Source organism: Streptomyces sp. NPDC049954 (assembly GCF_040656295.1).
Lineage (GTDB): Bacteria > Actinomycetota > Actinomycetes > Streptomycetales > Streptomycetaceae > Streptomyces.
Genome location: NZ_JBFALS010000009.1, coordinates 80,384 through 136,046, shown reverse-complemented (window position 1 = coordinate 136,046; position 55,663 = coordinate 80,384). Strand labels below are relative to the sequence as shown.

The window sequence follows — 55,663 nt, the reverse complement described above, 5'->3', positions numbered from 1 at the left end:
TCACCGCCGAACTCCCCGACTGCCTCCAGCAGTTCGGTGCACGCCTGGTGCACGGCCCAGCCCCAGGAAGCGGTGCCGGAGGAGCCTCCGGCCAGCGGCGCCGAGGGCAGGTCGCTGTTGCCGATCTCGACGGTGACCCGCTCCAGCGGGGCGCGGAGCGCGTCCGCCGCGATCTGGGCCAGGACGGTGCGGGCCCCGGTGCCGATGTCGGTCGCGTTGACCCTGATCCGGTAGCCGCCGTCGGGCAGGGCACGGGCTTCGGCGGTGGACGGCGAGACCAGGACCGGGTAGGTCGCGGCGGCGACCCCCGTCCCGAGCAGGAACCGCCCCTCCCGGCGCACTCCGGGGCGCGGGTCGCGGCTCGCCCAGCCGAAGCGCCGGGCCCCCTCCCGCAGGCACTCCACGAGGTGGCGGCTGCTGTAGGGGCGCCCGCTGTCGGGTTCGGTGGCGGGTTCGTTGCGCAGGCGCAGTTCGACGGGGTCGATGCCGGCGGCCTCGGCGAGTTCGTCCATCGCCGATTCGAGGGCGAACATGCCCGGGGCCTCCCCTGGGGCCCGCATCCAGGAGGGGCTCGGGACGTCGAGGGCGACGACGCGGTGCGTGGTGAGGCTGTTCGGGGAGGTGTACATGACGCGGGCGGGCACGGCCGCCTGCTCCACGAACTCCTTGATCCGCGAGGTGTGCGTGGTGATCTCGTGGGCGAGGGCGGTGATGACCCCGTTTGGGCCGGCGCCGAGCCGCACCCGGTGCACGGTCGGCGCACGATGTCCGACGACCTCGGGCAACTGGCGCCTGGGGAGGGCGAGTTTGACCGGGCGGCCGAGGTGACGGGCGCCCATCGCGGCGAGCACCGCCTGGGGACGGGGCGTGCCCTTGGACCCGAAGCCGCCGCCGACGTGCTCGGCCACGACGGTGACGCCGTCCTCGGACCGGCCGAAGAGGGTGGCGAGCGCCTGGCGCACGGCGGTCGCTCCCTGGCTGCTGTCGTGGACGGTGAGGTGCCCGGTCTCGTCCCATTCGGCGACGGAGGCGTGCGGTTCCATGGGGTGGTTGTGCTGCGCGAGCATGCTGTAGGTGTGGTCCACGCGGACGGCCGCCTCGGCGAACTCCGTCGCGAAGTCGCCGCGTTCGCGGTCGGCGGGATGGCCGCCGTTGGCGTCTTGCGGCTGGTAGATCCCGGGGTGCCCCAGACGCAGTTCGACGTCGTGCGGATCGGTCTCGTAGCTGACCCGGACGGCCTGCGCGGCGGCGCGGGCCGCCTCCAGTGTCTCGGCGAGGACGAGGGCGACGTACCAGCCGTGGTGCGGGACGCGTTCGTCCTGGAGGACGAGGAGCGTCGGGTCGTCGGCGGGAGTCAGCCGCGGTGCGTTGTGGTGGGTGAGGACGGCGAGGACGCCGGGGAGTTCGAGCGCCTCCTCGTCGTGGACGGCGGTGATCCGGCCGGAGGGCACGGTCGCGGGCACCGGCCAGGCGTAGGCGCAGCGCGGCGGGGTGTGTTCGGCGGCGTAGCGGGCGGCGCCGGTGACTTTGGCGCGGCCCTCGCGGCGGCGGGCGGGGGTGCCGAGGGCTGGGGAGGGCTGGTTCACGGGGTCGGCTCCCGGTCGGTGCGGGCGGCGGCGAGTTCGCCGAGGGTCGCGACGGCGAGGCGGCGGGCGAGCGGCACCTTGAAGGCGTTGCCGGGCAGGGGGTCGGCCCGTTCCAGTTCGGCTTCGAGGGCGCGCTCGAAGGTGTCCTCGCCCGCGAGGGCGCCGCGCAGGACGTCCTCCGCGGTGCGGGCCCGCCACGGCCGGTGGGCGACGCCGCCGAGCGCCAGCCGGGCGGTGCGCACGACGCCGTCGGGCCGCACGTGCAGCACGGCGGCGACGGAGACCAGGGCGAAGGCGTACGAGGCGCGGTCGCGGGCCTTGCGGTAGGTCTGCGGCAGCCCGGCGCACTCGGCGGGCAGGCGGACGGCGGTGATGAGCTCGCCGGGCAGCAGGCAGGTGTCCTGTTCGGGGTGGTCCCCCGGCAGCCGGTGCAGGTCGGCGGCGGGGACGGTGCGCGAGCCGTGCGCTCCGGTGAGGTGCACCTCCGCCCCGAGGGCGCTCAGTGCGACGGCGAGGTCGGAGGGGTGGGTGGCGACGCACTGCGGGGAGGCGCCGAGGACGGCGTGTTCGCGGTGGTGACCGGTGAGGGCCGCGCAACCGCTCCCGGGCTGACGTTTGTTGCAGGGCTGGGAGGTGTCCTGGAAGTAGGCGCAGCGGGTGCGCTGGAGGAGGTTTCCGCCGGTGGTCGCGGCGTTGCGCAGCTGTCCGGAGGCGCCCGCGAGGAGCGCGAGCGAGAGCGCGGGGTAGCGGGCCCGGACGGCGGGGTGGGCGGCGAGGTCGCTGTTGCGGACGGCCGCCCCCACCAGCAGTCCCCCGTCGGCCTCCTCCTCGACGCGGTCCAGCGGCAGGCCGCTCACGTCGATGAGGGCGGCGGGGGTCTCGACGCCGAGCTTCATGAGGTCGACCAGATTGGTGCCGCCCCCGAGGTAGCGGGCGCCCGGTGCGGAGGCGAAACCCTCGACGGCCTCGGTGACACTGCGGGCGCGCAGATAGGCGAAGGGTTTCACCGGATCACGTCCTCGACGGCCTCGACGATACGGGGGTAGGCGCCGCAGCGGCACAGGTTGCCGCTGAGGCGTTCGCGCAGTTCGGCGGCGTCGAGGCGGACAGGCCCCTGGTCGGTACCGGGCGGGGTGACGCAGGAGAGGTGCCCCTCCTCGGCCTCGGCGAGCACACCGAGCGCGGAACACAGCTGTCCGGGGGTGCAGTAGCCGCACTGGAAGGCGTCGCGTTCCAGGAAGGCCTCCTGGAGCGGGTGCAGCCGGTCGCCGTCGGCGAGCCCCTCGACCGTGGTGATGCCGGCCCCCTCGCACGCGACGGCCAGCTGGAGGCAGCTGTTGAGGCGCCGCCCGTCCTGGAGCACGGTGCAGGCCCCGCACTGGCCGTGGTCGCAGCCCTTCTTGGCGCCGGTCAGGCCGAGCCGCTCACGCAGCAGGTCGAGCAGGACCGTGCGGTGGTCCACGTCCGGGAGGCGGTGTTCGCGCCCGTTGACGCGCAGCGTGACGGTCGACTGGTGGACGAGCGCGGGCGCGGCGGCCGTTCCGCTCGGGCCTCGGTCCTGCTGCTGCACGGGGCGCACCTCTTTCGGCCTGGTCGTGGGGCCGCCCGGGCGGCGCCGCAGGGTTCCACCCTGCGCCGGTCCGCACCGGACGGCATGTCGCGCGTGGCCTGCGGGTGCCCCTGTCACCCGTCTGCCACACACCGGGGCCGGGGCCGTGACCTGGAGTGAGTGGCGACGTTGAAGGGGGCGTATGGGTCACGGTCCCGTGGCCCACTCGCAATCCAAGGAGTTTCGTATGTCTCGCTTCGCGAAGGCAGCCGCTGTCCTCGCCGGAACCGGTGCCGTCGTGGCCGCGGGCGCCGGCCTCGCCGCCGCGGACGCCGGCGCCCAGGGTGCCGCGATCGGTTCCCCGGGTGTGCTCTCCGGCAACCTCCTGCAGGTTCCGGTGCACGTCCCGGTCAACCTCTGCGGCAACAGCGTCAACGTCGTCGGTCTGCTGAACCCCGCGTTCGGCAACACCTGCGTCAACGCCGACGGCGGCCACGAGCGCGGCCACGACAGCGGTTACGGCGACGAGGGCTACGGCAAGAACTGACCTCGTCACCGCCACGCACCGTACGGCCCCGCCGGTTCGCTCCGGCGGGGCCGTACGGCTGCCCGGGCTTCTCAGGCGTAGCGGTAGTGCGCGCTGTGGTCGAGGAGTTCGGCGGGGGTGACGTCCCACGGCGGCATCGGGTCGTTCAGGGTCGCGATCCTGCCTCGCTGGGAGTCGCCGGGCGCCAGGGCGCGGGCCGGCAGGTAGCCGGCCTTCGGGTTCGCGCGCTGCCAGCGCGACCAGACCAGGTCGATGAAGGCGTGGTGCAGGAAGAACACCGGGTCGCCCGGCGAGGAGCCGCCCAGCATCGTCCCGCCGACCCAGCGGTGCACACGGTTGTGGTTGCGCCAGCGGGCACTGCCCCGACCGGTGGACCAGCCCTCCAGTTTGTTGCGGAAACCGCTGCGGGAGGTCGAGTTCCACGGGGGGACGTCGTAGGTGGTGTCCCGCGTGGCCCGCTCCAGTTCCTCCCTGGTGGGCAGCTCGACGGGGTCCTGCGGCCGGCCGAAGGCACGGCGCAGATAGGGCCGGTCGTCGACGCCCTCGGTGAGCGCCCACTCCCCCTTTCCGTAGGCGAAGGCCCCGGTGGTCACCTGCTGGTCGCTGCGCCGGCCGTCACCGCCGAGGAAGTCCTCCTGCCACAGTGCGGCAGCGGGGGTGTTGTCCTTCGTCCAGTCCCAGTAGGGGACGGTCACCGAGGGGGCGATCTCGCGCAGGTCGCGCTCGAACTCCAGGAGGTAGCGACGGTGCCAGGGCAGGAAGGAGGGCGTCATGTGGGCGAAGCGGGGGCCTCCGTCGCCGTCCGAGACGTAGTACTTGACGTGGGTGCGCACGTAGTCGTCGTAGCGTCCGGACCGTTTGAGTTCGAGGACCGCGCCGACGAACCTCTTCTTCTCGGCGCTCGTCAGGTCGCGCTGGTTCTTCCGGGTGTGGACCATGTGTTCTCCTCGCGGTTCTTCAGCCGCCGTGCCGGGCGGCGTTGCGGGTCACCGCGGCCCCGCCCAGCTCGTCGACGGCTGCCCGGACGGCTTCGCGGGGGGTGGCGTAGGACGTGGAGTGGTCGACGGCGGTGAGCCAGCCGCCGTCGGCGCGGCGCATCAGGTGCAGCGGCCGGCCGTCGACGAGGGCAAAGTCCCCCGCGCCCTGGATGTGGCGGCCCGCGTACACCTCGTCGAAGGAGGGGGCCGGCGCGGGGTCGGCGAGAACCGGGTCCGGCACCCGCGCGGTGACCACCGGGGCGAGGGCCATCGCCGTCCCGCCGAGAGCGCCGAGGGTGAACAGGGCGCGCAGCAGGTTGCGGCGTCCGGTCGTGGGACCCGCCGGGGCGGGGGTGGCGGCCCCCTTCGTACACGAAAGCGGGATGGTCGGCGTGGTGGTGTCTGGGCTCATGCGGAAGTGCTCCGTCCTGGGAGGCTTACGGCCGTAGGCGGGCCGTCGGTGCGCACAACGAGAGGGAGCGGGATCGGTTGCTGGGCCGAGTGGGGGGTCTCGCGTAATCGGTTCCTGAAGCAAGGGCAGACGGAACCCGGCTCCGTTAAGCCTCCTTTAAGGGGAGGAAGAGCCCCAACTGGCGCTTATGCGACGTCACTTCTTGTTTTCAAGAAGGAGAGTCGAGGCTTCTCGCACACAGATATTGACGTGTCTGAAACAAGGGTGAAGCATCGTCAGGCAGATCGATCCGCGACTTTGGAGTCCCGACGATGCACTTTCCCCCCACCTCATCCACCCCCCAGAGAACTCTCACCCCCCGGTCGAGAAGGCGCGCCACCGCGCTGGCCGGGGTCTCGGCTCTGGTCACCTCGCTGTTCCTGCTCGCCCCCACGGGGCAGGCGGCGGCCGACCCTCTGCCGGGCGGCGGAGACCTCGGGCCCAACGTGAAGGTGTTCGACCCGTCCACGCCCGACATCCAGGGCCAGGTGGACGACATCTTCAAGAAGCAGGAGTCGGCGCAGTTCGGCGACGGACGCTACGCCCTCCTGTTCAAGCCGGGCACCTACGACAACATCAACGCCCAGCTCGGTTTCTACACCTCGATAGCCGGGCTCGGCCTGAACCCCGACGACACGACCTTCAACGGTGACGTGACGGTCGACGCGGGCTGGTTCGACGGCAACGCCACCCAGAACTTCTGGCGTTCGGCGGAGAACCTCGCGCTCAACCCGGTCAACGGCACCGACCGCTGGGCGGTGTCGCAGGCGGCGCCGTTCCGCCGGATGCACGTCAAGGGCGGGCTCAACCTCGCCCCGGACGGCTACGGCTGGGCGAGTGGTGGCTACATCGCCGACAGCAAGATCGACGGCGAGGTGAGCCCGTACTCGCAGCAGCAGTGGTACACCCGCGACAGCTCCGTGGGCGGCTGGAGCAACGGCGTGTGGAACATGGTGTTCTCCGGTGTCGAGGGAGCGCCCGACCAGGGCTTCCCGGACCCGCCGTACACCACGCTCGACACCACGCCCGTCTCCCGTGAGAAGCCGTTCCTGTACCTGGACGGCAACGACTACAAGGTGTTCGTCCCGGCCAAGCGCACCAACGCGCGCGGCGTCTCCTGGGACAAGGGCACCCCGGAGGGCGAGTCGCTCTCGCTGGACCAGTTCTACGTGGTCAAGCCGGGAGCGAGCGCGGAGACCATCAACGCGGCGGTCGACCAGGGACTGCACCTGCTGTTCACCCCTGGCGTCTACCACGTCGACCAGACGATCAACATCGACCGGGCCGACACCGTGGTGCTCGGGCTCGGCATGGCGACGATCGTCCCGGACAACGGGGTCACCGCGATCCACGTCGGTGACGTGGACGGAGTGAAGCTCGCTGGTCTGCTCGTGGACGCGGGCACGACCAACTCCGACAGCCTCGTCGAGGTCGGCACGAAGGGGTCGAACGTCGATCACGCCGACAACCCCACCTCCCTCCAGGACGTCTTCATCCGGGTCGGCGGCGCCGGTCCCGGAAAGGCGACCAACGGCATGGTGATCAACAGCGACGACACGATCATCGACCACACCTGGCTGTGGCGGGCCGACCACGGGGAAGGGATCGGCTGGGAGACCAACCGCTCGGACTACGGGCTGACCGTCAACGGGGACGACGTCCTCGCGACCGGTCTGTTCGTCGAGCACTTCAACAAGTACGACGTGCAGTGGAACGGCGAGAACGGCCGCACGATCTTCTTCCAGAACGAGAAGGCGTACGACGCGCCCGACCAGGCCTCCATCCAGAACGGTGACCAGAAGGGCTACGCCGCCTACAAGGTCGCCGACTCCGTGGAGAACCACGAGGGCTGGGGCCTGGGCAGCTACTGCTTCTACAACGTGGATCCCTCGATCCAGCAGGGTCACGGTTTCGAGGCGCCGGTCAAGCCCGGCGTCAAGTTCCACGACCTGCTCGTCACGTCGCTGGGCGGCAAGGGACAGTACGACCACGTCATCAACGACACCGGTTCGCCCACCTCGGGCGAGGACACGGTGCCCTCGACGGTGGTGTCCTGGCCGTAAGCGGCCCCGACACCCCTGCGACACCGGGGCTCGGTCACCTTCGCCGGACGGTGACCGGGCCCCGGCCCGCGTCTATACGGGCCGTGCAGCGACGCACCCTGTCGCGACGGCCCGTTGCCCGTTCCTCAACGGCCTCCGGCCACGCGCAGGACCGCCCCGGTCGCGTACGAGGCCTCGTCGGACAGGAACCACAGGACGGCGCTCGCGATCTCCTCGGGACGGCCCGGGCGGCCCATCGGCATCATGGCGCCGACGCGCGCCGGCCGCTGCGGATCGGCGTGGAAACCCGTCTCGATCACACCGGGCGCGACGCAGTTGACGCGGATGCCCGAGGACGCGACCTCCTGGGCCAGCCCCACGGTGAGCGTGTCGGTCGCGGCCTTCGTCGCGGCGTAGTGCACGTACTCCCCCGCCGAGCCGAGCGTCGCGGCGGCCGAGGAGATGTTGACGATCGCCCCCGCCGTTGCGGTGCGCGTCATGTCCCGTACGGCGCGGCGGCAGCACAGCAGGTAGCCGAGCACGTTGACGTCGAGGACGTGGCGCAGCCCGTCCGCGTCCGCCTCGGCGAGCGGGCCGACCGGTCCGCTCACCCCGGCGTTGTTGACGAGTCCGGTGACCGTGCCCAGTTCGGCCTCGGCCGTCGCGAAGAGCCGGTCCACGTCCTGCTCGTCGGCCGTGTCGACGGCGACGGTCACCGCGCGGCCCCCCGCCTCCCGGACGGCGGCGGCGACCTTCTTTGCGGCCTCCCCGTCCGAGCGGTAGCCGATCGCGACGTGGTGCCCCGCCTCGGCGAGCCGGACACAGACGGCGGCGCCGATGCCGCGGCTGCCTCCGGTGACGACGGTGACCTGCTGCGGGGACATCCGGAACCTCCTGGATGAAGCGGCGTACACAAGTGCGATCACTGTAGTCGCCGTGGGGGTGTCACGAGCCCACGCGTCCCCCGGCCACCGCGCCCTGGGGCCAGCACACCCGTACGGGGCCCTCCCGAAGGTGTCACCTGCGCGGGACGGGGCCCGCGGACCTGTTAATAAGGATGCTTCCCCCACGTCAGGAGCGCGAGATGCACCGTTCCACAGCCGTCGCACACGGCCCTTCCGCCCCCTCGGGACCGGCGACCGCCGCCCTCCCGCGTCCCGCCCGGGAGGAGGACGCCGAGGGGGCCACGGAGCATCAGCTCTCGTTCGACGGCTTCCGTTACGTCGTGCGCAGCGTGGGGCGGACGACGCCCGGGCAGGACCCGGTGCTGATCCTGGGAGGCTCCTCGCAGGACCGCTTCTCGTGGATGCGGCACGAACGCGGTCTCGCCCCGCTCGGGCAGCTCCTCACCGTCGACCTGCCGGGGTACGGCGACGCGGACTTCCTTCCGGAGCGGTACGGCGTGGACTTCCTGGCGGCGACGGTGCGCTCCCTGCTCGACGCGCTCGGGGTGGTGCGGGTCAATCTGGTGGCGGCCTGTTTCGGCGGGGCGGTGGGCCTGCGCTTCGCGCAGCACAGCCCCGGCCGGGTGCGCAGACTCATGCTGGTGGGGATGACCCGGCGCATCCCCGAGGACTACGGGCGGGCCATGGTGCGCTGGGCGGGGATGATCGAGCGCGGGGAGACCGGGCCCATCGCGCAGGAGCTGACGGAGCGTTTCATGGCCCCGCCCGGCGTCGGGACGGTCCGCAAGCACGCGGCCGTCACGCGACTGGTGCACCAGCAGATCGCGGACCAGACCACCGAGCAGACCGCGAAGTCGGCCGAGCACAACACCCGGCTCATGCGCCACGAGTGGTACCGGCCCGAGCCGGTGCCCGCCGTTCCCTCCCTCGTGGTCACCGGGGAGTTCGACACGCTCACGACACCGGACATGGGCCGTGAGGTGGCCGCCTCGCTGCCGGCCGCCCGTTTCCTGACCATCCGGGAGACCGACCACCTCGCGCCGGTCGAGCGCACGGCGGACTTCGCGGATCTCGTGGTGCGCTTCTGCACCGACCAGTCCCTGCACTCCCTGCCGTACGGCACCGAGGTGGAGAGCTTCGGCAGCGGCCGCCGCTGAGGTGCCCCGCTCCCGCTGCACGCACGTGCACGGCCCCCGCACACGGGGTGCGAGGGCCGTGGTGACGCGTCGGCATGCCGCAGGCGCCGGTGGTGGAGCGGTGGCTCAGCGACGGAGGAACGACGAGAGGTAACCGCCGGCCGGGCTGCCCACGCCGGTCACGTCGTCGTATCCGGTGACGGCCTTGAGCGAGCTGTCCTTGCCGAGTACGCGCAGGGTGGTCTTCGTCCCCTCGGAGGCGTCGAAGCCGTTCACGTAGTCGGTGCGGACGACGCCGATCCCCTGGCCCTGGCCGAGCGGCTGGTCGGTGACGTCGTGGTAGGCCGAGGTCCCGTAGCGGGAGTAGATGCCCGGGTTGGCGAAGCCGATCGGGACCCCGTGCTGGGCCTGCTGGGCGAGGGCCTGGACCCCGGCGATGACCGGGGCCGCGAGCGAGGTGCCGCCGATGCGGTACTCCGCGTACTTGAGCTTCCCGTTCGGGAAGGTCTGCGTCTGGCCCACCAGGAAACCGGTGTTGGGGTCGGCGACGGCCGCGATGTCCGGGACGGTACGCATCGGCGTCTTGCCGTTCGCCTTCGCCAGCTTCGCGGGGACGACGCCCTTCTGGTAGTAGGGCTGCTCCACGACGGCGCTCGTGCCGCCGCCCGCGCCGGAGGTGAAGGTCCCGGGGAACCCGCTCCAGGAGTCGCCGGCCGCGGACAGGGCGGCGTTCTGGGTGCCCCAGCCGGTCTCCCACTGGTACTTGTCGCCCTTGCCGACCGCGAGCGAGGTACCGCCGACGGCGGTGACCCACTGCGAGTTGACGGGCATGTCGACCTGCTTGGTCCCCGTGGAGGCGGCGTTGTCCCCGTCGTCCCCGGAGGAGAAGTAGAAGCCGATGCCCTCGACGGCACCCCGCTGGAAGACCTGGTCGTAGGCCGCGGCGGAGGCCGGGGTCTCATTGGACTCCAGGTCGCCCCAGGAGTTGGAGACGATGTCGGCCAGCCGGTTGTCCACGACCTTGCTCAGGCTGTCGAGCAGGTCGTCGTCGTAGCAGGAGGCGGCGCCCGCGTAGACGATGTTGGCGTCGGGGGCCACCGCGTGCACGGCCTCCACGTCGAGGGTCTCCTCGCCGTACCAGCCGGACGCCCCGCACTCCTCGGTGCGGTTGTAGTCCCCGGGCAGGACCTGGGTGAGCTGGCCCTTGCGGTACTTCTTGTCCCCGTTGCGCGCGGCGTACTGCGCGGTGTCGGCAGCGATGGTCGGGGAGGCGTAGGCGTCGGTGATGGCGACCGTGACGCCCTTGCCGGTCTGCTTGCCCGCTCCGTAGGCGGCGCGCAACTGCTTGCCCGTGTAGCCCTTGATGGCGTACGGGGCCTTCTTGCCGAAGGCGGAGGGCAGCTTCTTGTTCGTCTTCGAGCCGAAGTACGTGGAGAAGGGGCCCGCGTTGCGGAAGACCGCGTCCGGCGGGGGCAGCGTCTCGTCGTGGCTCGCACGGTGCGGGGCGTTGTCCAGCCCGGTGACGGTCAGCACCGCACCGTGCAGGGACTGCGGCACGGAGGGCGCGGCGTCGGGGGCGTGGTAAGTGTGGCCGCTACGCGCGTAGTTGCGCAGCTTGGTGGAGAACGCCTTCTCCACCGCCGAGGTACGGCCGGACACCGTGAGGTAGTTCTGGTGGTGGCCGGTCACCGTGAGCCCCGCGCCCTTGAGCCACGCGGTCACCTCGGCGACCTGCTCGCCCGTCGCGCCGAAGCGGTCCTCGGTCTGCCGGGCCGTCAGGTACTTGCCGTACGAGGGCGACGCGGGGTCGGAGACCTCGCGGGCGTAGCGTGCGAGCCCGGCGGCGTCGCGGCCCGCGAGGTAGACACGGGCCTCGACCTGGTGGCCGGCGGAGAGCGCGCCGCGGTCGGCCTTGGACGTGGCCCAGTGCGGTGTGATGCCCGCCAGCGTCTGCCGCCCGGTGTGACCGGTGTCGGCGGACGCGGTCGGTATGCCGAGCGCCAGGGCTCCGGCGGCCAGGGGCAGTGTCGCCGCCCAGACCGCTCCGGCGCGCAGGCGAGGTCGGCTCGATCTCATGGAACCCCCTGCTGTGAGCGAATGGACGTGCGGCGAAAAGGGTGTTGACAGCCGCACGCACCGATCACTCTGTCGATCAAGTGTTCATCGGGGGTACATGAGTTGGTCTAGGAACGTCCAAGGAGGCACCAACGCCTCGTCAACGTGACCTCCTCCCGCCGGGAGCGGGCGCTCTGTTGACGAGGCGTCGGGCCGGCCGGGGACGCCGTGGCCTCAGGAGGCGGCGGGGCTGAACCACGTGGGACCGCCGGACAGGGCCTGCTTGATGCGGAAGTGGGAGAAGTCGGCGAGCGGCGGCAACGCGTCCAGGGAGTACCAGCCGACCTCCAGGGACTCGTCGTCGCCCACCCGCGCCTCGCCGCCGGTGGCCCGGCACAGGAAGGTGATGTCGATGAACTGGCAGCGGTCGCCGTTGGCGTAGGTCACCGGCCGCAGCGTTTCGACCAGGACGAGTCGCTCGGCGACGCAGTGCACGGAGGTCTCTTCGAGGACCTCCCGCACGACCGTCTCCGCGGGCTGCTCCCCGGGCTCGCAGATCCCCGCGGGAAGAGCCCACTTCCCGGTGTCCGCGCGCCGGCCGAGCAGAAGACGGCCCTCGGCGTCGAGGACGACAGCGTTGACACCGGGCAGCAGGAGCAGTTCGTTGCCGATGTTCTCGCGCAGCTTGAGGATGAATTCGGGAGTCGCCATGGACAGACCCTAACGTCCCGGAAAACGGCTGCGGGCCAGGGCCCGGGGCCCTGACCCGCACCGTTGTTCCGGCACTACGCCCCCGATGTCCGCTCCCGGTCGCGGCGGCGGCGGACCGCCGCGGTGACCGTCCAGCCGAGCCCCGCGGCGGCCACCAGGACCAGCAGCGCCTCGGGGAGGGTGCCCATACGGGTCGCGGGGGTCCGCGAGGTGCGCAGCGGCACCTCGTCGACGAGGGTGTCCGGGGTGAACATCCCGGTCTTGCGCACGATGCGCCCGTCGGGGCGGATGACGGCGCTGACGCCGCTGGTCACGGGCACGGTGACGCTGCGGCTGTGCTCGACCGCCCGGACCCGGGACATCGCGAGCTGCTGGTAGGTCATCTCGCTGCGGTCGAAGGTCGCGTTGTTGCTCGGCACCGAGATCATCTCGGCGCCGTGCGTGACGGTGTCGCGCACGTCCCAGTCGAAGGCCGCCTCGTAGCACGTGGCGATACCGACCTTGGTCCCGTCCATCGTGAAGACGCCCGGCTCGTCGCCCCGGCTGAAGTCCTGGGCGACCATGGTGGTCCAGCTGTCGTTGATCTTGGCGAGCAGCGAGCGCATCGGGAGGTACTCACCGAAGGGCTGGATCTGCCGTTTGTCGTAGGTGGCGGTGGGGCCCTGCGCCGGGTCCCACAGGATCTGCTCGTTGTAGAGCTTGCCGTCCGCCTTCAGGACGACGCCGCCGACGGAGATGGGCGCCCCGACCGCCTTGGCGGCCTCGTCGATGACCTCGCTCGCGTCGGGGTTGCGGAAGGGGTCGATGTCGGAGGAGTTCTCCGGCCACAGCACGAAGTCGGGCTGCTTGACCTTCCCGGCCCTGATCCGCGCGGCGAGCCGCTTCGTCTCCTTGACGTGGTAGTCGAGTACGGCGCGACGCTGCTCGTTGAAGCCGAGGCCGGCGCGCGGCACGTTGCCCTGGACCACGGCGACGGTGGCGGTGCCGTCCTCGGCGCGGTCGGAGACGAGCGGGCGGGCCGCGAACGCCGCGCCGACCGGGACGAGGACGGCGAGCCCGGCGGTGAGCGCGGTGGCCCGGGGCAGGACGCCGTCCCGGCGGTACGCGAGGGCGGCGCGGACAGCGGCGTACAGGCCGAATCCGCACAGCGCGACGGCGAAACCGAGGACGGGGGTGCCACCGAGGGCGGCGAGCGGGAGGAAGACCCCGTCGGCCTGGCCGAAAGCGATCTTGCCCCACGGGAAGCCCCCGAACGGGAACCGCGCCCGGGCCGCCTCCCCCGCCGTCCACAGCGCGGCGGCCCACAGCGGCCAGCCCGGCAGCCGGGTCACCGGGGCGACGGCGGCCCCGACAAGGGCCAGGAACACGGCCTCGGCGGCGGCGAGCGCGAGCCAGGGGCCGGAACCCACCTCGACCCCGGTCCACACCAGCAGGGGCAGGAAGAAGCCGAGGCCGAAGAGGTAGCCGAGGCCGAGCCCCGCCTTCCAGGTGCGGCCGTGCAGGACCCGGGCGAAGGCGGCGAGGGCCGGCAGAGCCAGCCACCACACGGTGCGCGGCGGGAAGCTCAGGTACAGCAGCAGCCCGGCGAGGGCGGAGACGACGGCGGGCGCGAGGCGGCGCAGCAACCGCTCTCCCCGGCGGGCGGGGCCGGGGGGCGCGGAGTCGTCCAGCGGGGTGAGGGTGACGGTCACTCTCCGGAGTCTACGGCGCGCCCGGGCCGCACCGGGGTGTGGCCTTCCCCTCATACGCTGATCGCGAGGACCGGGGCATGTGAAAGGCGCGCCCCCTTGAAGGGGGCGCGCCTCGGGGTCAGGTGCCCGGTGCGGCGGCGGGGCCGCCGTAGAGACGCAGGCGTCTGCGGATCTCGCGCACGGCCGCCTCGGCGTCGTCGACGGTGAAGGTGAATTTGCGTCCGTCGCCCAGACGCAGCACGACGCCCTCGCCGCGGCGGACGACGACGGCCGTGCCCCTCTCCGGCCGCCAGCGGTAGCCGTACCCGCCCCAGTGGCGCGGGGTGACGGAAGGATCGAAGTCGGCCTGCACCACGTGGGAGAGCGGGATCACGCGGCGCGGCACCCCGATGTGGCCGCAGCGGACCTCCAGGGTGTCGTGGTCGACGCGGACCGCGACGCTCACGAAGGCGAGCGTGCCGAAGAGAATGAGCAGCCCGGCCAGCAGGCAGCCGACCACCGAGACGGCGAGCGCCGCGACGCCGGAGCTCCAGCTGGAGTTCACGGCCAGGGCGATGCCCAGGGCCAGACAGGCGGCGCCCGCGAGCGCGAGCACCCACTGCGCGTGGTTGGTTGCGCGGCCCTCCCAGACCTCGGGGTGAGCCCCGCTGTCGTCCCGGGCGGCCTCGTCGTGGGGTGGGTACCTCATGGCGTTGAGGGTACTCAGGTTCCGCCGCGAAGGCGCCTTGTCGCGCACCGTGACCCGCGTCCCTTTTCTCCGGGAAAGATCCTTCGCGCTCGCCGAGGGGGAGGATCCCCGGTCGGCAGGCGTCAGCGGGCGGCGCCCACTCCGCTCAGCAGACGGCCCTCGGCGTACCGGAGGGCGGCGGGCGGCAGGCTGCCCTCCTGCCCGTTGAGCAGGACCGTGAGTCCGCCCGTTCGGGTGAGGTCGGGGCTGCTCGCGACGCGCCGCAGGGCCTGGGCGGCGACCGCCCCCGCCGAGCCGTGCAGGACGAGCGGGGGTTCGCCGGGGCCACGCAGGGCGGCGCGGATGCGGTCGGCGACGAGTTCGTAGTGGGTGCAGCCCAGGACGACGGTCGGGATCTCGCGCGGCGTGCGGGCGGCCGCGGCGGCGACGGCGGCGTCGATCGCCGCCTCGTCGGCCTGCTCGACGGCGTCGGCCAGTCCCGGGCAGGGCACCTCGGTGACCTCGACGCCGGCGGCGAACTCGGCGATCAGTCCGCGCTGGTAGGCGCTGCCGGTGGTGGCGGGGGTGGCCCAGATCGCGACGGGGCCGCCGCCGGTCGCGGCCGGCTTGATCGCGGGGACGGTGCCGATCACGGGGAGGCCGGGCTCGAAGCGGGCGCGCAGCGCGGGCAGGGCGTGCACCGTGGCGGTGTTGCACGCGACCACGAGGGCGTCCGGACGGTGGGCGGCGGCGGCCTCGGCGACGGCGAGGGCACGCCGCGTGAGGTCCTGTGGGGTACGGGGTCCCCAGGGCATTCCCTCGGGGTCGCTGGAGAGGAGGAGGTCGGCGTCGGGCCGCAGTCCGCGGAGGACGGCAGCGGCCGGAAGCAGACCGATTCCGGAGTCCATGAGCGCGATCTTCACCCGCTCACCATAGTCGAAGGGCCGGTGCGCCTCCCGGGCGTGGTGGCAGACTGCGGCGGATGAGCGTCGTCGTGTGGATCTCCGTTGTCTCCCTCGCCGCCTGGCTGTGGCTGCTGCTGGGCCAGGGCTTCTTCTGGCGTACCGACGTGCGGTTGCCGCCCCGGCGTGATCCCGCGCGCTGGCCCTCGGTGGCGGTCGTGGTGCCCGCCAGGGACGAGGCGGAGGTGCTGCCGCTGAGCCTGCCCTCCCTGCTGGAGCAGGAGTATCCGGGGCGCGCCGAAGTGGTGCTGGTGGACGACGGGAGCACGGACGGGACCGGGGAACTGGCCCGGTCCCTGGCCTCGGCCTACGGCGGGCTGCCGCTGCGGATCGTCTCACCGGGAGAGCCGCCGAGCGGCTGGACGGGAAAGCTGTGGGCGGTGCGGCACGGGATCTCCCTGGCCGGGGAGCGGGAACCGGAGTTCCTGCTGCTGACGGACGCGGACATCGCGCACGAGCCGGACAGCCTGCGGTCGCTGGTGGCGGCGGCGGAGGGGAACGGCCTCGACATGGTGTCGCAGATGGCGCGCCTGCGGGTGGCGAGTCTGTGGGAGCGCATGGTGGTGCCTGCCTTCGTCTACTTCTTCTCGCAGCTCTATCCCTTCCGGTGGATCAACCGGCCGGGGGCGCGGACGGCGGCCGCGGCCGGGGGCTGCGTCCTGCTGCGCACGAGCACCGCTGTCGCGGCGGGGGTGCCGGATGTGATCCGGCAGTCGGTCATCGACGACGTCGCCCTCGCGCGGGCCGTGAAGCGCGGCGGCGGGCGGATCTGGCTGGGCCTGGCCGAGCGGGTGGACAGCGTGCGGCCGTACCCGCGGCTGGCCGACCTGTGGCGCATGATCGCGCGCAGCGCCTACGCGCAACTGCGCCACCGGCCGCCGGTCCTGCTGGGGACGGTGCTCGGTCTGGCGCTGGTCTACCTGGTGCCGCCGCTCGCCCTCGTCGCCGGTCTGGCCGCGGGTGACGCTGCGGTGGCGGCGGCCGGGGCGGCGGCGTGGCTCGTGATGACGGCGACCTACCTGCCGATGCTGCGCTACTACCGTCAGTCCCCGCTCCTGTCGCTGCTCCTGCCGGTCACCGCGTTCCTGTACCTGCTGATGACGGTGGACTCGGCGGTGCAGCACTACCGGGGCCGGGGCGCGGCCTGGAAGGGCCGCACCTACACACGGCCCGAGCCGGAGGCCGCACCCCCGGGGCCGGGCGTCGTGGGGCCGGAGGCCGGCAGCGTGCGGGAGGGCTGAGCCGGCGCGGGGACGGCCGGGTCACTTGCGGCCGGGCCGCCAGTCGAGCCCCCAGCCGTAGGCCTGGTCGACGGTGCGCTGGGGGCTGACACCGGGCGCGGGGACGAGGTAGCGGGCCTCGCGGCGCACGACGAGTTCGCCCCGGTCGTGGGTGAGCAGGGCGAGGGCGCACACCGTGGAGGGCACGGTGCACTCGTCGAGGAAGAACTCGACGGGCGCTCCGTACCGGGGGCGCAGGGTCACGGTGGCGTGCAGGCCGGCGAAACCGCTCGCGCCCTCGTAGACGGTGACGAAGACCAACAGGCGGCGCAGCTCGGCGCGGTGGTCGAGGTTCACCGTCAGGTTCTCGCCGCTCGCGAGGGTGCCGCTGCGGTCGTCGCCGTCGAGGAGGACCCAGGGCGGCCGGTGGAGTGAGCCGAAGGCGTGGCCGAGTGCCTGGACGACACCTTTGCGTCCGTCGGCGAGTTCGTAGAGGGCGCACAGGTCGAGGTCGACGGCGGCGGGCGGGGCGAGGGCGCGCGCGAGCCCGGCCCGCCAGCCGCCGCCCTGCCGCGAACCCGCGGGGCGCCAGGTGAGGTTGACGTGCAGCGTGCCCGAGGAACCGCCTTGTTTGGCCAGCGAGACGGAGGGCGTCTCCTTGGTGAGAGTGACCTTGGCCGGGCGCGCGGGGGCGGGCGGGGGAGGCGGCGTCCTCGGCGGTGTCCGCGGATGTGGGGTGGCGGGTCCGGGCAACTGCGCCACCGCCCGGGCCGGTTGGCGCGGGGGGACGTCGAGGCCGTGCTCCGCGGCGAGCCGGTCGAGGCCCTCGCTCCAGCCCTGGCCGACCGCGCGGAACTTCCAGGCGCCGTGGCGCCGGTACAGCTCCCCGAGGACGTAGGCGGTTTCCGTGGTGGCGTCCGAGGGCGCGAAGCGTGCGAGTTCCTGGCCGTCGGCCGCGTCCAGGAGGCGGACGAAGAGGGCCTGGACGTCACCGAAGGCGCCTGCCTCGGCCGAGACGGCGAAAGCGAGACGCTCGATCCCGGGGGCGACCTCGTCGAGACGTACGGTCAGGGTCTCCACCTCGCCCTCCGGGGCCGTACGGCGGCCCTCGTGGCGGACGGCGGCGCCGGGCCCGGCGGGTTGGCCGGCGCGGACGAGGTCGCGCTCGTCCTTGACCCGCCCCTCCCCGGTCAGCAGGAGCGCCAGGGCGTGCGGGCGCGGGGCGCCCGGCCCCTCACGCCATCCGATCTCCACGCGCAGTCCGCTCGCACGGACGGGGAGGTTGGAACCCTTGGGCATCGACACGGCGCCCCCTCTCTTTCCGGAATCGTGCCGGACCCGCCCCGGCCCCGTCCCGCACTCGTTCCGACTCGTTCCGGCTGTCCCGCGCGTCGGCGACGGCCGGTCGGGGAAGCACCACTGACGGGCCGAAGGTTCTGCCGTCCAACCGCCGGTAACCGGTAAGGAACACGCAATTTACGTGCTTTCCCCGGGCCTGGATGACCGATTTGATCGACTTCGATCACATTGCAGCTATCGAGTCGCCAGCGAGACACAAAACAACCTTCTTATCGGTCTCCCCAACCAGCACATCGTGGGCTTAACTTATGTGCCATGACCTCCCCCCGCCCCACTTACGGCAGCGGCTACTACTCCGCGCCGTCTTTCCCGGACACTCCGATCTACGACTCGCTCGTGGCGGAGCGGGGCACGCCGCAGATCGCGCCGATCCGGGTGCCGTCCCTGTACGAGCCGAGCAGTAACCTGCCCGCTCTCCCGTCGGCTCTGCCGGCCCTGCCGGCGGCGCCCGCGCCCCCGGCCCCTCCTTCGTATTACGGGTACCCGCAGGCGTCCCAGCCGGCACCGCTCCAGCAGGCTCCGGCGCCGTACATCCCGCAGCAGGCCGGCGGGCAGCGCGCGCCCTACCCCGGGCCGCCGCAGCAACAGGCGTACCGCCCCGCGCCGCCGCAGGGCTACGAGGCCGCGCGCCCCGCGCCCTACGAGGACCCGTACAACCGTCCGTACCGGGGTTACTGAGGCCCTGGCACCGCCCCGGCAGCCCGCGCCCGGCCCCGCACCGCCCCCGCCCGGGGCCAAGGGGGGACCGGGCGCGACGCGTCATGGCGCAGTGGAAGGATGGGGGCATGGCCGGACCCGTACTGCACTCCGTGCACATCCATCCCCTCAAGGCGGCGCGCGCCCTCGACCGCGAGGCCGTGCTCGTCGAACGCTGGGGCCTCGCAGGTGACCGCCGGTGGATGCTCGTGGACCCGGACGGGAAGCTGATCACCCAGCGCGAGGAGCCCCGGCTCGCCCTGCTCACGGCGGCCCCGCGCGCGGACGGGTCTCTCGTGCTGTCGGCCCCGGGGGCCGAGCCGCTGGCGGTGACGGTCCCCGAGCCCGTCGCCACCGTGCCGGTGCGGGTGTTCAGGACCAAGGTCGAGGCCGTGCTCGCCGCCGAGTCGGCGAGCACGTGGTGCGGGGCGTACCTCGGCAGGCCGGTGCGCCTGGTCCACCTGGACGATCCAGCGGTACGGCGGCCGATCGATCCGGCGTACGCACGGCCCGGCGAGACCGTGTCCTTCGCGGACGGCTACCCGCTGCTGCTCGCCACGACCGCCTCCCTCGACGCCCTCAACTCCCTGATCTCCCAGGGCGATCTGCCCGACGAGGGGCCGGTGCCGATGAGTCGTTTCCGGCCGAACCTGGTCATCGAGGGCACCGAGCCCTGGGCCGAGGACGGCTGGTGGCGCATACGCGTCGGCGAGGTGCTCTTCCGGGTCCCGAAACCCTGCTCACGCTGCATCGTCACGACGACCGACCAGCTCAGCGCCCGGCGGGGCAAGGAACCACTGCGCAGCCTGGCCAGGCACCGCAGGTCCCCGGGCAACGGCGCCCTGTTCGGTACCAACCTGATCCCGGAGTCGTCCGGAACCGTACGGGTCGGGGACGCACTCACCGTGCTGGAGCGCGCCACCCCGCCGGTCTTCGCATAGCCGACCGCGACCCGGGAACCCGGGTCGCGGGTACGGCCGTTGTCAGCGAGGAGGCCGAGGGGGGCGGCACAGCCGCTCCACCACCGCAGTACGGGGCAGACGCGGAAGAGGTGCCAGGGGTGCGAGCGATCGCGGGGCTGTGGAGGTGGCGGAACAATCCGCTGCGCCGCACGACCGATCTGGTCGAGGGCTGGACCGGCCTGCTCGCCGTGGTCTTGGTGGTGCTGCTCACCCCGCTCGCCGGCGTCCTCGTCGGCACCCGGACCGGTGACGCGCTGCAGCAGACCGTGCGCGCCCAGCAGCAGGACCGGCACCGGGTCACGGCCACCGTGCTGCGGCCCGCCGGTTCGGTGCGCTTCGACACCGATCCCGAGTCGACCAACGGACGCGTCGGTGACGTCCGCGTGTTCGCCGCGTGGACCGGTCCTGACGGGGTGCGGCACAAGGGCGAGGCCGTCGCCACGCTGTCCCGTCCGAGGGCGGGCGACGCCTTCCCGGTGTGGACCGACGACCGCGGCCGGCTCATGGACCGGCCACTGGACACCGCGACCGCCCAGGCGCACGCCGCCCTCGCGGGCATCGGGGCGGCCACCGCGGCGGCCGGGCTGCTGGAGGGCCTGCGCCGGCTCCTGATGTGGCGCGTCCACCGGCAGCGGCTCGCCGCGTGGCAACGCGACTGGGCGCGGGTCGGTCCCGACTGGGGGCGCGCGGGCGCGGGAAGCTGACGGACCGGCGGTGACCAGGACCCGGGACCGGTCAACTCGCCCTCGTCGCACACGCTACGGTGGACCGGCCGCCGTCCTGATGACGGGGCGGGGGCCGCCGTCCACGCGGGCGGCCCGACACGAACCCGCGTACGCACGAGGTGGGGGCACAGCAGCGCATGGCACAGGGCACGGTCCAGGTGACGCACGCCGGTACGTCGCGGTGGCGGCGCCGCACAGGCGAGTACGGCTCGCTCGCCGCCGCCCTGGAGGCCGCAGGCGACGGCGACGTCCTCACCATCGGTCCCGGGACCTACCGGGAGAACCTCGACATCCGGCGCGCGGTGGTCCTGCGCGGGGTCGACGGCTCGGCGGGCCCCGTCCGCATCGCCCCCGCCGACGGCGTCCCGCTGACACTGCGCGCCTCGGCCGAGGTCCACGACCTGCACATCGAGGGCCAGGACGCGGCCGCCCCGGCTGTCCTGATCGAGGACTGCGCGCCCGATCTGGAGGGGCTGCGCATCCTGACCCGGTCCGCCGCCGGCATCGAGGTGCGGGGCGGGGCGCGGCCCACGGTGCGGCACTCCTCGATCGACAACGCGGGCGGTATGGGGATCGCCGTGCTGGACGGGGCGGGCGGCGTGTTCGAGGAGTGCGAGGTGGTCGCGGCGGGCCAGTCCGGTGTGGTGGTGCGCGAGGGCGCGCACCCCCGGCTGGAGCGCTGCCGCGTGCACCACGCCTCCGGCTCGGGACTCGCGGTCAGTGGCGAGAACAGTGCTCTGGAAGCGCTCAGTTGTGAGATCTACGAGATCAAGGGGTCCGCGATCCAGGTCACGGGGCGCGCCGCCGCGCACCTGACGGACTGCGCGGTGCACCGGACGAGTGCCAACGGCGTGACGCTGGACACCGACGCGGTGCTGACTCTCGCCGACTGCCGCATCCATGACATCCCGGAGAACGCGATCGACCTGCGTTCGCGCTCGGTGCTGACGCTGACGCGTTCCACGGTGCGGCAGTTCGGGCGCAACGGGCTGTCGGTGTGGGACCCCGGCACCCGGGTGGACGCCAACCAGTGCGAGATCCACGACAGTACGGGCGACTACCCGGCGGTCTGGGTCAGTGACGGGGCGACGGCGGTGCTCGACTCCTGCCGCGTGCACGACGTACCGGACGCCCTGTTCGTCCTGGACCGGGGCTCGCGGGTCGACGTGGTCGACAGCGATCTCTCCCAGGTGCGCAACACGGCCGTGTCGGTGAGCGACGGGGCGACCGCCCAGCTCGACGACTGCCGGATCACCAGGGCCTCGACGGGTGCCTGGTTCCGGGACCACGGCAGCGGTGGCACGCTCAGCGGCTGCACGGTGGACGAGGTGCAGACCGGGGTGATCGTGACCAAGGGCGCCGATCCGACCGTCGACCGCACGACGGTCTCCTCGGCGGCCGAGGCCGGCTTCTACGTGTCGGCCGACGGGCGCGGCACGTTCTCCGCCTGCCGGGTGAGCGACAGCGCGGGCTACGGCTTCCACATCATCGGTGGCGACCGCACGACGCTGCGCCGCTGCCGTACCGAGCGCTGCGCCCGCGGCGGCTACGAACTGCCCGAGGGCTCCGCCGTCGGCGGCCCCGCCGTGGAGGACTGCACGAGCGACGAGAGCGCGAGCGGCGCCTCGGCGCGTCCCGCCGCCGTGCCCTCTTCCTTCGCCCCCGCCGGCGGGACGCAGCCGGTGCTGCGCGAGGTGGAGACCACCGCGCCCGGCGTGGGTCTGCTGGGCGGGGTGCCGGGACCGCGCACCGCTCCGGTCCCGCAGGAACAGGCGCCCGCCGTCCGCAGCTCCGAGGACGTGCTCGGTGCGCTGGACGCGCTGGTGGGCCTGGAGAGCGTGAAGCGCGAGGTGCGCGCGCTGACGGACATGATCGAGGTGGGCCGGCGCCGCCAGGAGGCCGGCCTCAAGGCGGCCTCCGCGCGTCGGCACCTCGTGTTCACCGGCTCCCCCGGCACCGGCAAGACGACGGTGGCCCGGCTGTACGGGGAGATCCTGGTCGCGCTGGGCGTACTGGAGAAGGGGCACCTGGTCGAGGTCTCCCGGGTGGATCTGGTCGGCGAGCACATCGGCTCGACGGCGATCCGCACCCAGGAGGCCTTCGACCGGGCCCGGGGCGGTGTGCTGTTCATCGACGAGGCCTACGCGCTGTCCCCGGAGGACTCGGGGCGGGACTTCGGCCGGGAGGCCATCGACACCCTGGTCAAGCTGATGGAGGACCACCGGGACTCGGTCGTGGTGATCGTCGCCGGTTACACGGCGGAGATGGAGCGCTTCCTCTCCGTCAATCCGGGGGTGGCCTCGCGTTTCTCGCGGACCATCACCTTCGGCGACTACGGGCCCGGTGAGCTGCTGCGGATCGTGGAGCAGCAGGCCGAGGAGCACGAGTACCGGCTGGACGAGGGGACGGCGGACGCGTTGCTGAAGTACTTCACCGCCCTCCCGAAGGGGCCGGGGTTCGGCAACGGGCGTACCGCCCGGCAGACCTTCGAGGCGATGGTGGAACGGCATGCCGGGCGGGTCGCGCAGATCGAGCGGCCGGACACCGACGACCTGACGCTGCTGTACCCGCAGGACCTGCCCGACCTTCCCTGAGCCCGGCTCAGCCCTCCCTCGGCGCCGGACTGATGCCGGGGGCGGCGCCGAGCCGTCCGGCGCCCTTCGGCTGACGCGGCAGGACCCCGCCGGCCGGCAGGCGGTCGAGGAGTGCGCCGCGTTCCCGGTCGAAGGACGGATCGGCCTGGTAGTCGCCGTGCCCGAGGATCGGGGTGGGCAGCGGGTGCTGGTCGTCGCGACCGTAGGCGAGCGGGTCGCGCAGGGGGGCGGCGTCGACCTCCGGGATCCGCACGGGGCCGCCGATGGGGTCGGTCTCCCGGTACAGGTTGCGCCAGCAGTAGGCCTCCTCGTGCAGTGAGCGCAGTGCCTGCGGCCCGAAGTGGGCGGGGAACCAGCGGCCGTACAGCCGCTCCAGCGGGGAGCCGTAGGTCAGGAGAGCGACGCGGCCCCTGGCCGGGGCGGGCAGTTGCCAGGCGGCGGCCGCCGCGAGGACGCTGCCCTGCGAGTGGCCGGACAGGACGAGCCGGCCCCGGGTGCGGGCCGTCCAGGTGGCCATCCGCCAGGTCAGGTCGGGCACGGCGCGTTCCGCGTAGCAGGGCGGGGCGAAGGGGTGGGCGGCGCGCGGCCAGAAGGTGCCGACGTCCCACAGGATGCCGATGGTCCTGCGGGCCGAGGCGTCGCGGTAGGCGCGCCGGCCCCAGGTGACGAGCAGTATGAAGCCGAGCCCGATGAGCCAGGAGCCGAGCGCCTGGCTGGACTGGGCGATGCCGTGCACGAGGGCGGGCGCCCCGCTCGCGGCCCTGCCGGGCACCTCTCCGGTGGCCCAGGCCCCCAGGAGGGCGCCCGCGCCCAGGACCAGCGTGCAGGCGGAGCTGAGCCCGAGCACAAGCGGGGCCCGGTCGGTGAGCGCGGCCGCGGAGCGCGCGAGGGCGATGGCCCGGGTGCGGGCCTCGTCATGCGGTTCGCCGGGGTAGTCCGCCGTCACCTGGTCGAGTCCGGCCCGGGTGCGGCGGTAGGTGAGCAGGCCGAGCCAGGCGGCGAGGAGCAGCAGGATCAGCAGCATGGGCGGGAGGACCGCGGCCTGCCAGGACAGGACGACGGGCGGTCCGGACATCGGCCCGGCGCCCTGGCCGGGGGTCGCGTCGCCGTCCAGCCAGTCGGCGACGCGCTGGGCCACGCCGCCGCTCATGATGCCGCCGAGTGCGCAGGACAGCATCGCGACGGCGGGGCCGCCGAGGCCGCGCAGGACGGTACGGGGATCGGGGGCGCTGCGGTGCAGGAGAGCGGCCACCACGGCGAGGACCACGATCAGGAGCCCCTGGGCGAGGGAGAGCGCTCCGAAGAGGGCGTCACCCGGCAGGGCGCCCGTGGAGCGCCAGTCGGGGCGGTCCCCCACGGCGTACCCGACGGTCGCCAGGAGCAGGGCGAGCGCGGCGAGGGGCAGCAGCCGGACCACGGCACGGTCGAGTCCCGTGTCGAGCCGCCGTTCGCTGCGCCCCCTGCGGCACACGACCGCGACGACGACGGCGCCGAGCACCACGTACAGCACGCACAGCAGCTGTCCGAGGACCGCGGGGCCGCCGCCGTGCCGGGTGTCGTGGCCGGTGACCGCCGTGCCGAGGGCGGCGGCGACGGTGAGCAGGGCGGCGGCGGTGTGCGCGGCGCGCAGCCGGGCGACGATGCGCCGGCCGTACCAGAAGCCGGGACGGCCGAGGTTCGGGCCGCCGGCGGGCTCCGGTTCCCCGGCGCTCCCGGGGTCGGCGGCGGGCTGTTCCCCGGCGTCCTCGGGCCGCGGCAGCGGCCGCTGCGACTCGTACCGGCTCCAGGTCTTGTGCCCCAGGTACCAGAGCAGTCCGGTCAGGGCGAGAGGGACGAGGGCGGCGAGGGAGAGGCGGCGGCCGGGCTGGGTCCACCAGTCGCCGGGTGAGGTGTGCGGGGACAGGAAGCCGAGCCAGGAGCGGGTGCCCCCGCAGGCCGCCGTCCCGGCGCACTGCCAGGCCGTCAGGTCGAGGGCCACCTCGCAGGCTGCGGCCACGAGCAGGACGGTGAGGCTGAGCCCGACCAGTCGCACCAGCAGGCCGTACAGGCGCAGGAGCCGGGGGCGGCGGTGCGCGTCGGGGCGCATCCAGTGGGACAGGTTGATCACCATGAACGGCAGCAGGAGCAGCCACAGGGCGCGGCTGCCGTTGCCCGAGGTGAGGTTGCACCACACGTACGCCTCCTGGACCGGCTCACCGGCCGGCGCGGGGGCGGCCCCCTCCCGGGGCGGTGCGGAAGGGGGCCCGGCCCGGCCGGCCTTCGTGTCCCTGGCGCGCCGGAACATCGCGGCGACCTCGTCGCCCGCCACCCGCACGGTGGCGGGGTCGTCGAGCATCTCGCCGGGGGTGGTGCCCCCGACTCCGTGGACCAGCAGTTCGAGGGCGGTCTCGTCCCCCGTGTCTGACTGCACGCGCTGTTCTCCCTTGTCCTCCCTCGCGGAACCGTCGTGCCGCTACGGTGCGGTCGGCGCTCCGCGTGCCCGGACGGCGCCGGGCCTGTCATGTGCAGGTACAAGAATCCAGGTCCGGGTCGCGGGACGCACCCCTGCGGGCCCAATCCCCCTGATTCGAGTGAATGTGCCGCCTGACTCGGCGTCCGCGAGGTGCCGTGGGAGGATGAGGCAGCCCGGTCGGGCGACGAGTTGCGGGAACGCGGCCCGCGTCCCGGTGGCGGAGAAGGCGGTGACGGTGGCACACAGATGCGGAAGGACCGGGCGGACGTGAGCGAGAACCTGAACCTCCTCGCGGAGCAGCGGCGGGCCGTGATCCTCGACGAGGTACGGCGGCGCGGCGGAGTGCGGGTCAACGAGCTCACGAAACGGCTCGGCGTCTCGGACATGACCGTGCGCCGTGACCTGGACGCGCTGGCCCGTCAGGGCGCGGTGGAGAAGGTGCACGGCGGGGCGGTGCCGCCGACCGAGGCGAGCAGCCACGAGCCGGGCTTCGAAGCCAAGTCGGGTCTTGAGCAGAGCGCGAAGGACACCATCGCGCGCGCCGCCGCCGAACTGGTGGTGCCGGGCCAGGCGATCGCCCTGTCCGGAGGGACGACGACCTTCGCGCTGGCCCAGCGGCTGGCGGACGTCCCGGAACTGACGGTCGTCACGAACTCGGTGCGGGTGGCCGACGTGTTCCACAGCGCGGCCGGCGGCTCCGCGCCTCGCCCCGGTGCGGCGACGGTGGTGCTGACCGGCGGTGTGCGCACCCCCTCCGATTCGCTGGTGGGCCCGGTCGCGGACCGCGCCATCGACTCCCTGCACTTCGATCTGCTGTTCCTGGGAGTGCACGGGATAGCTCCCCAGGCCGGTCTCTCGACCCCCAATCTCGCGGAGGCCGAGACCAACCGGCGGCTGGTGCGCGCCGCCCGCCGGGTCGTGGTCGTCGCCGACCACACCAAGTGGGGCACGGTGGGCCTGAGTTCCTTCGCGCCGCTCGACGCGGTGGACACGCTGGTCACCGACGAGGGTCTGTCGCACGAGGCGCGCGCCGAGGTCAGGGAGCACCTGGACAACCTGGTGATCGCGCAGGCCCCGCCGCTGCGGCAGTGAACCGGGCGGCGGGTCAGGCCCCGTCGGCCGGCCACCGGCCCGTCGCGAGGAAGGCGTCGAGAGCGGCGGTGTAGGGGCCGATGTCGAGTCCCTGCCCGGCGAGCCAGTCGTCGGAGTAGTACTTGTCGAGGTAGCGGTCGCCGGGATCGCACAGCAGGGTCACGACGCTGCCCTTGCGGCCCTCGGCGAGCATGTCCGCGACGATGCGCAGGGCGCTCCACAGCCCGGTCCCGGTCGAGCCGCCCGCCTTGCGTCCCAGGGCCCGCTCCAGGGTCCGTACGGCGGCGACGCTCGCCGCGTCGGGCACCTTCATCATGCGGTCGACGGCGCCGGGCACGAAGCTCGGTTCCATCCGGGGCCGCCCGATGCCCTCGATGCGCGAGGCGTGCTCGCTGGTGGCCGCCGGGTCGTCACGGGTCCAGCCTTCGTAGAAGCAGGAGAAGTCGGGGTCGGCGACGCAGATCCGGGTGTCGTACTGCATGTAGTGCACGTAGCGGCCCAGGGTCGCCGAGGTGCCGCCGGTACCCGCGGTCGCCACGATCCAGGCGGGTTCCGGGTGGCGCTCCAGCCTCAGCTGCTGGTAGATCGACTCCGCGATGTTGTTGTTGCCGCGCCAGTCCGTCGCCCGTTCGGCGTAGGTGAACTGGTCCATGTAGTGGCCGCCGGTCTCCCGCGCGAGGGCCGCCGACTCTGCGTAGACCGTCCGCGGGTCGTCGACGAAATGACAGCGGCCGCCGTGGAACTCGATGAGCCGGCACTTCTCGGGGCTGGTGGTGCGGGGCATGACCGCGATGAACGGGACGCCGATCAGGCTCGCGAAATACGCCTCGGAAACCGCCGTCGAGCCGCTCGACGCCTCCACGACCGGCGCCGAGGGCCTGATCCAGCCGTTGCACAGCGCGTAGAGGAACAGGGAGCGGGCGAGGCGGTGCTTGAGGCTGCCGGTGGGGTGGGTCGACTCGTCCTTGAGGTAGAGGTCGACCTCCCAGTGCGCGGGCAGCGGGAAGCGCAGCAGATGGGTGTCGGCGCTGCGGTTGGCGTCCGCCTGCACCTTGCGCACGGCCTCCTTGAGCCAGGCCCGGTACGCCGGGTCGCTGTGGTCGGCGTCGAGTGTGGGCAGGGGGCCTGCCGGGCGGGTCTGCTGGGGGGTGGTCACCGCGCCGCTCCTCGGGTGGGGCGAGCGGCCGGGCGGCCGTCCGCACTCGGTCGGTGAGGCGATCCTAGACGCATTCGGCACGCTTCTCACCTGCATAAACACCACTTTGAGCTGGCCAAAGGCGCCCCTGGGGCAAACCGGCGGAGACCGGTGGGACAGGGGCGCGTCACGGCGCACCGGGGGCATGTACCGGCGCGGGGGCCGCCGCCTCTGGTGCGGGGCCCGCCCCCTGGAGCAGACTGCACCGAGTCGGACGGCCTGCCGTCCGGCGGTGCGGTGTCCGGCGGGCAGCACCGAGGGGAGGGCGAAATGCGATGCCGTCAGTGGTGCGTCGAACGATCGCACGGCTCGTTCCCCTGACGGTGAAGCCGGGGCCTGAACGGCCGTCCGGTGCGCGGACGGTGTGCGGGGAGCTTCTTCCTCGCCTGGTCCGTGCCGCCGGACCGGGAAACGTGTTCCCGGTCGTGCGGCGCCCGTGGCCGACGAGTTGCGGGCCCGGTGCGGCTGGGCCACTGTGGTCTCACCTCACTCTGGGTCAACCGGCGATGACGCTGCGAACCAGCCACCACCGGTCCCCTGTGTCCCGACGGCGGGCGACCTCCGCCGGGCGCGATCATCGTCTTCTTCCGGACTCACTTCGGGGAGTGGCAGCAGTGATCAGCCAGCCGAGCAGGCATTGCGCGGTGGAGCTTCAGGCCCTGCCGTCGCGGATCGGACAGGTCCGCAGAATCGTGTCGGCGCAGTTGCGTTACTGGCATCTGCACGACCTCATCGACGGAGCGGCGCTCGGTGTCACCGAGTTGCTGACCAACGTCCACCGGCACGCGGAGCCGGACAAGACCTGCACCGTGGAGATCGAGCTGCTGCTCGGCGTCCTCACGGTGTCGGTACGGGACCGGGACCCGCGGGTTCCCGAGATCCGCGAGGCCGGTTCCTCCGAGACCTGCGGGCGGGGCCTCGCCCTGGTCGCCGCTGTCAGCGAGAGCTGGGGCGTGCGGCCCGAGGTGGACCGCGGCAAGGTGGTGTGGTTCACCCTGTCGGCGCCCCCGCGCGAATCCGTGCCCCTGCGGGAACCGGCCCCGGCCGAGGCTCTGCGGCCTCGCTACGCCGCCGCGACGACGTCCGAACCCTTTCCCGCACTGCCCCCGGAACAGGCCGGCACCGCGAGCCGCGGGGTCGTCCGGGCGGCCGCCGTCAGATAGGGCCCGGTCCCGCGCGGGCGCGGGAGCGGCTCCCGCGTCGGACGGGCCGTGACCGCGAAGGGACCGGCCGGCCGCACAGCCGGGGGCGGGTGCGGTGGCGCGCGCCCCGGCTCAGCGGCCGGCGAGGGTCGTCAGCGGGTCGTCGAGGGTCGGCTGCCAGGCCAGTTCCCCGGCGCCGACGAGGCTGTTGTGGTCGAGGGCGGCGGCCAGGATGGGCACGCTGCCGCTGCGCCCCCACAGGCTCCGGTCGGCGACGACGGCCCGCAGCCGTTCCGGGTCGGCCTCGAACAGGGCGCGATGGAGTCCGCCGAGGATGATCCGGTCCGGGTTCAGGAGGTTGACGAGCCCGGCGAGCCCGAGGCCCAGCCGGTCCGTCAGCGCCTCGACGGCGGCCCGCACCCCGGGACTTTTTGGCTCCTGCGCGATCAGGTCGTTGGCCTGCTTGAGCAGGGAGTCCTCCGGGCCGGGCGCCCGGCCCGCCTCGCCGAGGAAGGCCAGCGGATCGGTCTCGACGTCGAGGCAGCCGCGACTTCCGCAGAAGCAGGGACGGCCCTCCGGGTTGACGGTCAGGTGGCCCACCTCCAGGGCCAGCCCTGAACTCCCGGTGTGCAGACGGCCGTTCAGAACGAGGGCGCCGCCGACCCCGCGGTGCCCGGTCGCCACGCACAGCAGGTGCCGGGCGCCGCGTCCCGTGCCGTGCCGGTGCTCGGCCAGGGCCATGAGGTTGATGTCGTTGCCGGTGAACGCGGGCACGTTGAGGCCCGCTTCCCGTACCCGGTCGGCGAAGATCTCCCGTACCGGTGAACCGGCGGGCCAGGCGAGGTGCAGGGGGTTGAGGGCGGTGCCCTCCGGTTCGGCGACCGCCGAGGGAACCGCCAGCCCCGCCCCCACACAGCGGCGCCCGGTGGCGCGCAGCAGGCCGATCCCCGCGTCGACCACCGCGCCGAGGACGTGCGCGGGATCGGGTTCGACGATCTCGCAGCCGGGCGAGGTCGCGACGATCCGCCCGCCGAGCCCGACGAGCGCGGCGCGGTAGCCGTCCGCGTGCACCTGTGCGGCGAGGGCCACGGGACCGTCGGGGTCGGGAGAGAGGCGATGGGAGGGGCGGCCGTGCGACCCGGCCGGGGCGGTCGGCCGGGCGTCCACCCTGATCAGGCCGAGCGCCTCCAGTTCAGCGGCCACGGCGCCCGCCGTCGCCCGCGTGACCCGCAGTTCCGTCGTCAGCACCGCGCGGGTGGGCGCCCGCCCGGTGTGCACGAGTTCCAACGCCGGGCCGAGCGCGGTACGTCCGCGCTCCAGCCGGGTACGGGTGGACCCATCCCCCGCCGCGCGGGGGGCCGCCTTGCCGTTCATACCGGGGAGTCTCCCACGGCGCGCTCCCCTCCCCCGCCGAGCACCTGACCGGCCGTCCCGTGCGGGCGGGCCGTTCCGCCGGGCCGGGTCTCCCGCTCAGCCGGGCAGGCCCGTCATGCGCAGTGTCACGTTGAGACGGCCCCGTGCGAGACCGTCACCGAGATCGCCGGTCCCGGGACGCACCTTGGGCACACCGTGGTAGGCGAAGCGCGAGGGGCCTCCGAAGACGAGCAGATCGCCGGACTCCAGCTCGACGTCGCGGTAGGGCCGGGTGCGGGTCTCGGTGTTGCCGAGCCGGAACACGCAGGTGTCCCCGACGCTCAGGGAGACGACCGGCGCGGAGGAACGCTCGTCCTTGTCCTGGTGCATGCCCATGGTCGCCGCCCCCTCGTAGAAGTTGACCAGGGCGACGTCCGGTGCGTACGCGCGCGCCGCCTCCGGGTCCTCGTACGCGGCGGCCACGGCTTCCCGGCCCAGATCGCGGAGCCAGGAGGGGAAGGGGGCCACCGGCGCTCCGTTCACGTCCTGGGCGGTACGGCTGTAGCGGTAGGGCTGCCAGTGCCAGCCGACACAGACGGTCTGCACGGACATGACGCCCCCGCGTGGCAGCCGGGTGTGGCGCATGGGCACCGGGCCGGTGGCCCAGGCGCGGCAGGCCGCGACCAGTTCGCGACGCCGTTCGGGGCCCAGCCACTCCGGGACGTGCACCGCCCCGGGGGCGAGAACGGAACGCGGACGCGGCAGAAGAGAAGCCATGCTTGCGAGCATCGCACCGGGGACCGACAGCGGGCCGGCCGGGGGCGAGGTCTCGGACGGGCAGGGGGCGCGGTCTGCGCGGGGCTCCGTTCACGGCCGGCCGGACGCCTGGTCCGGCTCGGACAGCGCACCGCACTCGACTCGGCCTCCCGAACCGACGCGGACACCACTTCCCGGCCCGGCCGGGACACCACTCCCCGGTCCGGCCGGGACACCACCTCGCGACCCGACGGGGACACCACCTTGCGGCCCGGAGGGCACGTCCGAGCGGCGGGTTCGGCAAGTGAGCACGGGTTCTCCCTTGTGGGCTCCCTCCCGGGCCGCCTAGTCTGCCTTTGTGCCGCTACTGAACAAAATAGGCCGGGCGAGGGTCGTCACCTCCGACGGTTCCCCCGCCTCCCTCCGGCGCCTACGCGTCGCCATCACCGTCTTCTTCGCCCTCGACGGCTTCGTCTTCGCCGGGTGGGTCGTCCGCATTCCCGCGATCAAGGAGCAGACCGACGCCTCGGCGAGCGCGCTGGGACTGGCGCTGCTCGGGGTCTCCACGGGGGCCGTGGTCACGATGGCGCTGATCGGGCGCGCGTGCCGCCACTACGGCAACCATCCGGTCACCGTGGCCTGCGCGGTACTGCTCTCGCTCGCCATCGCGCTGCCGCCGCTGACGCATTCGGCCTGGGCCCTCGGCGGCGTCCTCCTGATCTTCGGAGTGGGGTACGGCGGGATCAACGTGGCCATGAACAGCGCCGCCGTCGATCTCGTGAACGTGCTGCACCGGCCGATCATGCCGAGCTTCCACGCCGCGTTCAGCCTCGGCGGCATGCTCGGCGCGGGGCTGGGCGGCCTGGTCGCCTCGCATCTCTCACCGACCCGCCACCTTCTGCTGCTCACGGTGATCGGACTGCTCGTCACGGCCGCCGCGGGCCCGGTTCTGCTGGGGCACCGCGCCCCGGGAACCCCCGAGCCGCTGCGCCGGACTCCGGCCCGGCCGGTCAGGACGGGGCCGGCCGCAGACGAGGCTCCGGCGGCGGGGACGTCGGCTACCGCGTCGGCCGCCTCGGCGGACGGCGAGACCGGGGCGGGCAGGCACGACACCCCGGCCGCCGCCCCCGCACGCGGGAACCTGGGCGGTCTCCTGGCCATCCTCGGGCTGACGGCTCTGTGTTCCTCGTACGGCGAGGGGGCGATGGCCGACTGGGGCGCCCTGCACCTGCACGAGGACCTGGACGCGAGCGCGGGTACGGCTTCCGCCGGGTACTCGCTGTTCGCTCTCGCGATGATGGTCGGACGGCTGTCCGGCACGCGTCTGCTGGAGCGGGTGGGCGCCACGGCGACCGTCGTCGGCGGCTCGGTGCTCGCGGCGGCCGGCATGCTGCTCGGCGCCCTGGCCCCTTCGCTGTGGCCCGCCCTTGTCGGCTTCACGTTGATGGGCCTCGGCGTGGCCAACGTCTTCCCCGTCACCATCGGGCGCGCCGGGATCCTCGGCGGCCCGGGCGGGGTCGCGACCGCCTCGACACTGGGCTACGGCGGCATGCTGCTCGGCCCGCCAGCGATCGGCTTCATGGCCGACTGGTTCTCGCTGCCGACGGCGCTGCTCAGCGTGGCGCTGCTCGCCGCCGTGGCCGCCGTGATCGGGTGGACGACGCGCCACGTCGACACCGGCACCAAGACCGCCTGAAGCGGTACCGGCACACGCTCAGGGCGGGCGGGACACCGTCACTCGCACCACGGCCCCCCGGCCCCCCACCGCTGTGCCGTCACTCCCACCGAGGCCGCCCGGCCCCCTGCCCCTCGGGTCCCACCCGCCGGATCACGGCGCGGGGACGGTGCCCGCACCGCCCGCCCCCTCCATCGGGGCGACCAGCCCCACGCTCGCGGCCAGTACGGCCACGGAGCGGACGAAGAAGTCCTCCCGGCTCTCGACGACCCGGTTGAACTGGCCGAAGACCTCGAAGGACACGAGGCCGAAGAGCTGGGCCCAGGCCGCCACCATGGGCATGACGACGGCGGGCGGGAGATCAGGGGCCACCTCGTCGGCGAGCCGGCGCGCCTCGGCCGCCAGGCTCGCGGGCAGCGGCTGCACCGAGAGTCCCGTCTCCCTCCTTCCCTCGCGCACGATGTCGACGAGCAGGACAGCGATCCGCGAGGCGGGTCCCACCGTGGCCGTGGGAGCGGTGTACCCGGGCACGGGCGAACCGTAGATGAGCGCGTACTCCTGGGGGTGCGCGAGGGCCCACTCCCGCACCGCGCGGCATACCGCGACCCAGCGCCCCACGGCGGCCGTCCGGTACGCGGGGTCGCTGTCGGCCAGGGAGGCGGGGAACAGGCCGCCGTCCGGCCCGGCGAGGCCTGCGGACCCTTCGGCCGCCTCCGCGAGACGTGTCACGAAGGAGCGGTCCGCCTCCTCCCCGGCGGCACCGAGCGCGTTGTAGGCGTCGATGATCAGCTCCGTCAGCAGCTCGTCCCGGCTCGGGAAGTAGCGGTAGAGCGCCGAGGACACCATGCCGATCTCCCTGGCCACCGCCCGCAGGGAGAGTTTCGCGGCACCCTCGGCGGCGAGCTGGCGACGGGCCTCGTCCTTGATGACGGCGGTGATCTCCTCGCGCGCCCTGGCCCGCGCCCCGCCGGCCGCCCCCCGCGCCCGGCCACCGGCCGGTCGCGTCGAAGGCTCGCCGTCCCCGGTCGGCTCGACGCCCCCGGTCGGCTCCTCGGCCCCGGTCGGCTCCTCGGCCCCGGCCGGTTGCGCGGGGTACGTCGTTCGGTCCCTGTGTGCAGCGCTCATGCCCTCCATGATGTCAGCGCCAAGAGCACCGGACCAGAACGAGAGCAGGGCATTGAAACGAGAGCACTGCACTTAAGCAAGAGCACCGCTCACAACAGAAAGCAGTGCTCTTGTAAGGATCATCCGTCCCTGTCATGCTCGATCCCGCAAGCGAGAGCACTGCTCTCGTCACAGCGAGTACTGCTGCGCGGGCAGGCGCGGCGTCCGCCGTGCCTGCCCGCCACCGACCAGGGGGTCTACCGCATGTCCGTCAACGAACCCGCGTCCGCACAGCCCTACTACCTCGCCCCCGCCGGGTTCAGCGCCCGCGTCAACCTGGTCGCCGGCTGGCTGGCGCGGCACGGCGTGAGCCTGCTGGGCACGGCGGAGCTGTCCGTGCGAGGCCGTACGAGCGGCAGAACGCAGCGCGTCCCGGTCCACCCGCACCGCCACGGCGGCAAGCAGTACCTGGTGTCGGCGCGGGGGCACGGGCAGTGGGTGAGGAACATGCGGGTGGCCGGTGGCGGAGAGCTGCGGGTGGGGCGCAGGCGGAGCCGGTTCACGGCGGTGGAGGTCCCCGTGGCGGAGCGTCCCGAGGTGCTGCGCAGCTATCTGAAGAAGTGGGGCTGGGAGGTCAAGGGCTACTTCCGGGGCGTCACGGCCGATGCCTCCGAGGAGGAACTGGCGGCGGCCGCCCCGGACCACCCGGTGTTCCTGATCAGCGTGGAGCGGTAGCCCCGGTCCCGTCCTCCGCCTCGCCCTTGGCGGCAGGCACCGCCGCGGGCTCGTCCTCGGCCTGCGTGACGCCGCCGTTCCTGGGGTGCGGGTCGAGGACCTGGAGGGCCCGGCCCGCGAGCGGGTGGCTGCGCACGAGTTCGCCGAGGGTGGTGGCGCCGCGGGTGATGCGGGCGAAGGCGTTCCACGCGGGGCGCACGCTGGTGAGCGCGGTGTGGAACAGGCCGGGGCGCCGTTCGAAGATCGACAGCATCCGGCGGCCGACGGCCATCTCCACGCCGAGACCGGCCTTGACGGCGAAGGCGTAGTTGAGGGCCTGACGGCGCGCGTCCACCGCGTCGTGCGACTCGGAGACCCGCACCGCCCACTCCCCCGCGAGCCGCCCGGAGCGCAGCGCGAAGGAGATGCCCTCGCGCGTCCAGGGCTCCAGGAGACCGGCCGCGTCGCCCGCGACGAGCACCCGGCCCCGGGACAGCGGGGAGTCCTCGCTGCGGCAGCGCGTCAGGTGGCCGGAGGACACGCTCGGCTCGAAGCCGGCCAGGCCCAGGCGGGCCACGAAGTCCTCCAAGTACCGCTTGGTGGCGGCGCCTTCGCCCCGTGCGGAGATGACCCCGACGGTGAGGGTGTCCCCCTTGGGGAAGACCCAGCCGTAACTGCCGGGCAGCGGACCCCAGTCGAGGTGGATGCGGCCGGCCCAGTCGGCGGCGACGGTCTCCGGGACCGGGATCTCCAGCTCAAGACCGAGGTCGACCTGGTCGAGCTTGACCCCGACATGTGCTCCTATCCGGCCGGCACTGCCGTCGGCTCCGACGACCGCGCGGGTCAGCAGCGTCTCGCCGCTCTGGAGGACGACGGCGACGGTCCTGCGGTCCGGCACGGCGGGACCGTGCTGTTCGACACGGGAGACGGCGGCACCCGTGCGCAGCTCGGCACCGGCCTTCTGCGCCGCCTCGACCAGACGGAGGTCGAACTCGGGGCGGTTGACCAGCCCGAAGAGCATCTGCCGGGAGCGGCGGGTGCGGCTGAAGCGGCCGTCGAGCGTGAAGGTCACGGCCCGGACCCGGTCCTGCAGGGGAAGCTCGAAGCCGGGGGGCAGGCTGTCCCTGGACGGGCCGATGATGCCGCCCCCGCAGGTCTTGTAGCGGGGCAGTTCGGCCTTCTCCAGAAGCAGGACGCGCCGGCCGGTGACCGCTGCCGCGTACGCCGCCGAGGCGCCCGCGGGGCCGGCTCCGACGACCACGACGTCCCACACGGTACGGGGGGTCGCCGTCTGTGCGTCGTCCGCTGTGTTCTCGCTGCTCACGATGTGCTTCTGCTCCCGATCCGGCGGTTGGTCGCTGAGTGTCACCCGGTTTTCCCGGGCATCCTACGGCGGGTGTCCCCCGATTCCGGCTGTGGGAGGATCGAGAGATCATTCGCTGAACGTACACACGTACGCAGATACAACGTCGCATCCCTCTGGAGCGTGCCCATGTCGCCGAATCCGATCGCGGAATCCGTCGCCTCTCTCATGCCGGAGGCCAAGCGGGAGCTGACCGAGCTGGTCGCTTTCCGTTCCGTGGCGGACTGGGAGCAGTTCCCGCGGAGCGAGTCGCAGGGCGCGGCGGACTGGGTCGCACAGGCGCTGCGCGCCGAGGGTTTCGAGGAGGTCGCCCTGCTCGACACGCCGGACGGCACCCAGTCGGTCTACGGCTGCCTGCCCGGCCCCGAGGGTGCGCCGACGGTCCTGCTGTACGCGCACTACGACGTGCAGCCGCCGCTGGACGAGGAGGCGTGGCTGACGCCGCCCTTCGAGCTGACCGAGCGCGAGGGGCGCTGGTACGGGCGTGGCGCGGCCGACTGCAAGGGCGGTGTCGTCATGCACCTGCTGGCGCTGCGCGCGCTGAAGGCGAACGGCGGGGTCCCCGTCACCGTGAAGTTCGTCGCGGAGGGTTCCGAGGAGCAGGGCACGGGCGGTCTGGAGCGGTACGCCGAGGCGCACCCCGAACTGCTGCGCGCCGACACGATCGTGATCGGGGACTCGGGCAACTTCCGGGTCGGACTGCCGACGGTCACCTCGACGCTGCGCGGGATGACGATGGTGCGGGTCGAGGTGAACACGCTGGCGGGCAACCTGCACTCGGGCCAGTTCGGCGGAGCGGCGCCGGACGCGCTGGCGGCACTCGTCCGCGTCCTGGACTCCCTGCGCGCCGAGGACGGTTCCACCGCGGTGGACGGGCTCGACGCGGACGCGGTGTGGGACGGACTGCAGTACGCGGAGGGCGACTTCCGCAAGGACGCGAAGGTGCTGGACGGGGTGGAGCTGACCGGCTCCGGCACGGTCGCCGACCGGATCTGGGCGCGGCCCGCCGTGACGGTGCTCGGCATCGACTGCCCGCCGGTCGTCGGCGCCACGCCCTCCGTGCAGGCGGGCGCGCGGGCTCTGGTGAGTCTGCGGGTGCCGCCGGGGACGGACGCGGCGAAGGCCACGGAGCTGCTGTCCGCCCACATCGAGCGGCACACGCCGTGGGGCGCGCGGGTGACGGTCGAGCAGGTCGGGCAGGGCCAGCCCTTCCGAGCGGACACGACGAGCCCCGCGTACGCGGCGATGGCGCGGGCCATGGGCGCCGCCTACCCGGGTCAGGAGATGCAGTACGCGGGACAGGGCGGCTCCATTCCCCTGTGCAACACGCTGGCGGCGCTGTACCCGCAGGCGGAGATCCTGCTGATCGGGCTGAGCGAGCCGGAGGCGCAGATCCACGCGCCGAACGAGAGCGTCTCGCCCGAGGAACTGGAGCGCCTGGCAGTCGCCGAAGGGCTGTTCCTGCGGGACTACGCCACGGCCGCCTCCGCCTGATCCGGGCCGCCGGCCGCTCCCTGGCACCACTGCGCTCACAGCGAAGTGAGACCTGCCCGGCGGCCGGCCTGCGTACCGTTCCGGCATGGACGTCATCGCCGTACAGCCGCGCTTACATCTCTTCCGCTTCCCGGTGGGCCAGGCGTATCTCTGGTCGGACGACGGGGAGCTGACACTGATCGACTCGGGCACGGCGGGGGCCGCCGAGGAGGTGGTTCTCGGGATCCGGGCGCTCGGTCTGGACCCGGAGCGGCTGGTCAGGATCGTCCTGACGCACGGGCACGAGGATCACTGCGGCGCGGCGCAGGAGCTGACGCGGCGCTTCGGCGCGGAGGTGCTGGCGCACCGTCTGGAGGCGTCGGCGATCAGGGGCGAGGAGGCGTTGCCGCCCCCCGTGCTGCTCGACTGGGAGCGGCCTCTGTGGGAGCGGACCCGGGGGCTGCCGCCCGCGCCGCCCACGGAGGTGGACCGCGAACTGGAGGACGGGGACCCGCTGCCCTTCGGCGGCGGCGCCCGGGTCGTCCACGTGCCCGGGCACACACCCGGGAGCATCGCCGTTCATCTGCCCGTGCACGGGGTGCTGTTCACCGGGGACACGGTCGCCTCCGTGGAGCGCGTCACGCTGGGGGTCTTCCACGCGGACCGCGAGGACGCCCGGGCCTCCCTGCGCCGCCTGTCCGTGCTCGGTCCCGGCGTCCTGTGCTGCGGGCACGGGGACCCGGTGACGGGAAACGCGGCGGCGGCCCTGATCACCGCCGCCGAACGGGACGCGGACCTCTGACCGCTGACGCGCCGAGCGGGACGCGGGCCTCCGGCCGCCGGGACAGCGGCCGGGCGCCGCTCAGTGCCGTGGCGTCCCGATCGCGGCGGCGAGCGCGCCCACGTCGACCGGGACCGTCGTGTCCACGCGGTGCACCGGTCCCAGCTCCAGAGGCCGGGCGCCGCGCGCCCACAGCGCCCAGTCGCCCTCGTGTCCGCCGGGCCGCTCGGGATGGACGGGGTGGCGGCCGGCGGCCCGCGTGGTGCAGCGGGCGCGGGCCACGTCCACGGGGACCTCGCACCACACCTCGTGCACGAGGGTGATCCCGGCGCGGCGCAGCCCGCTCCGCACGAAGGGCCGGGTGTGCGCGAGCCACGGGCTCTCCAGGACGGCGTTGCCGGCCGCTCCCGCGAGGAGAGTCCAGAGCGTCTCGGCGGCCGCCGTACCCAGTGTCCTGCTCCACTCGCGGTCGTCGCAGTGCGCCGGCCGGAGCGGGCCCAGGGTGTCCGCGAGGGTCTCCTTGACGGCGTCCTTGCTGAACAGCGGGGAGCGCAAGTGCGTCGCCAGGGCCCGGGCGAGCGTCGTCTTGCCGGCTCCGGGGAGCCCGTTGACCAGTACTGTCGGCATGCGGGCAGAGTAGAGGCGTCCGGAGCCGGAGGAGACGTGCGAAGGGGCCGGGGCGGCGAACGCGCCGGTCACGGAAGCCGTACGCCCACCGGAACCCCTCGTTCGAGGTACAGGGCGGAGCCGCGTTCCCGGGCGCGCAGGGCCCAGCGCAACCGCGCGTACCGCACCGGGGGCAGCATCGTCGCCGCCTCCGCCTCGGTCGCGAAGCGGCAGTCCCGCAGCTCGGGCCCCGGCAGGAGGACGCCGTCGGCCTGCGGAGCGTCGAGCCGGCCGCCGTCGAAGAGCAGGCGCATCCCGCCGTATCCGGGCGGGATGGGCGGCTCCCAGTCGACGACGAGCAGCCGGGGTGTCCCGGCGAGCCGTATGCCGGTCTCCTCGGCGACCTCGCGCACGCCGGCGAGCGAGGGGGCCTCGCCGTGTTCGACGACTCCGCCGGGAAACTCCCAGCCGGGTTTGTACGTCGGGTCGACCAGGAGGACGCGGTCCTGGTCGTCGAAGAGCAGGACGCCGGCAGCGAGCGTCTCGGCGGAGGGTTCGGGCGTCTGGACGATGTCGCAGGCCCCGGCCGCCCCGCTCGACACCGCGCGGGCGACGGCCTCGGCGGTACGGCGCGGGCCCGTCGGGTCCGCAGGCACGGGATGGGCGTCCTGTCCCAGCCACTCGCCGACGGCGGCGCGGTAGGCGGCCAGTTCGGGACCGGGCTCCTCCTCGGGCCGTTCACCGGGCGCGGGCTGGGTGGTGCCGGGCGGCGCGCCGGGGGCGGGCGCGGGGACGCGCGGGGCCCCGTCCTCCTCACCGGCCTTCGCCCAGGCCCGCAGGATCGTTTCCTCGAACTCGACCCGCACATGGCACACGGCGATCCGGCGGGAGGCGAGCCCGCCGAAGAGCGTGTCCCTGACGTCCTGTCGCAGCAGCGGCAGCGGGACGACGAGATCGCCGCCGACCTCGGCGATCAGGGCGGCCGCGGTGTCGATCACCAGCCGCCGCCAGATGGGCAGTTCCCTCAGATCCCCGGCCTCGGCGAGCCGCTTGTGCGGCAGCAGCTCGGGAAGCCTCCCCGTGACGGTCTCGGGATCGAGGAGCGTACTGTTCGGGAGCAGGTCGACCAAGTCCCGCGCAACCGCGCGCGCCGCCGTCGCGGACGCTCCGTTGATCCAGACGATCACGGGTCCCCCCTCTCTTCGTGGCCCCCTGTGGCTTGCCCGGAACACACCGTGGGGGAAACCCCCGGGCGGCCGACGGACCGCGAGTCGGCCGCCCCCGTCCCACACGGGTTCGGCGCACGGCCGGGAAGAAGCTGCGCCGCAGGGCGTCTGCCCCGGGCATTCCGGGGCAGACGGAGGGAACGGCCTTGGAATCACGGGTCGTTCACGGTGAACGGGGCGGGGTGCCCCGATGGTGGAGGTGTGGACCTCATGAACGCGCATCAGATTCTGGAACGTTTCCCCGCCGGTGGGCCGCGGGGCAGCTGGCCCGCCGAGGAGTTCGCGGCCCGCAAGCGCAGCGCGGGGTTCGCGGCCGAGGTCGTGATGGACCTGGCCACGGACGACTACCTCGTGGTGGCCCGGTCGCAGCGGGACGCCACCGCCGGGGCCAACTGACGCGAGGGGCGGCACCGCCCGGCGCCGTCCCCGGCAACAGGGCGGACGGGCCCGCGGGCGCGGATCGGTCCGCCCCGAGGCGCGGCAGGTGTGTGACGGTGCGCGGTACGGGCGCAGCGTCGACCGAACGTACCGGGAGCGCCCACGGAGGACGGACGTTTCGGCGATATCGCCCGCGGCGGCACATCCGCACGGCAGGCTGTCCTCGCGGACAGATCCACTCCTACGCGAGGACGCACCATGTCTCACGCCCCCTCCGGCCTGCCCGGCGCCGGGACCGGTCACTTGAGCGCAGCTCTGCGGGAGGAACTCGCCCATCTGTGGCGGGACCTCGACGACGCCCGTCACGGCGCCGCCAACGGGTACTGGTCGATGCGCTGCGACTGGCTGGTGAGTCGTATCAAACGCATCACGCCGCTGGTCGGTCCCACCCCCTGGCAGCAGATCCAGGCCCCGCTCCTGGAACAGGGCATCTACCAGCGGGTGCACGCCGAACTCGGAGTCGAGGCGCCCGTGGATCTCGCCCTGCTCGCCGAACACCGCGAGGGAGAGCCGGTGGTCCCGCACCAGCACTGACGGCCTCCGCACCGCCCAGGCCCGCGCCTGTCGCGGTGCGCAGGACGGAGGGCCGATGTCCTTACTTCCGCACGCGCCCCGGGCGCGCCACTCTCCTGCGGCACGCGCCAGGGGCCGGGACGACGGTGGACGTGCGGGCGGCTGCCGTCCGTCCCGGCCGGGTGGAAGCGGTCAGCCGGCCCGGCCCGGACGCCCGGTGGAGCCGGCCGCCTCCTGAAGCGCCCCGGCCGCCGCACCGACGAGGCCGGCGTCGTTGCCCATCTGCGCGGGCACCACGGTCAGCCCCTGCACGAAGGACAGCGTCGCGTAGTCCTTGAGCGCCTCACGCAGCGGCGCGAACAGCAGGTCGCCCGAGTTCGCCACGCCGCCGCCGATCACCGCGATGTCGATCTCGACGAGGGTGGCGGTGGCGGCGATCGAGGCCGCGAGCGCCTGGGCGGCACGCTCGAAGGAGGCCCGCGCCACCGGGTCTCCGGCTCGCGCGGCGGCCGCGACCCCGGCCGCCGTGGCGTCACCGTCGGGCCCGGGGCGCCAGCCGTTGTCCAGCGCCCTGCGGGCGATGTTGGGCCCGCTCGCGATGCGTTCGACACAGCCCCGTCCTCCGCAGGGGCACGGATCGCCGTCCAGGTCCACGCTGATGTGACCGATGTGGCCGGAGTTTCCGGTGGGCCCGGGACGGACCGCGCCGCCCAGCACCAGCCCGCCACCCACCCCGGTCGACACGACCATGCACAGCGCGTTGTCGTGCCCGCGCGCCGCCCCCTGCCAGTGTTCGGCGGCGGCGATCGCCACTCCGTCGCCGACGAGGCTCACGGGCAGATCACCGATGATCTTGCCGACCCGTTCCACGAGCGGGAAACCGCGCCAGCCGGGGACGTTCACGGGGCTGACCGTGCCGTTGAGGGCGTCCACGGGTCCCGCGCTGCCGATACCCAGGGCGCGCACCCCCTCCCAGCGCGCGTCCTCGGCCAGTTCGCCGAGCACGGCGGCCACGGCCCCCATGACGCTCTCGCCGTCCTCCTGCGCCCGCGTGGGCCGCTGGGCCCGCACAAGAATCCCGCCCCGGTCGTCGACCAGTGCTCCAGCGATCTTGGTGCCGCCGATGTCGAGCGCGGCGACGAGGTCCGTGTGCATGCGTGTCCGAATCTTCCTGGTGAAAGCAGTGGAGACAACTCGACGTCCAGTATCTCCCGGCACTGACAACGTTGTCTAGGTTCTATGCTCGACGCCACGCCCCTGACGACAACAGGACAGGACCACACTCGTGGCAAAGACCGCCCGCCGCCCCGTGAACCGCTACGGGAACCGACCGACGATGAAGGACGTGGCAGCGCGGGCCGGGGTCGGCCTGAAGACAGTCTCCCGCGTGGTCAACGGAGAACCGGGGGTGACCCCCGACACCGAACGCCGGGTGCAGGAGGCCATCGACGCCCTGGGCTTCCGGCGCAACGACAGCGCCCGCGTTCTGCGCAAGGGGCGTACGGCGAGTATCGGCCTGGTCCTGGAGGATCTGGCAGACCCGTTCTACGGTCCGCTCAGCCGCGCGGTGGAGGAGGTGGCCCGCGCGCACGGGGCGCTGCTGATCAACGGATCCAGCGCCGAGGACCCCGAGCGCGAGCGGGAACTCGCGCTCGCGCTGTGCGCGCGGCGGGTGGACGGCCTGGTGGTGATCCCCGCCGGCGACGACCACCGCTACCTCCAGCCGGAGATCGCCGCCGGCGTGGCCACGGTGTTCGTGGACCGCCCCGCGGGCGGCATCGACGCGGACGTGGTGCTGTCCGACAGCTTCGGCGGCGCGAGCGAAGGGGTGGCCCACCTCCTGGCCCACGGCCACCGCCGGGTCGGCTTCATCGGTGACATGCCGCGCATCCACACGGCGGCGGAGCGGCTGCGCGGCTACCGGGCCGCCCTGGAGGACGCGGGTATCGCGCCGCAGGAGGGCTGGGTCTCGCTGGGCGTCACCGACCCCGACCGGGTGGCGCAGGCCGCCCTGACCATGCTGAGCGGTCCGGATCCGGTCACGGCGATCTTCGCGGGCAACAACCGGGTCACCGTCACCGTCGTACGGGTCCTGACCGAGCATCCGCGCCCGGTGGCCCTCGTGGGCTTCGACGACTTCGAACTCGCCGACCTCCTGCGCCCCGGCGTCACGGTCGTGGCCCAGGACGCGGCTCAGCTCGGGCGTACGGCGGCGCAGCGGCTGTTCCAGCGCCTGGACGGCGCGGTGAACCGGTCCGAGCAGTTCTTGCTGCCCACCCGGCTGATCGCCCGCGGCTCGGGCGAGATCCGGCCGGCGGCCTGAGACCCGGCGTGGCCGCGGCGCGTGCCGCCTGCCCTGCCCGGACGGCGCGGTTCCGTCCGCTCAGTCCTGCGCCGTGGGGCGTACGACGATCTCGCCCACGTCGACGGTGTCCGGCTGCTCGACAGCGAAGGCGATGGCGCGGGCCACCGCTTCCGGCGGGATGGCGATGTCCTCCATCCGTTCGCTGATCCGGGCCCGGACCTCGGGGTCGGGCATGGAGTCGGCGAACTCCGTGCGGACGAAGCCCGGCGAGACGACGGAGACGCGCAAGCCGGCTCCGGCCTCCTGACGCAGGCCCTCGGAGATCGTGCGGACCGCGTTCTTGGTTCCCGCGTACACCGACTGGAGCGGGACGATCCGCAGTCCGGCGGTGGAGACGGTGTTGACGAAGTGTCCACTGCCCTGCTCCCGGAAGACGGGGAGCGCGGCGGCGATCCCGTACAGGACGCCCTTGAGATTGACGTCGATCATCTCCTCCCAGTCGTCGACGCGCAGTTCGTCGAGCGGGGAGATGAGCCCGACCCCGGCGTTGCTGACCAGGACGTCGATTCCGCCGAAGCGCTCCCTGGCCCGTCCCACCAGGGCCTGGAGGTCGCCGCGGCGGCGTACGTCGGTGGGCAGCCAGGCCGCCTCCCCGCCGGCCCTCTCGATCCGCCCGGCCAGGGCCTCCAGTCGCTCCGGGCGGCGTGCGCCCAGGACCGCCTTGGCGCCGCGCTCGGCGAACAGGAGGGCGGTCGCCTCACCGATGCCGCTGCTGGCGCCGGTGATCACCACGACCTTGCCTTCGATTCCTGACATGACGGTCAGTCCTTACGCAGGAGGGAAAAAGAGCAGGCCACGGGTACGGGGTATGCCCTACTGTGAAAGCGGAGACGCCCCCGCTTCGGTTCGAGAGTAAGTGGAGGCGTCCCCACTTAGCAAGCGGGGAGCGAGGGGAGCCGGGGATGGCACAGGAGGCGGGGCGTCCGCTGCGCGCCGACGCGCGGCGCAACCGGGAGAAGATCCTGGCAGCGGCGGTGCGGGCGTTCACGGAGGAGGGGCTCGACGCCCATCTGGAGCGCATCGCCAAGGAGGCGGGCGTGGGTTCGGGCACGCTGTACCGCAACTTCCCGACCCGGGAGGACCTGATCGAGGCGGCGCACCGCAACGAGGTGGCCCGCCTGTGCGACGCCGTTCCCGGCCTCCTGGAGACCCTGCCGCCCGGGGAGGCGCTGCGCGCCTGGACGCGGCGTTTCATCGACTACGCGACGGCCAAACGCGGCATGGCGCGGGCGCTGTCCGCCGTGGTCGACGCGGGCACCAACCCGTACGCCGACAGCCACCGGCTGATCCAGGAGGCCCTCGACACCTTGATGCGGGCCGGGGTCGCGGCCGGTGAGATCCGCTCCGACATCCGTCCCACCGACATGTTCGCCGCCCTCGCGGGCATCGCCCTCACCTCCGCCGCGCCCGAGCAGCGGGAACAGGCGGAGCGGCTCCTCGATCTGACGCTGGACGGGCTCAGGCCCCCCAGTTGAGGACCGGGCCCGCGGGCTGGGCGCGACCCGCGAAGCGCTCCAGTTCCGCACGGCCGAGACCGGCGGCCGCGGTGACCTCCGCGAGGTCGAGGGCCCCGCAGTCGAGGCCGCGCAGGAGGTGACCGCTCAGGGCGCGGGCCGTCGCCGGTTCGTCCAGGACGTCGCCGCCCGTGCGGGAGGCGTACGCCGCGAGGCGTTCGGCGGTGCGGGCGAAGTCCTCGCGGTAGAAGGTGTAGACGGCCGCGTAACGGGTCGGCAGATGCGCGGGGTGCATGTCCCAGCCCTGGTAGTAGGCGCGGGTCAGCGAGCGGCGCACGAGGTCGTGGTGCAGCCGCCAGGCCGCGTGGACCCGGTCGGTGGTGCCCACCGGGAGGACGTTGGTCGAGCCGTCGGAGAGCCGCACCCCCGTCCCGGCGGCGGCGAGCTGCATGACGGCCTTGGCGTGGTCGGCCGCCGGGTGGTCCGGCGACTGGTGGGCCGCGCCGACACCGAGCGCGGCGCTGTAGTCGAAGGTGCCGTAGTGCAGGGCGGTCGCCCGGCCCTCCGCGGCCTCGATCATGCGGGCGACGGTGGCCGTGCCGTCGGCGCCGAGGACGGACTGGGAGGTCTCGATCTGGATCTCGAAACCGATACGGCCCGGGGCGAGACCGAGCGTCTTCTCGAACTGGTCGAGCAGCCGGGCCATCGCGGTGACCTGCTCGGCGTACGTCACCTTGGGGAGGGTCAGCACGAGGCCGTCCGGCAGTCCGCCCGAGGCCTCCGCGAGCGTGCTGAGGAAGATGTCGAGGGTGCGGATGCCGCGTTCCCGGACGGCCGCCTCCATGCACTTCATCCGGACGCCCAGGGTGGGCGGGGTGCGGGCCGGGTCGGGCGCGGCGCAGGCGGCGGCGGCCAGCCGGGCCGCGCGGGCGGCGTCGGCGTCCTCCTCCGCGTCGGGTCGCAGCCCGTAGCCGTCCTCGAAGTCGATGCGGAGGTCTTCCACGGGCTCGGCGAGGAGCTTGGCGCGCACCCGCTCGTACACGGGCCCGGCGTGTTCCTGGGGCAGATGGAGGACGGCGGCGAGCGTGTCGGCGTCCGGGGCGTGCGCGTCGAGTGCGGCGAGGGCCTGATCGCCCCAGGTGCGGACGGTGTCGGCGGTGAAGCCGTCGGCGGGGACGTACACCGTGTGCACGGGCTGGCGGGTGCCGGGGTCGCCCGGGTAACGGCGGATCAGGTCCTCGTCCACCGCGGCGAGCAGGGCGGCGATCCGGGAGACGGTCCGCTCGTCGAGACTCGTGCGCACTGCGTCCTGTCGGCCCATCGGGCCCCCTCCCGCTCCAGGTCAACAATCTGTTGAAGGAACCTAGTCCGGGGCGAGGCGCGCGGTCAATGGTGCCCGACGAGGCACCGGGCCCGGGTCCGTGCGGCGTTCCCGCCGTACGAACCCGGGCCCGGTGCCTCGTCGGGCACGAACGGGGCGGGTCAGCCCTTGCGCGCGGTGACCTCTTCGGTCAGCTGCGGGACGACGTTGAACAGGTCGCCGACGACGCCGTAGTCGACCAGCTCGAAGATCGGCGCCTCCTCGTCCTTGTTGATCGCGACGATCGTCTTCGAGGTCTGCATGCCCGCGCGGTGCTGGATCGCGCCGGAGATGCCGGAGGCGATGTAGAGCTGCGGGGACACCGACTTGCCGGTCTGGCCGACCTGGTTGGCGTGCGGGTACCAGCCCGCGTCCACGGCGGCGCGGGAGGCGCCCACGGCGGCGCCGAGCGAGTCGGCGAGGGCCTCGATGACCGAGAAGTTCTCGGCGCCGTTGACGCCGCGACCGCCGGAGACCACGATCGCGGCCTCGGTCAGCTCGGGACGGCCGGTGGACTCGCGCGGGGTGCGCGAGGTGACCTTGGTGCCGGTCGCCTTGTCGGAGAAGGAGACCGCGAGCTCCTCGGCCGCACCGGCCGCCGGGGCGGGCTCGACGGGCGCCGAGTTCGGCTTGACGGTGATGACCGGGACGCCCTTGGACACCTTCGACTTCGTCGTGTACGAGGCGGCGAACACCGACTGGGTGGCCACCGGGCCGTCGGCGCCGGCCTCCAGGTCGACCGCGTCCGTGATCAGGCCGGAGCCGATCCGCAGCGCGAGGCGGGCGGCGATCTCCTTGCCCTCGGCCGAGGAGGGCACGAGCACCGCCGAGGGGGACACGGAGTCATGAGCGGCCTGGAGGGCGTCGACCTTGGGAACCACCAGGTAGTCGCCGAACTCGGCGGCCTCGGAGGTGAGGACCTTGACCGCGCCGTGCTCGGCGAGGGTGGCCGCCGTGGCGCCGGCACCGGGGCCCAGCGCCACCGCGACCGGCTCGCCGATGCGGCGGGCCAGGGTCAGCAGCTCCAGTGTCGGCTTGCGGACGCCACCGTCCACGTGATCGACATAGACAAGTACTTCAGCCATGGGAATGCTCTCCTGCGCGTGCGAGAAGTGAGAGAGGAAACAGGGAGGGGGCCGGGGGCGGACACGGACGGAACGGGGTGTCCGGGCGGCCCCGGCGGGCCGGCTCCCGGATCAGATGAACTTCTGACCCGCGAGGAACTCGGCGAGCTGCTTTCCGCCCTCGCCCTCGTCCTTGACGATCGTGCCCGCCGTGCGCGCCGGTCGCTCGTCGGCCGACTCGACCTTGGTCCAGGAGCCTTCGAGACCGACCTCGTCGGACTCGATCTCCAGGTCCTCCAGGTCCCAGGACTCCACCGGCTTCTTCTTCGCGGCCATGATGCCCTTGAAGGAGGGGTAACGCGCCTCGCCCGACTGGTCCGTGACGGACACGACGGCCGGGAGCCGCGCCTCCAGCTGCTCGCTGGCCGTGTCGCCGTCGCGGCGCCCCTTGACGGTGCCGTCCTCGACGGACACCTCGGACAGCAGGGTCACCTGCGGCACGCCGAGGCGCTCCGCCAGCAGCGCCGGGAGGACACCCATGGTGCCGTCGGTGGAGGCCATGCCGCACACGACCAGGTCGTAACCGGCCTTCTCGATGGCCTTGGAGAGCACGAGGGAGGTGCCGAAGACGTCGGTGCCGTGCAGGTCGTCGTCCTCGACGTGGATGCCCTTGTCGGCCCCCATCGAGAGCGCCTTGCGCAGCGCGTCCTTGGCGTCCTCGGGGCCCACGGTCAGCACCGTGATCTCCGCGTCGTCGGCCTCGTCGGCGATTTGCAGGGCCTGTTCGACGGCGTACTCGTCCAGCTCCGACAGCAGACCGTCCACGTCGTCACGGTCCAGCGTCAGGTCATCGGCGAAGTGCCGGTCCCCCGTCGCATCCGGCACATACTTCACACAGACAACGATCCTCAAGCTCACGCCGGCTCTCCTACTGCATCGTCAGTTCTTCGCTGCGTCTTGCCCGCAGCATAGGCGCCCGAAGAGGCGGATTCCGGCTGGGGCGCCCCGCGCTCCGGCCGAAATATTACTCGCCAGTACACCCAGAATCTGCCCGCTGAGCAAGCGCTTTGAACTGTGACCTTGCCTACGCCCGCAGACGGGGCACGGCGGCGCTCACAGAGCCTCTGCCAGCGCCGCCAGCACCTGCGCCCTGCGGGGCGCTCCCGAGGCGCGCCGCACCTCACGGCCCGAGGAGTCCAGGACCAGCACCGTGGGGGTGCGCTCGACCCCGAGGGCGCGCACGAGCGCGAGGCGCTCCTCGGCGTCGACCTCCACATGGGCGACCCCCGGCACCAGCACGGCCACTTCCGCGAGCACCCGGCGTGTCGCCCGGCAGGGCTGGCAGAAGGCGGTCGAGAACTGGACCAGGGTGGCCCGCTCCCCCAAGGTGCCGTCCCATGCGGGGAACGTCCCGGCCTCCCCCTTCACGGCGTGCTCGCGCCCCTGCGGGGATGAATCCTGCGAGGACTGCTCCTGCGTCACGTACGGTCCCTTCTCGCTGTGCCCCGTCAGTATCCAGCGCCTGGGTGCGGCACCTCATTCCCCTTGACCGAGGGGCGCCCGGCACGCGCCGGGCGCCCCCTTCCGCAAAGCCGTCCAGGCAAACCACCGGGAGGAGCGGTTTACGGGCCGCGAGCGACAGAAGGGGAGGTCAGGCGGTTCCGACGTGACGAGGATCTCGTGTCGGACGGGCACCAGGGCTGGTCACCGGTTCGTTCTTCAGGCACCATCTGCGCAACGCCGCAAAACCTACGGCTGCGTAACTTACCGCCGGACACCTCGTCCCCCAGGTGTCGGCAGAGACGAAGGGTCCTCCCCACCCATGGCAGAACTCGTCTACCGCCCGGTCATCGGCCTCATGCGCACGATGTTCGCGGCGCTCGATCTCAAGATCGACTGCAAGGGTTCGGAGAACATCCCACGGACCGGCGGCGCCGTCGTCGTCAGCAACCACATCAGCTACCTGGACTTCATCTTCGACGGGCTCGCCGCTCTCCCCCAGAAGCGCCTCGTGCGGTTCATGGCGAAGGAGTCCGTCTTCCAGAACAAGGTCTCCGGCCCGCTGATGCGCGGGATGAAGCACATCCCCGTCGACCGCAAGCAGGGCGAGAAGGCGTACGCGCACGCCCTGGAGTCGCTGCGCTCGGGCGAGATCGTGGGGGTCTTCCCCGAGGCCACCATCTCGCCCTCGTTCACGCTGAAGACCTTCAAGACCGGCGCGGTGCGCATGGCGCAGGAGGCCGGGGTACCGATCGTGCCGATGGCCGTGTGGGGCACGCAGCGCCTGTGGACCAAGGGCCGGCCGCGCAACTTCAAGCGCAGCCACATCCCCGTGACCGTCCGGGTCGGCGAGCGCCTGCAGGCTCCGGCCGACCAGTACGCGGGCGCCATCACCCGGCGGCTGCGGGAGCGGGTGCAGGAACTCCTGGAGGCCGCCCAGCGCGCGTACCCGGTCCGCCCCAAGGGGCCCGACGACCTGTGGTGGATGCCGGCCCACCTGGGCGGCACCGCGCCGACCCCGGCCGAGGTCAAGCAGGCCGAGGCCGGCTGACCGGCGCGGCCTCCTGGCCGGCCCGGCGGTGACGCGGAGCCGGCCAGGAGGCCGCGGTCTCAGCGCGCCAGCTCTTCCTTGAGGGCGGCGACGAAACCGTCGACGTCCTCCTCCGTGGTGTCGAAGGAGCACATCCAGCGGACCTCGCCGGCCGGTTCGTCCCAGAAGTAGAAGCGGTAGCGCTTCTGGAGACGTTCGCTCACGTCGTGCGGCAGGCGTGCGAAGACCCCGTTGGCCTGCACCGGGTAGATGATCTCGACACCCTCGACGGCGCCCACCGCCTGCGCGAGGCGCTTGGCCATCGCGTTGGAGTGCCGGGCCGAACGCAGCCACAGACCGTCGGCGAGGAGCGCTTCGAGCTGCACGGAGACGAAGCGCATCTTCGAGGCGAGCTGCATGGACAGCTTGCGCAGGTGCTTCATGTGCCGCACGCCCTCGGGGGCGAGCACGACGACGGCCTCCCCGAAGACCATGCCGTTCTTGGTGCCACCGAAGGAGAGGATGTCCACCCCGGCGTCGGTGGTGAACGCGCGTACGGGCAGGTCGGAGGCGGCCGCCGCGTTGGCGATGCGGGAGCCGTCGAGGTGGACCTTCATTCCGCGTTCGTGCGCGTGCTCGCAGATCGCCCGGATCTCGTCCGGGGTGTAGAGGGTGCCCAGTTCGGTGGACTGGGTGATCGAGACGGCCTGCGGCATCGCGCGGTGCTCGTCCTCCCAGCCGTACGCCTGCCGGTCGATCAGCTCGGGTGTGAGCTTGCCGTCCGGGGTGGGCACGGTGAGGAGCTTGAGCGAGGCGACGCGTTCGGGGGCGCCGCCCTCGTCGACGTTGATGTGCGCGGACTCGGCGCAGATCACGGCGCCCCAGCGGTCGGTGAGCGCCTGGAGCGAGACCACGTTGGCCCCGGTGCCGTTGAAGACGGGGAACGCCTCGGCGCGCGGGCCGAAGTGCTCCCGGATCAGCTCCTGGAGATGTTCGGTGTACGCGTCCCCGCCGTAGGCGACCTGGTGGCCGCCGTTGGCGAGGGCGAGGGCGGCCAGGACCTCCGGGTGCGCCCCCGCGTAGTTGTCACTCGCGAAGCCACGTATCTCGGGGTCGTGGCGGCGGCGGGCGGCCGTCGCCACCACGGTCACGGCTTCTTGGTCAGCCACAGGCGGTTTCCGTTCACTTCCGCGGCGGGCCGCGCCCAGATTCCGGCGACGGTGTCGGCCAGTTCCTTGACGTCGGTGTAGCCCGCGAACTTCGCGCTGGGGCGTTCGGCGCGCATCGCGTCGCTCACCAGCGCCTTCACGACGAGGATCGTAGCCGCCGCGCTCGGTCCGGCCTCGCCCCCCGCCTTGCGGAAGGAGTCGGCGAGGGCGAGGGTCCACGCCTCCGCGGCGGCCTTCGCCGCCGAGTAGCAGGCGTTGCCCGAGGTGGGCCGGCTGGCCCCGGCCGCGCTGATGAGGACGTACCGGCCCCGGTCGCTGCGGCGCAGCGCCTCGTGGAAGGCCAGCGAGGTGTGCTGGACGGTCCTGATCAGCAGCTTTTCGAGGAAATCCCAGTCCATGAGGTCGGTGGCGTCGAAGGAGGCGCTGCCGCGCCAGCCCCCGACGAGGTGCACCAGGCCGTCGATGTGGCCGAACTCCTTCTCGATGCCCTCCGCCCAGCGGGTGGTGGCCGGGCCGTCGAGCAGGTCGACGGTGTCGCCGATGACGGTGGCCCCGCCGTGTGCGTAGCGCGCCGCGTCGACCCCCTCGGCCAGCCGCTCGGGGTCCGCGTCGGCCCCGACGACGGTCGCGCCCGCCTGGGCGAGACGCAGCAGGGCGGCGTGGCCGGCGGGTCCCCCGGCGCCCGCGACCGCGATGACGGCTCCGTCCAGGGTTCCTGCGCTGTCGCCGATCTCGTTGTTGTCCATACCGGTCACCTCCGGGCCGAAGTGGCTCACGCCGACGCGCTTTCCGTGTTCACCGCGGTGATGCCCCTGGTCGAGGCGATCACACTCCTGAGCTTCTTGGAAAGCGCCTCATAGAACATGCTGAGCGGAAACTCGTCGGGAAGCACCTCGTCGACGAGTTTGCGCGGCGGAAGGGACAGGTCCAGGGCGTCGGGGCCCTTGGCCCAGCGCGATCCGGGGTGCGGGGCGAGATAGCGGGAGACCAGTCCGTAGCCGGCGAACCAGTGCACGAGCTTGGGGCGGTCGATGCCCTCGCGGTAGAGCGTCTCGATCTCGGCGCACAGCTGGTTGGTGATCTGCGGGGCCCGCGCCCAGTCGATCTTCAGGGTGTTGTCGGTCCAGCGCACCACGTCGTGCTGGTGCAGGTAGGCGAAGAGGAGCTGACCGCCGAGGCCGTCGTAGTTGCGCACCCGTTCGCCGGTCACCGGGAAGCGGAACATGCGGTCGAAGAGGACGGCGTACTGCACGTCGCGGGCCTGGGCGACCCCGTCGACCTCCAGCTTCACGGCCTCCCGGAAGGCGGTGAGGTCGCAGCGCAGCTCTTCCAGGCCGTACATCCAGAACGGCTGGCGCTGCTTGATCATGAAGGGGTCGAAGGGCAGGTCGCCGTGGCTGTGGGTGCGGTCGTGGACCATGTCCCACAGCACGAAGGCCTCCTGGCAGCGGCCCTGGTCGCCGAGGAGCGCGCGCACGTCCTCGGGCAGCTCGATGCCGAGGACGTCCACGGCGGCCTCGCTGACCCGGCGGAAGCGGGCCGCCTCCCGGTCGCAGAAGATGCCGCCCCAGCTGAAGCGCTCGGGGGCCTCGCGCACCGCGATGGTCTCGGGGAAGAGGACGGCCGAGTGGGTGTCGTAGCCCGCGGTGAAGTCCTCGAAGGTGATGCCGCAGAACAGCGGATTGTCGTAGCGGGTGCGCTCCAGCTCGGCCAGCCAGCCGGGCCACACCATGCGCAGGGCGACGGCCTCGAAGTTGCGGTCCGGGTTGCCGTTCTGTGTGTACATCGGGAAGAGGACGAGGTGTTCGAGGCCGTCCTCGCGTCGTGCGGCGGGCTGGAAGGCGAGCAGTGAGTCGAGGAAGTCGGGGACACCGAAGCCGTCCTCGGTCCAGCGGCGCAGGTCGCCGACGAGGGCCTCGTGGTAGGCGGCGTCGTGCGCGACCAGCGGGGAGAGCGTCGTCACGGCGGTCGTCATGCGCCGCACGGCATCAGCCGCCTGCTCGCGGGAAGGCGCACCCTCGGCCGTGAAGTCGACGGACCCGTCCTTCGACTGCCAGGGGCGGATCTCCTCGACGGCACCCTTGAGCTCGGCCCAGGCCGGATGGCGCGTGAGACCGGAAGCGGAAGGAAGGGAACTCATCCCGGCCGGTCGCACAAGAATGTCCGTCATATCTCAGCCTCCACAGAAAAAACTCTCGTACCGCCAGCCTAGGCGGAGGCGCTTTCCCGGAACAAGGGCAGATCCGCAAAATATCCTGCCGATCCCCTTACGTACCGTCTTTTTTTCCGTGTTCACGCGTTGATCGCCAGCCTTTCGACACGGACCGGACGGGTGTGCCCCGGGGAACGCGGCAAGCTCTTCCCGCTCGCGGCAGCGGCGCGGGGAGGTCCGGGCTAGGGTCGCGTACGCACAGCAGCCGGACGGAAGCGAGACCACCGTGGAGCAGTTCCTCACCATCGGGCACCGGGGTGTGATGGGCGTGGAGCCGGAGAACACCCTCCGCTCCTTCGCGCGCGCCGAGCAGGAGGGGCTGGACCTCGTCGAGCTGGACCTGCATCTGAGCAAGGACGGCGCTCTGGTCATCATGCATGACGCGGAAGTGGACCGCACGACCGACGGCAGCGGCGCGATCGCCGACCTGACACTCGCCGAGCTGCGCGCCCTGGACGCCGGTCAGGGGGAACGCGTCCCCGTCTTCGAGGAGGCCCTCGACACGATCACGGGCCCGCTGCAGGCCGAGATCAAGGACGTCGCGGCGGCCCGGTCGCTGGCCGAGGTACTGAACCGCCGCGGTCTCGTCGAGCGGGTCGAGGTCATCTCGTTCCACGACGAGGCGCTGGCCGAGACCGCGCGCCTCGTCCCGGGGGTGCGCACCTGTCTGGTCGCGAGCCGCTTCGGCGCCGACGTCGTGGAGCGCGCGAGCGCGGTCGGCGCGATGGGCCTGGTCCTCAACATCCGGCGGATCACCCTGGAGACGGTCGAGCTGGCCCGTAAAGCGGGACTGCGGGTGACCGCGTGGACGGTGAACACGCGCGAGAAGCTCGCGCTCGCCCGGGCTCTCGGACTCGACGGGGTGACGACGGACTACCCGGAGATCCTGCGGGAGGTGCAGCGCTCCCGCGACGGCGAGGTCTGAGGCCTCCGGGCATCGCGGCGCCGGAGCCGCAGTGCGGTTTCCGGCGCCGGAAAGATCGGGCCCGAGGCCCGCGCCGCCTCAGTCCAGCGGCTTGACCAGCAGTTCGAAGGCGAGGTCGGCGCGCTGGGGAAGGCCGAAGCGCTCGTCGCCGTACGGGAAGGGCGCCAGCTCCCCGGTCCGGCGGAAACCCCGGCGCTCGTAGTAGGCGATCAGCTCCTCGCGGACGCTGATGACGGTCATCCGCATCTCCCCCACGCCCCACGCCCGCGCCTGGCGTTCGGCCTCCGCGAGGACGACCTTGCCGAGGCCGGCGCCCTGGAGCGTGGGCCGCACGGCGAACATCCCGAAGTAGGCGTGCCCGTCCCGGTGCGCGAGCTGGCAGCAGGCGACGAGTTCGCCCTCGCGCTCGGCGGTCAGCAGGACCGTACCGGGGACCTCCATGACCTCCAGCACGCTCTTCTCATCGGTGCGCCGCCCCTTGAGGAGATCGGCCTCCGTGGTCCAGCCGGCGTGGCTGCCCTCACCCCGGTAGGCCGACTGGATCAGGTCCACCAGTGCCTTCACGTCGTCCGGGGTGGCGGGGCGGAAGCGGAGTTCGGCGGAGGCGGGGAGCGAACCGGTGGTCATCATGCGGCCTTTCGGGGCGGGGCGCGGGCGCGTCCAGGGTAATCGCGCTCGCGCCCGCGGCAGGCGGCGGTGCGGGAGACGGCCGGAGTCCATGGGCGCCATGTCACTCAACGCGACATCACCCTAATGGGGCGATACCGTCTAAAAGTCATCAAAGAGGCTGGACGCGGTGCAGGACTGGAGCGGCTCCCGTGCACCTCGTCGCACCTGGCTGTCGCCCTCCTCCGAAGGGGATGTCATGAGCAGCACAACTGCCACGGTCCCGCGGGACGCTCCCTCCTCGCCGGTGCACCGGGCCCTGGACGTCGATCCGCACGCACTGGTGGCGGAGTTCATCGGGACGCTCGCGCTGGTGTTCTTCGCGGTGGGGGTGGCGATCTTCGCCAAACCCTTCGTGGGGGTCCTGGGCATCGCGCTGGCCTTCGGCTTCGTCCTGCTCGCGCTGGTCTACGCGATCGGCCCGATCTCCGGTTGCCACGTCAACCCCGCCGTCACACTGGGCATGGCCCTGGCCCGGCGCATCTCACCGGTCACGGCGGTCTGCTACTGGATCGTCCAGTTCGCCGGCGGCCTGGCCGGAGCCGCGCTGCTGGCGTGGCTCGCGAACTCCGTGCCGATCTTCAAGGCGGCCGGCCGCGGCTCCTTCGGCACGGACGGGTACGGGGCCAACTCCCTCGTGCAGATCACCGCGGGCGGCGCCTTCCTCGCCGAGACGATCCTGACCGCGCTGCTCGTCTTCGTGGTGCTGTGCACGACGCACGGCAAGGGGGCGAAGGGCCCGGCGGGCATCGCGATCGGCCTGAGCCTCGCACTGATCCACCTGCTGGGCATTCCGCTGACCGGCACCTCGGTGAACCCGGCCCGGGCCCTGGGGCCCGCGGTGTTCGCGGACAACAACGCGATGAGTCAGGTGTGGCTGTTCCTGGTGGCTCCGCTGGCGGGCGCGGTGATCGCGGTCCTGGCGCACTTCGCGACCCACGGCCTGCCGGGCACGGCCACCCCGGGCGACTCGTCCCCGGTGCCCGCGACCGAGGGCAGCGGGGCAGGCGGGGGCCCCGAGCCCGCGACGGCCTCCGAGGCGGACGCTCCCCCGGCGCGCGGTGAACGTCCGGCCCGTCCCGGTCCCGGGCAGGCCGATCTCGAATGATCCCGGCGGAACTCGACCGGGGAAGACCACCGGTCCGTGTCATGGGTGTGGGCCGCGCCGGAGGAGCGTCCGCCTCGGAGGCCGTCGCGGGC

At 73.0% G+C, this 55,663-nt stretch carries 51 protein-coding genes (1 of these 51 only partly in view); 21 read left to right on the top strand and 30 right to left on the bottom strand.

Annotation, left to right across the window (positions count from 1 at the left end; all coding sequences use genetic code 11):
* The 3 genes in view from AB0J21_RS21935 to AB0J21_RS21925 are tightly spaced (each overlapping or abutting the next) and all read right to left on the bottom strand, a layout consistent with a single transcriptional unit that may run on beyond the window.
* A protein-coding gene (locus AB0J21_RS21935; RefSeq protein WP_363147746.1) for a xanthine dehydrogenase family protein molybdopterin-binding subunit crosses the window boundary here: on the bottom strand, positions 1-1,586 show its 5' portion. 532 nt of this gene lie to the left of the window's left edge; the window shows 1,586 of its 2,118 coding nt (coding positions 1-1,586); its start codon is at positions 1,584-1,586; its stop codon lies beyond the left edge, outside the window.
* The gene (locus tag AB0J21_RS21930) at positions 1,583-2,593 is read right to left on the bottom strand and encodes a xanthine dehydrogenase family protein subunit M (RefSeq protein ID WP_363147745.1); all 1,011 of its coding nucleotides are present in this window, start codon (positions 2,591-2,593) and stop codon (positions 1,583-1,585) included. The genes AB0J21_RS21935 and AB0J21_RS21930 overlap by 4 nt, the downstream gene beginning before the upstream one ends.
* Positions 2,590-3,156: a 2Fe-2S iron-sulfur cluster-binding protein gene (locus AB0J21_RS21925; protein ID WP_363147744.1), complete on the bottom strand. Its 567-nt coding sequence runs from the start codon at positions 3,154-3,156 to the stop codon at positions 2,590-2,592. The genes AB0J21_RS21930 and AB0J21_RS21925 overlap by 4 nt, the downstream gene beginning before the upstream one ends.
* Before the next feature lie 226 nt (positions 3,157-3,382).
* Between AB0J21_RS21925 and AB0J21_RS21920 the strand changes: the two genes are divergently transcribed.
* Positions 3,383-3,682, top strand: a complete 300-nt coding sequence (locus AB0J21_RS21920) for a chaplin (RefSeq protein ID WP_363147743.1) — start codon at positions 3,383-3,385, stop codon at positions 3,680-3,682.
* A gap of 71 nt (positions 3,683-3,753) precedes the next feature.
* On the opposite strand, the gene AB0J21_RS21915 is transcribed toward AB0J21_RS21920, so the two are convergent.
* Positions 3,754-4,620, bottom strand: a complete 867-nt coding sequence (locus AB0J21_RS21915; protein ID WP_363147742.1) for a tyrosinase family protein — start codon at positions 4,618-4,620, stop codon at positions 3,754-3,756.
* A gap of 19 nt (positions 4,621-4,639) precedes the next feature.
* Positions 4,640-5,071, bottom strand: a complete 432-nt coding sequence (locus AB0J21_RS21910) for a tyrosinase family oxidase copper chaperone (protein ID WP_363147741.1) — start codon at positions 5,069-5,071, stop codon at positions 4,640-4,642.
* A 311-nt stretch (positions 5,072-5,382) separates the two neighbouring features.
* Between AB0J21_RS21910 and AB0J21_RS21905 the strand changes: the two genes are divergently transcribed.
* Complete coding sequence (locus AB0J21_RS21905) at positions 5,383-7,173, top strand: coagulation factor 5/8 type domain-containing protein (RefSeq protein ID WP_363147740.1); 1,791 nt, start codon at positions 5,383-5,385, stop codon at positions 7,171-7,173.
* A 125-nt stretch (positions 7,174-7,298) separates the two neighbouring features.
* Here the strand turns inward: AB0J21_RS21905 and AB0J21_RS21900 are convergent, their stop codons facing one another.
* Positions 7,299-8,036, bottom strand: a complete 738-nt coding sequence (locus AB0J21_RS21900) for an SDR family oxidoreductase (RefSeq protein WP_363147739.1) — start codon at positions 8,034-8,036, stop codon at positions 7,299-7,301.
* Positions 8,037-8,236: 200 nt separating this feature from the next.
* Between AB0J21_RS21900 and AB0J21_RS21895 the strand changes: the two genes are divergently transcribed.
* A complete protein-coding gene (locus tag AB0J21_RS21895; protein WP_363147738.1) occupies positions 8,237-9,214 on the top strand; it encodes an alpha/beta hydrolase in 978 nt (325 codons plus the stop codon).
* A gap of 105 nt (positions 9,215-9,319) precedes the next feature.
* On the opposite strand, the gene AB0J21_RS21890 is transcribed toward AB0J21_RS21895, so the two are convergent.
* The 5 genes from AB0J21_RS21890 to AB0J21_RS21870 all read right to left on the bottom strand — a co-directional run bounded on the left by AB0J21_RS21890 (position 9,320) and on the right by AB0J21_RS21870 (position 15,240).
* Positions 9,320-11,269: a S53 family peptidase gene (locus AB0J21_RS21890; protein ID WP_363147737.1), complete on the bottom strand. Its 1,950-nt coding sequence runs from the start codon at positions 11,267-11,269 to the stop codon at positions 9,320-9,322.
* A gap of 213 nt (positions 11,270-11,482) precedes the next feature.
* Positions 11,483-11,959 (bottom strand): NUDIX domain-containing protein, encoded by a 477-nt coding sequence (locus AB0J21_RS21885; RefSeq protein ID WP_363147736.1) that lies wholly within the window; start codon positions 11,957-11,959, stop codon positions 11,483-11,485.
* 74 nt (positions 11,960-12,033) lie between these two features.
* On the bottom strand, positions 12,034-13,650 hold the full coding sequence (gene lnt / locus AB0J21_RS21880; RefSeq protein ID WP_363147735.1) for an apolipoprotein N-acyltransferase: 1,617 nt from the start codon (positions 13,648-13,650) through the stop codon (positions 12,034-12,036).
* A 118-nt stretch (positions 13,651-13,768) separates the two neighbouring features.
* On the bottom strand, positions 13,769-14,338 hold the full coding sequence (locus AB0J21_RS21875) for a hypothetical protein (RefSeq protein ID WP_363147734.1): 570 nt from the start codon (positions 14,336-14,338) through the stop codon (positions 13,769-13,771).
* 122 nt (positions 14,339-14,460) lie between these two features.
* Positions 14,461-15,240 carry an aspartate/glutamate racemase family protein gene (locus AB0J21_RS21870; RefSeq protein ID WP_363147733.1) on the bottom strand — a complete coding sequence of 260 codons (780 nt, stop codon included), beginning with the start codon at positions 15,238-15,240 and terminating at the stop codon, positions 14,461-14,463.
* A 59-nt stretch (positions 15,241-15,299) separates the two neighbouring features.
* Between AB0J21_RS21870 and AB0J21_RS21865 the strand changes: the two genes are divergently transcribed.
* Complete coding sequence (locus AB0J21_RS21865; protein ID WP_363147732.1) at positions 15,300-16,520, top strand: glycosyltransferase; 1,221 nt, start codon at positions 15,300-15,302, stop codon at positions 16,518-16,520.
* Positions 16,521-16,541: 21 nt separating this feature from the next.
* On the opposite strand, the gene AB0J21_RS21860 is transcribed toward AB0J21_RS21865, so the two are convergent.
* On the bottom strand, positions 16,542-17,798 hold the full coding sequence (locus tag AB0J21_RS21860; RefSeq protein WP_363147946.1) for a TerD family protein: 1,257 nt from the start codon (positions 17,796-17,798) through the stop codon (positions 16,542-16,544).
* 315 nt (positions 17,799-18,113) lie between these two features.
* On the opposite strand from AB0J21_RS21860, the gene AB0J21_RS21855 reads away from it, so the two are divergent.
* The 4 genes from AB0J21_RS21855 (at position 18,114) to AB0J21_RS21840 (ending at position 22,835) form a co-directional block, all read left to right on the top strand.
* Positions 18,114-18,536, top strand: coding sequence for a DUF6643 family protein (locus tag AB0J21_RS21855; RefSeq protein ID WP_363147731.1), 423 nt, complete (start codon positions 18,114-18,116; stop codon positions 18,534-18,536).
* Positions 18,537-18,643: 107 nt separating this feature from the next.
* Positions 18,644-19,495, top strand: coding sequence for an MOSC N-terminal beta barrel domain-containing protein (locus AB0J21_RS21850; RefSeq protein ID WP_363147730.1), 852 nt, complete (start codon positions 18,644-18,646; stop codon positions 19,493-19,495).
* Positions 19,496-19,614: 119 nt separating this feature from the next.
* Positions 19,615-20,220, top strand: a complete 606-nt coding sequence (locus tag AB0J21_RS21845; protein ID WP_363147729.1) for a hypothetical protein — start codon at positions 19,615-19,617, stop codon at positions 20,218-20,220.
* Positions 20,221-20,378: 158 nt separating this feature from the next.
* Positions 20,379-22,835 carry a right-handed parallel beta-helix repeat-containing protein gene (locus AB0J21_RS21840; RefSeq protein WP_363147728.1) on the top strand — a complete coding sequence of 819 codons (2,457 nt, stop codon included), beginning with the start codon at positions 20,379-20,381 and terminating at the stop codon, positions 22,833-22,835.
* Between the two features lie 7 nt (positions 22,836-22,842).
* On the opposite strand, the gene AB0J21_RS21835 is transcribed toward AB0J21_RS21840, so the two are convergent.
* The gene (locus tag AB0J21_RS21835; protein WP_363147727.1) at positions 22,843-25,245 is read right to left on the bottom strand and encodes a hypothetical protein; all 2,403 of its coding nucleotides are present in this window, start codon (positions 25,243-25,245) and stop codon (positions 22,843-22,845) included.
* A 309-nt stretch (positions 25,246-25,554) separates the two neighbouring features.
* On the opposite strand from AB0J21_RS21835, the gene AB0J21_RS21830 reads away from it, so the two are divergent.
* On the top strand, positions 25,555-26,379 hold the full coding sequence (locus AB0J21_RS21830) for a DeoR/GlpR family DNA-binding transcription regulator (protein WP_363147726.1): 825 nt from the start codon (positions 25,555-25,557) through the stop codon (positions 26,377-26,379).
* Positions 26,380-26,392: 13 nt separating this feature from the next.
* Here AB0J21_RS21830 and AB0J21_RS21825 read toward each other — a convergent pair whose 3' ends face one another.
* Positions 26,393-27,535, bottom strand: coding sequence for a PLP-dependent cysteine synthase family protein (locus AB0J21_RS21825; protein ID WP_363147725.1), 1,143 nt, complete (start codon positions 27,533-27,535; stop codon positions 26,393-26,395).
* Between the two features lie 653 nt (positions 27,536-28,188).
* Here AB0J21_RS21825 and AB0J21_RS21820 point away from each other — a divergent pair.
* Complete coding sequence (locus tag AB0J21_RS21820) at positions 28,189-28,737, top strand: ATP-binding protein (protein ID WP_363147945.1); 549 nt, start codon at positions 28,189-28,191, stop codon at positions 28,735-28,737.
* Between the two features lie 111 nt (positions 28,738-28,848).
* On the opposite strand, the gene AB0J21_RS21815 is transcribed toward AB0J21_RS21820, so the two are convergent.
* Both AB0J21_RS21815 and AB0J21_RS21810 read right to left on the bottom strand, forming a co-directional pair.
* Positions 28,849-30,090: an ROK family protein gene (locus AB0J21_RS21815; protein ID WP_363147724.1), complete on the bottom strand. Its 1,242-nt coding sequence runs from the start codon at positions 30,088-30,090 to the stop codon at positions 28,849-28,851.
* A 96-nt stretch (positions 30,091-30,186) separates the two neighbouring features.
* Positions 30,187-30,846, bottom strand: a complete 660-nt coding sequence (locus AB0J21_RS21810; protein WP_363147723.1) for an alpha-ketoglutarate-dependent dioxygenase AlkB — start codon at positions 30,844-30,846, stop codon at positions 30,187-30,189.
* Between the two features lie 346 nt (positions 30,847-31,192).
* Between AB0J21_RS21810 and AB0J21_RS21805 the strand changes: the two genes are divergently transcribed.
* A complete protein-coding gene (locus AB0J21_RS21805; protein ID WP_363147944.1) occupies positions 31,193-32,521 on the top strand; it encodes an MFS transporter in 1,329 nt (442 codons plus the stop codon).
* 132 nt (positions 32,522-32,653) lie between these two features.
* Here AB0J21_RS21805 and AB0J21_RS21800 read toward each other — a convergent pair whose 3' ends face one another.
* Positions 32,654-33,625 (bottom strand): TetR/AcrR family transcriptional regulator, encoded by a 972-nt coding sequence (locus AB0J21_RS21800; protein WP_363147722.1) that lies wholly within the window; start codon positions 33,623-33,625, stop codon positions 32,654-32,656.
* A gap of 243 nt (positions 33,626-33,868) precedes the next feature.
* Between AB0J21_RS21800 and AB0J21_RS21795 the strand changes: the two genes are divergently transcribed.
* On the top strand, positions 33,869-34,339 hold the full coding sequence (locus tag AB0J21_RS21795; protein ID WP_363147721.1) for a nitroreductase/quinone reductase family protein: 471 nt from the start codon (positions 33,869-33,871) through the stop codon (positions 34,337-34,339).
* Here AB0J21_RS21795 and AB0J21_RS21790 read toward each other — a convergent pair.
* Positions 34,323-35,642: a geranylgeranyl reductase family protein gene (locus AB0J21_RS21790; protein ID WP_363147719.1), complete on the bottom strand. Its 1,320-nt coding sequence runs from the start codon at positions 35,640-35,642 to the stop codon at positions 34,323-34,325. The two genes, AB0J21_RS21795 and AB0J21_RS21790, sit on opposite strands and share 17 nt — an antisense overlap.
* 168 nt (positions 35,643-35,810) lie before the next feature.
* Between AB0J21_RS21790 and AB0J21_RS21785 the strand changes: the two genes are divergently transcribed.
* The gene (locus tag AB0J21_RS21785) at positions 35,811-37,175 is read left to right on the top strand and encodes a dipeptidase (protein ID WP_363147718.1); all 1,365 of its coding nucleotides are present in this window, start codon (positions 35,811-35,813) and stop codon (positions 37,173-37,175) included.
* A gap of 85 nt (positions 37,176-37,260) precedes the next feature.
* The gene (locus tag AB0J21_RS21780; protein WP_363147717.1) at positions 37,261-37,956 is read left to right on the top strand and encodes an MBL fold metallo-hydrolase; all 696 of its coding nucleotides are present in this window, start codon (positions 37,261-37,263) and stop codon (positions 37,954-37,956) included.
* Between the two features lie 60 nt (positions 37,957-38,016).
* Here the strand turns inward: AB0J21_RS21780 and AB0J21_RS21775 are convergent, their stop codons facing one another.
* Together AB0J21_RS21775 and AB0J21_RS21770 are read right to left on the bottom strand one after the other, a co-directional pair.
* Positions 38,017-38,562 carry an AAA family ATPase gene (locus AB0J21_RS21775; RefSeq protein ID WP_363147716.1) on the bottom strand — a complete coding sequence of 182 codons (546 nt, stop codon included), beginning with the start codon at positions 38,560-38,562 and terminating at the stop codon, positions 38,017-38,019.
* A 68-nt stretch (positions 38,563-38,630) separates the two neighbouring features.
* A complete protein-coding gene (locus tag AB0J21_RS21770) occupies positions 38,631-39,728 on the bottom strand; it encodes an NUDIX hydrolase (protein ID WP_363147715.1) in 1,098 nt (365 codons plus the stop codon).
* A gap of 249 nt (positions 39,729-39,977) precedes the next feature.
* On the opposite strand from AB0J21_RS21770, the gene AB0J21_RS21765 reads away from it, so the two are divergent.
* A complete protein-coding gene (locus AB0J21_RS21765) occupies positions 39,978-40,163 on the top strand; it encodes a hypothetical protein (protein WP_363147714.1) in 186 nt (61 codons plus the stop codon).
* 240 nt (positions 40,164-40,403) lie between these two features.
* Positions 40,404-40,739, top strand: coding sequence for a hypothetical protein (locus AB0J21_RS21760; protein WP_363147713.1), 336 nt, complete (start codon positions 40,404-40,406; stop codon positions 40,737-40,739).
* A gap of 171 nt (positions 40,740-40,910) precedes the next feature.
* On the opposite strand, the gene AB0J21_RS21755 is transcribed toward AB0J21_RS21760, so the two are convergent.
* Positions 40,911-41,873, bottom strand: a complete 963-nt coding sequence (locus AB0J21_RS21755; RefSeq protein WP_363147712.1) for an ROK family protein — start codon at positions 41,871-41,873, stop codon at positions 40,911-40,913.
* 130 nt (positions 41,874-42,003) lie between these two features.
* Here AB0J21_RS21755 and AB0J21_RS21750 point away from each other — a divergent pair, with 130 nt between their 5' ends.
* Positions 42,004-43,041 (top strand): LacI family DNA-binding transcriptional regulator, encoded by a 1,038-nt coding sequence (locus tag AB0J21_RS21750; RefSeq protein WP_363147711.1) that lies wholly within the window; start codon positions 42,004-42,006, stop codon positions 43,039-43,041.
* A 60-nt stretch (positions 43,042-43,101) separates the two neighbouring features.
* Here AB0J21_RS21750 and AB0J21_RS21745 read toward each other — a convergent pair whose 3' ends face one another.
* Positions 43,102-43,839 carry an SDR family oxidoreductase gene (locus AB0J21_RS21745; protein ID WP_363147710.1) on the bottom strand — a complete coding sequence of 246 codons (738 nt, stop codon included), beginning with the start codon at positions 43,837-43,839 and terminating at the stop codon, positions 43,102-43,104.
* A 146-nt stretch (positions 43,840-43,985) separates the two neighbouring features.
* On the opposite strand from AB0J21_RS21745, the gene AB0J21_RS21740 reads away from it, so the two are divergent.
* Positions 43,986-44,558, top strand: a complete 573-nt coding sequence (locus AB0J21_RS21740) for a helix-turn-helix domain-containing protein (protein WP_363147709.1) — start codon at positions 43,986-43,988, stop codon at positions 44,556-44,558.
* Here the strand turns inward: AB0J21_RS21740 and AB0J21_RS21735 are convergent.
* The 4 genes from AB0J21_RS21735 to AB0J21_RS21720 form a co-directional block, all read right to left on the bottom strand.
* Positions 44,542-45,858 carry an aldolase/citrate lyase family protein gene (locus AB0J21_RS21735; RefSeq protein ID WP_363147708.1) on the bottom strand — a complete coding sequence of 439 codons (1,317 nt, stop codon included), beginning with the start codon at positions 45,856-45,858 and terminating at the stop codon, positions 44,542-44,544. The two genes, AB0J21_RS21740 and AB0J21_RS21735, sit on opposite strands and share 17 nt — an antisense overlap.
* A 161-nt stretch (positions 45,859-46,019) precedes the next feature.
* Entirely contained in the window at positions 46,020-46,982 is a 963-nt protein-coding gene (locus AB0J21_RS21730) for an electron transfer flavoprotein subunit alpha/FixB family protein (RefSeq protein WP_363147707.1), read from the bottom strand.
* A gap of 111 nt (positions 46,983-47,093) precedes the next feature.
* Complete coding sequence (locus AB0J21_RS21725) at positions 47,094-47,879, bottom strand: electron transfer flavoprotein subunit beta/FixA family protein (protein ID WP_363147706.1); 786 nt, start codon at positions 47,877-47,879, stop codon at positions 47,094-47,096.
* Between the two features lie 195 nt (positions 47,880-48,074).
* Positions 48,075-48,389: a thioredoxin family protein gene (locus AB0J21_RS21720; protein WP_363147943.1), complete on the bottom strand. Its 315-nt coding sequence runs from the start codon at positions 48,387-48,389 to the stop codon at positions 48,075-48,077.
* A gap of 394 nt (positions 48,390-48,783) precedes the next feature.
* Between AB0J21_RS21720 and AB0J21_RS21715 the strand changes: the two genes are divergently transcribed.
* Positions 48,784-49,512, top strand: coding sequence for a lysophospholipid acyltransferase family protein (locus AB0J21_RS21715; RefSeq protein WP_363147705.1), 729 nt, complete (start codon positions 48,784-48,786; stop codon positions 49,510-49,512).
* Between the two features lie 59 nt (positions 49,513-49,571).
* Here the strand turns inward: AB0J21_RS21715 and AB0J21_RS21710 are convergent, their stop codons facing one another.
* Genes AB0J21_RS21710 through AB0J21_RS21700 form a run of 3 tightly spaced genes read right to left on the bottom strand, consistent with a single transcriptional unit; the run spans position 49,572 to position 52,830 of the window.
* On the bottom strand, positions 49,572-50,660 hold the full coding sequence (locus AB0J21_RS21710; RefSeq protein ID WP_363147704.1) for a low specificity L-threonine aldolase: 1,089 nt from the start codon (positions 50,658-50,660) through the stop codon (positions 49,572-49,574).
* Positions 50,639-51,406 carry an SDR family oxidoreductase gene (locus AB0J21_RS21705; RefSeq protein ID WP_363147703.1) on the bottom strand — a complete coding sequence of 256 codons (768 nt, stop codon included), beginning with the start codon at positions 51,404-51,406 and terminating at the stop codon, positions 50,639-50,641. Before AB0J21_RS21705 ends, AB0J21_RS21710 begins: the two co-directional genes overlap by 22 nt.
* 26 nt (positions 51,407-51,432) lie before the next feature.
* Positions 51,433-52,830 carry a DUF6421 family protein gene (locus AB0J21_RS21700; RefSeq protein ID WP_363147702.1) on the bottom strand — a complete coding sequence of 466 codons (1,398 nt, stop codon included), beginning with the start codon at positions 52,828-52,830 and terminating at the stop codon, positions 51,433-51,435.
* 304 nt (positions 52,831-53,134) lie between these two features.
* Between AB0J21_RS21700 and AB0J21_RS21695 the strand changes: the two genes are divergently transcribed.
* On the top strand, positions 53,135-53,797 hold the full coding sequence (locus AB0J21_RS21695; protein ID WP_363147942.1) for a glycerophosphodiester phosphodiesterase family protein: 663 nt from the start codon (positions 53,135-53,137) through the stop codon (positions 53,795-53,797).
* Positions 53,798-53,875: 78 nt separating this feature from the next.
* Here AB0J21_RS21695 and AB0J21_RS21690 read toward each other — a convergent pair whose 3' ends face one another.
* A complete protein-coding gene (locus AB0J21_RS21690; protein ID WP_363147941.1) occupies positions 53,876-54,424 on the bottom strand; it encodes a GNAT family N-acetyltransferase in 549 nt (182 codons plus the stop codon).
* 238 nt (positions 54,425-54,662) lie between these two features.
* Between AB0J21_RS21690 and AB0J21_RS21685 the strand changes: the two genes are divergently transcribed.
* A complete protein-coding gene (locus AB0J21_RS21685; RefSeq protein WP_363147701.1) occupies positions 54,663-55,571 on the top strand; it encodes an aquaporin in 909 nt (302 codons plus the stop codon).
* The last annotated feature ends 92 nt before the right edge of the window (positions 55,572-55,663 follow it).

Bases quoted from the DNA above. Each gene is read 5' to 3' on its own strand.
- AB0J21_RS21740 (WP_363147709.1), top strand. From the start codon at position 43,986: ATGGCACAGGAGGCGGGGCGTCCGCTGCGCGCCGACGCGCGGCGCAAC.
- AB0J21_RS21695 (WP_363147942.1), top strand. From the start codon at position 53,135: ATGGGCGTGGAGCCGGAGAACACCCTCCGCTCCTTCGCGCGCGCCGAG.
- AB0J21_RS21690 (WP_363147941.1), bottom strand. From the start codon at position 54,424: ATGACCACCGGTTCGCTCCCCGCCTCCGCCGAACTCCGCTTCCGCCCC.
- AB0J21_RS21795 (WP_363147721.1), top strand. From the start codon at position 33,869: ATGTCCGTCAACGAACCCGCGTCCGCACAGCCCTACTACCTCGCCCCC.
- AB0J21_RS21890 (WP_363147737.1), bottom strand. From the start codon at position 11,269: ATGAGATCGAGCCGACCTCGCCTGCGCGCCGGAGCGGTCTGGGCGGCG.
- AB0J21_RS21760 (WP_363147713.1), top strand. From the start codon at position 40,404: ATGTCTCACGCCCCCTCCGGCCTGCCCGGCGCCGGGACCGGTCACTTG.
- AB0J21_RS21915 (WP_363147742.1), bottom strand. From the start codon at position 4,620: ATGGTCCACACCCGGAAGAACCAGCGCGACCTGACGAGCGCCGAGAAG.
- AB0J21_RS21765 (WP_363147714.1), top strand. From the start codon at position 39,978: ATGAACGCGCATCAGATTCTGGAACGTTTCCCCGCCGGTGGGCCGCGG.
- AB0J21_RS21755 (WP_363147712.1), bottom strand. From the start codon at position 41,873: ATGCACACGGACCTCGTCGCCGCGCTCGACATCGGCGGCACCAAGATC.
- AB0J21_RS21815 (WP_363147724.1), bottom strand. From the start codon at position 30,090: ATGAACGGCAAGGCGGCCCCCCGCGCGGCGGGGGATGGGTCCACCCGT.
- AB0J21_RS21885 (WP_363147736.1), bottom strand. From the start codon at position 11,959: ATGGCGACTCCCGAATTCATCCTCAAGCTGCGCGAGAACATCGGCAAC.
- AB0J21_RS21705 (WP_363147703.1), bottom strand. From the start codon at position 51,406: ATGGACAACAACGAGATCGGCGACAGCGCAGGAACCCTGGACGGAGCC.
- AB0J21_RS21810 (WP_363147723.1), bottom strand. From the start codon at position 30,846: ATGGCTTCTCTTCTGCCGCGTCCGCGTTCCGTTCTCGCCCCCGGGGCG.
- AB0J21_RS21875 (WP_363147734.1), bottom strand. From the start codon at position 14,338: ATGAGGTACCCACCCCACGACGAGGCCGCCCGGGACGACAGCGGGGCT.
- AB0J21_RS21910 (WP_363147741.1), bottom strand. From the start codon at position 5,071: ATGAGCCCAGACACCACCACGCCGACCATCCCGCTTTCGTGTACGAAG.
- AB0J21_RS21685 (WP_363147701.1), top strand. From the start codon at position 54,663: ATGAGCAGCACAACTGCCACGGTCCCGCGGGACGCTCCCTCCTCGCCG.
- AB0J21_RS21785 (WP_363147718.1), top strand. From the start codon at position 35,811: ATGTCGCCGAATCCGATCGCGGAATCCGTCGCCTCTCTCATGCCGGAG.
- AB0J21_RS21715 (WP_363147705.1), top strand. From the start codon at position 48,784: ATGGCAGAACTCGTCTACCGCCCGGTCATCGGCCTCATGCGCACGATG.
- AB0J21_RS21900 (WP_363147739.1), bottom strand. From the start codon at position 8,036: ATGTCCCCGCAGCAGGTCACCGTCGTCACCGGAGGCAGCCGCGGCATC.
- AB0J21_RS21780 (WP_363147717.1), top strand. From the start codon at position 37,261: ATGGACGTCATCGCCGTACAGCCGCGCTTACATCTCTTCCGCTTCCCG.
- AB0J21_RS21850 (WP_363147730.1), top strand. From the start codon at position 18,644: ATGGCCGGACCCGTACTGCACTCCGTGCACATCCATCCCCTCAAGGCG.
- AB0J21_RS21920 (WP_363147743.1), top strand. From the start codon at position 3,383: ATGTCTCGCTTCGCGAAGGCAGCCGCTGTCCTCGCCGGAACCGGTGCC.
- AB0J21_RS21855 (WP_363147731.1), top strand. From the start codon at position 18,114: ATGACCTCCCCCCGCCCCACTTACGGCAGCGGCTACTACTCCGCGCCG.
- AB0J21_RS21860 (WP_363147946.1), bottom strand. From the start codon at position 17,798: ATGCCCAAGGGTTCCAACCTCCCCGTCCGTGCGAGCGGACTGCGCGTG.
- AB0J21_RS21800 (WP_363147722.1), bottom strand. From the start codon at position 33,625: ATGAGCGCTGCACACAGGGACCGAACGACGTACCCCGCGCAACCGGCC.
- AB0J21_RS21775 (WP_363147716.1), bottom strand. From the start codon at position 38,562: ATGCCGACAGTACTGGTCAACGGGCTCCCCGGAGCCGGCAAGACGACG.
- AB0J21_RS21895 (WP_363147738.1), top strand. From the start codon at position 8,237: ATGCACCGTTCCACAGCCGTCGCACACGGCCCTTCCGCCCCCTCGGGA.
- AB0J21_RS21840 (WP_363147728.1), top strand. From the start codon at position 20,379: ATGGCACAGGGCACGGTCCAGGTGACGCACGCCGGTACGTCGCGGTGG.
- AB0J21_RS21905 (WP_363147740.1), top strand. From the start codon at position 5,383: ATGCACTTTCCCCCCACCTCATCCACCCCCCAGAGAACTCTCACCCCC.
- AB0J21_RS21700 (WP_363147702.1), bottom strand. From the start codon at position 52,830: ATGACGGACATTCTTGTGCGACCGGCCGGGATGAGTTCCCTTCCTTCC.
- AB0J21_RS21865 (WP_363147732.1), top strand. From the start codon at position 15,300: ATGAGCGTCGTCGTGTGGATCTCCGTTGTCTCCCTCGCCGCCTGGCTG.
- AB0J21_RS21745 (WP_363147710.1), bottom strand. From the start codon at position 43,839: ATGTCAGGAATCGAAGGCAAGGTCGTGGTGATCACCGGCGCCAGCAGC.
- AB0J21_RS21730 (WP_363147707.1), bottom strand. From the start codon at position 46,982: ATGGCTGAAGTACTTGTCTATGTCGATCACGTGGACGGTGGCGTCCGC.
- AB0J21_RS21735 (WP_363147708.1), bottom strand. From the start codon at position 45,858: ATGGGCCGACAGGACGCAGTGCGCACGAGTCTCGACGAGCGGACCGTC.